This is a genomic window from Isoptericola aurantiacus (genome assembly GCF_044769875.1).
Taxonomy (GTDB): Bacteria; Actinomycetota; Actinomycetes; order Actinomycetales; family Cellulomonadaceae; genus Isoptericola; species Isoptericola aurantiacus.
Map to the genome: position 1 here is coordinate 171,485 of NZ_JBJBAE010000007.1, position 57,671 is coordinate 229,155.

Annotated in this window: 43 protein-coding genes and 1 pseudogene (2 of these 44 running past the window's edge); 21 read left to right on the top strand and 23 right to left on the bottom strand. The window is 74.0% G+C overall.

Going from position 1 to position 57,671, the window contains the following annotated elements; all coding sequences use genetic code 11:
* The 4 genes in view from ACIQLL_RS17200 to ACIQLL_RS17215 are tightly spaced (at most 18 nt apart) and all read left to right on the top strand, a layout consistent with a single transcriptional unit that may run on beyond the window.
* On the top strand, positions 1–971 hold the 3' portion of the coding sequence (locus ACIQLL_RS17200) for an ABC transporter substrate-binding protein (RefSeq protein ID WP_402469836.1). It extends 682 nt beyond the left edge of the window; only the last 971 of its 1,653 coding nucleotides appear in the window; the start codon falls outside the window, past its left edge; the stop codon is at positions 969–971.
* Between the two features lie 18 nt (positions 972–989).
* The gene (locus tag ACIQLL_RS17205; protein WP_402469839.1) at positions 990–2,033 is read left to right on the top strand and encodes an ABC transporter permease; all 1,044 of its coding nucleotides are present in this window, start codon (positions 990–992) and stop codon (positions 2,031–2,033) included.
* The gene (locus tag ACIQLL_RS17210; protein ID WP_402469841.1) at positions 2,033–3,091 is read left to right on the top strand and encodes an ABC transporter permease; all 1,059 of its coding nucleotides are present in this window, start codon (positions 2,033–2,035) and stop codon (positions 3,089–3,091) included. The genes ACIQLL_RS17205 and ACIQLL_RS17210 overlap by 1 nt, the downstream gene beginning before the upstream one ends.
* Positions 3,088–4,773 carry an ABC transporter ATP-binding protein gene (locus ACIQLL_RS17215; RefSeq protein ID WP_402469842.1) on the top strand — a complete coding sequence of 562 codons (1,686 nt, stop codon included), beginning with the start codon at positions 3,088–3,090 and terminating at the stop codon, positions 4,771–4,773. The genes ACIQLL_RS17210 and ACIQLL_RS17215 overlap by 4 nt, the downstream gene beginning before the upstream one ends.
* Here ACIQLL_RS17215 and ACIQLL_RS17220 read toward each other — a convergent pair.
* The 3 genes and pseudogenes from ACIQLL_RS17220 to ACIQLL_RS17230 all read right to left on the bottom strand — a co-directional run bounded on the left by ACIQLL_RS17220 (position 4,766) and on the right by ACIQLL_RS17230 (position 6,984).
* Positions 4,766–5,610, bottom strand: a pseudogene (locus tag ACIQLL_RS17220) (CPBP family intramembrane glutamic endopeptidase). The gene ACIQLL_RS17215 and the pseudogene ACIQLL_RS17220 overlap by 8 nt on opposite strands.
* A 112-nt stretch (positions 5,611–5,722) precedes the next feature.
* Complete coding sequence (locus ACIQLL_RS17225) at positions 5,723–6,043, bottom strand: hypothetical protein (protein ID WP_402469844.1); 321 nt, start codon at positions 6,041–6,043, stop codon at positions 5,723–5,725.
* Positions 6,040–6,984 carry an SPFH domain-containing protein gene (locus ACIQLL_RS17230; RefSeq protein WP_402469847.1) on the bottom strand — a complete coding sequence of 315 codons (945 nt, stop codon included), beginning with the start codon at positions 6,982–6,984 and terminating at the stop codon, positions 6,040–6,042. Before ACIQLL_RS17230 ends, ACIQLL_RS17225 begins: the two co-directional genes overlap by 4 nt.
* 157 nt (positions 6,985–7,141) lie before the next feature.
* Between ACIQLL_RS17230 and ACIQLL_RS17235 the strand changes: the two genes are divergently transcribed.
* From ACIQLL_RS17235 to ACIQLL_RS17250, 4 genes are read left to right on the top strand one after another with little or no spacing between them, the layout of a single operon-like run.
* Positions 7,142–7,852, top strand: coding sequence for a hypothetical protein (locus tag ACIQLL_RS17235; protein ID WP_402469850.1), 711 nt, complete (start codon positions 7,142–7,144; stop codon positions 7,850–7,852).
* Positions 7,845–8,144, top strand: coding sequence for a transcriptional regulator (locus ACIQLL_RS17240; protein WP_402469853.1), 300 nt, complete (start codon positions 7,845–7,847; stop codon positions 8,142–8,144). Before ACIQLL_RS17235 ends, ACIQLL_RS17240 begins: the two co-directional genes overlap by 8 nt.
* Positions 8,141–9,037 (top strand): ABC transporter ATP-binding protein, encoded by an 897-nt coding sequence (locus ACIQLL_RS17245; protein ID WP_402469855.1) that lies wholly within the window; start codon positions 8,141–8,143, stop codon positions 9,035–9,037. The genes ACIQLL_RS17240 and ACIQLL_RS17245 overlap by 4 nt, the downstream gene beginning before the upstream one ends.
* Positions 9,034–9,834, top strand: coding sequence for an ABC transporter permease (locus ACIQLL_RS17250; RefSeq protein WP_402469858.1), 801 nt, complete (start codon positions 9,034–9,036; stop codon positions 9,832–9,834). The genes ACIQLL_RS17245 and ACIQLL_RS17250 overlap by 4 nt, the downstream gene beginning before the upstream one ends.
* An 89-nt stretch (positions 9,835–9,923) precedes the next feature.
* Here the strand turns inward: ACIQLL_RS17250 and ACIQLL_RS17255 are convergent, their stop codons facing one another.
* The 4 genes from ACIQLL_RS17255 to ACIQLL_RS17270 form a co-directional block, all read right to left on the bottom strand.
* Positions 9,924–12,401 carry a heavy metal translocating P-type ATPase gene (locus ACIQLL_RS17255; protein WP_402469860.1) on the bottom strand — a complete coding sequence of 826 codons (2,478 nt, stop codon included), beginning with the start codon at positions 12,399–12,401 and terminating at the stop codon, positions 9,924–9,926.
* 200 nt (positions 12,402–12,601) lie between these two features.
* Positions 12,602–12,919 carry a heavy-metal-associated domain-containing protein gene (locus ACIQLL_RS17260; RefSeq protein WP_402469863.1) on the bottom strand — a complete coding sequence of 106 codons (318 nt, stop codon included), beginning with the start codon at positions 12,917–12,919 and terminating at the stop codon, positions 12,602–12,604.
* Between the two features lie 22 nt (positions 12,920–12,941).
* Positions 12,942–13,280, bottom strand: coding sequence for a metal-sensitive transcriptional regulator (locus ACIQLL_RS17265; RefSeq protein WP_402469866.1), 339 nt, complete (start codon positions 13,278–13,280; stop codon positions 12,942–12,944).
* A gap of 80 nt (positions 13,281–13,360) precedes the next feature.
* On the bottom strand, positions 13,361–13,831 hold the full coding sequence (locus ACIQLL_RS17270; RefSeq protein ID WP_402469868.1) for an HU family DNA-binding protein: 471 nt from the start codon (positions 13,829–13,831) through the stop codon (positions 13,361–13,363).
* A 146-nt stretch (positions 13,832–13,977) separates the two neighbouring features.
* Here ACIQLL_RS17270 and ACIQLL_RS17275 point away from each other — a divergent pair, with 146 nt between their 5' ends.
* The 3 genes from ACIQLL_RS17275 (at position 13,978) to ACIQLL_RS17285 (ending at position 17,280) form a co-directional block, all read left to right on the top strand.
* Positions 13,978–15,282 (top strand): BNR-4 repeat-containing protein, encoded by a 1,305-nt coding sequence (locus ACIQLL_RS17275; protein ID WP_402469870.1) that lies wholly within the window; start codon positions 13,978–13,980, stop codon positions 15,280–15,282.
* Between the two features lie 139 nt (positions 15,283–15,421).
* Positions 15,422–16,624: a sensor histidine kinase gene (locus ACIQLL_RS17280; protein WP_402469874.1), complete on the top strand. Its 1,203-nt coding sequence runs from the start codon at positions 15,422–15,424 to the stop codon at positions 16,622–16,624.
* Positions 16,621–17,280: a response regulator gene (locus ACIQLL_RS17285; protein WP_402469876.1), complete on the top strand. Its 660-nt coding sequence runs from the start codon at positions 16,621–16,623 to the stop codon at positions 17,278–17,280. Before ACIQLL_RS17280 ends, ACIQLL_RS17285 begins: the two co-directional genes overlap by 4 nt.
* 201 nt (positions 17,281–17,481) lie before the next feature.
* Here the strand turns inward: ACIQLL_RS17285 and ACIQLL_RS17290 are convergent, their stop codons facing one another.
* Entirely contained in the window at positions 17,482–17,646 is a 165-nt protein-coding gene (locus ACIQLL_RS17290; RefSeq protein ID WP_402469879.1) for a hypothetical protein, read from the bottom strand.
* Positions 17,647–17,806: 160 nt separating this feature from the next.
* On the opposite strand from ACIQLL_RS17290, the gene ACIQLL_RS17295 reads away from it, so the two are divergent.
* Complete coding sequence (locus ACIQLL_RS17295; RefSeq protein WP_402469882.1) at positions 17,807–18,475, top strand: hypothetical protein; 669 nt, start codon at positions 17,807–17,809, stop codon at positions 18,473–18,475.
* Between the two features lie 91 nt (positions 18,476–18,566).
* Here the strand turns inward: ACIQLL_RS17295 and hemL are convergent, their stop codons facing one another.
* Genes hemL through hemC form a run of 4 tightly spaced genes read right to left on the bottom strand, consistent with a single transcriptional unit; the run spans position 18,567 to position 22,898 of the window.
* Complete coding sequence (gene hemL, locus ACIQLL_RS17300) at positions 18,567–19,943, bottom strand: glutamate-1-semialdehyde 2,1-aminomutase (RefSeq protein WP_402469885.1); 1,377 nt, start codon at positions 19,941–19,943, stop codon at positions 18,567–18,569.
* The gene (gene hemB / locus ACIQLL_RS17305) at positions 19,940–20,971 is read right to left on the bottom strand and encodes a porphobilinogen synthase (protein WP_402469888.1); all 1,032 of its coding nucleotides are present in this window, start codon (positions 20,969–20,971) and stop codon (positions 19,940–19,942) included. The genes hemL and hemB overlap by 4 nt, the downstream gene beginning before the upstream one ends.
* Positions 20,968–21,855 carry a uroporphyrinogen-III synthase gene (locus tag ACIQLL_RS17310; protein ID WP_402469890.1) on the bottom strand — a complete coding sequence of 296 codons (888 nt, stop codon included), beginning with the start codon at positions 21,853–21,855 and terminating at the stop codon, positions 20,968–20,970. Before ACIQLL_RS17310 ends, hemB begins: the two co-directional genes overlap by 4 nt.
* Entirely contained in the window at positions 21,852–22,898 is a 1,047-nt protein-coding gene (hemC, locus tag ACIQLL_RS17315) for a hydroxymethylbilane synthase (RefSeq protein ID WP_402469892.1), read from the bottom strand. The genes ACIQLL_RS17310 and hemC overlap by 4 nt, the downstream gene beginning before the upstream one ends.
* A 120-nt stretch (positions 22,899–23,018) precedes the next feature.
* On the opposite strand from hemC, the gene ACIQLL_RS17320 reads away from it, so the two are divergent.
* Entirely contained in the window at positions 23,019–23,465 is a 447-nt protein-coding gene (locus ACIQLL_RS17320) for a methylglyoxal synthase (RefSeq protein ID WP_402469895.1), read from the top strand.
* A gap of 43 nt (positions 23,466–23,508) precedes the next feature.
* On the opposite strand, the gene ACIQLL_RS17325 is transcribed toward ACIQLL_RS17320, so the two are convergent.
* Positions 23,509–24,105, bottom strand: a complete 597-nt coding sequence (locus ACIQLL_RS17325) for a hypothetical protein (RefSeq protein WP_402469897.1) — start codon at positions 24,103–24,105, stop codon at positions 23,509–23,511.
* Positions 24,106–24,209: 104 nt separating this feature from the next.
* The gene (locus ACIQLL_RS17330; RefSeq protein ID WP_402469900.1) at positions 24,210–25,193 is read right to left on the bottom strand and encodes a type IV toxin-antitoxin system AbiEi family antitoxin; all 984 of its coding nucleotides are present in this window, start codon (positions 25,191–25,193) and stop codon (positions 24,210–24,212) included.
* Positions 25,194–25,305: 112 nt separating this feature from the next.
* Between ACIQLL_RS17330 and ACIQLL_RS17335 the strand changes: the two genes are divergently transcribed.
* Positions 25,306–26,019, top strand: coding sequence for a spermidine synthase (locus ACIQLL_RS17335; protein WP_402469902.1), 714 nt, complete (start codon positions 25,306–25,308; stop codon positions 26,017–26,019).
* 7 nt (positions 26,020–26,026) lie between these two features.
* On the opposite strand, the gene ACIQLL_RS17340 is transcribed toward ACIQLL_RS17335, so the two are convergent.
* The 4 genes from ACIQLL_RS17340 to hemE are packed head-to-tail and all read right to left on the bottom strand — an operon-like array spanning position 26,027 to position 29,332.
* The gene (locus ACIQLL_RS17340) at positions 26,027–26,413 is read right to left on the bottom strand and encodes a type II toxin-antitoxin system VapC family toxin (protein ID WP_402469905.1); all 387 of its coding nucleotides are present in this window, start codon (positions 26,411–26,413) and stop codon (positions 26,027–26,029) included.
* Positions 26,410–26,688 carry a type II toxin-antitoxin system VapB family antitoxin gene (locus tag ACIQLL_RS17345; protein ID WP_402469907.1) on the bottom strand — a complete coding sequence of 93 codons (279 nt, stop codon included), beginning with the start codon at positions 26,686–26,688 and terminating at the stop codon, positions 26,410–26,412. The genes ACIQLL_RS17340 and ACIQLL_RS17345 overlap by 4 nt, the downstream gene beginning before the upstream one ends.
* 38 nt (positions 26,689–26,726) lie before the next feature.
* The gene (locus ACIQLL_RS17350) at positions 26,727–28,175 is read right to left on the bottom strand and encodes a protoporphyrinogen/coproporphyrinogen oxidase (protein WP_402469909.1); all 1,449 of its coding nucleotides are present in this window, start codon (positions 28,173–28,175) and stop codon (positions 26,727–26,729) included.
* On the bottom strand, positions 28,172–29,332 hold the full coding sequence (gene hemE / locus ACIQLL_RS17355) for a uroporphyrinogen decarboxylase (RefSeq protein WP_402469912.1): 1,161 nt from the start codon (positions 29,330–29,332) through the stop codon (positions 28,172–28,174). Before hemE ends, ACIQLL_RS17350 begins: the two co-directional genes overlap by 4 nt.
* A 49-nt stretch (positions 29,333–29,381) precedes the next feature.
* On the opposite strand from hemE, the gene ACIQLL_RS17360 reads away from it, so the two are divergent.
* The 3 genes from ACIQLL_RS17360 (at position 29,382) to ACIQLL_RS17370 (ending at position 32,317) form a co-directional block, all read left to right on the top strand.
* Positions 29,382–30,755 (top strand): glutamyl-tRNA reductase, encoded by a 1,374-nt coding sequence (locus ACIQLL_RS17360; protein WP_402469914.1) that lies wholly within the window; start codon positions 29,382–29,384, stop codon positions 30,753–30,755.
* A 116-nt stretch (positions 30,756–30,871) separates the two neighbouring features.
* The gene (locus tag ACIQLL_RS17365; RefSeq protein WP_402469917.1) at positions 30,872–31,252 is read left to right on the top strand and encodes an SHOCT domain-containing protein; all 381 of its coding nucleotides are present in this window, start codon (positions 30,872–30,874) and stop codon (positions 31,250–31,252) included.
* 141 nt (positions 31,253–31,393) lie between these two features.
* The gene (locus ACIQLL_RS17370; protein WP_402469920.1) at positions 31,394–32,317 is read left to right on the top strand and encodes a Ppx/GppA phosphatase family protein; all 924 of its coding nucleotides are present in this window, start codon (positions 31,394–31,396) and stop codon (positions 32,315–32,317) included.
* Between the two features lie 86 nt (positions 32,318–32,403).
* On the opposite strand, the gene ACIQLL_RS17375 is transcribed toward ACIQLL_RS17370, so the two are convergent.
* Entirely contained in the window at positions 32,404–33,678 is a 1,275-nt protein-coding gene (locus ACIQLL_RS17375) for a CoA transferase (RefSeq protein WP_402469922.1), read from the bottom strand.
* Positions 33,679–33,811: 133 nt separating this feature from the next.
* On the opposite strand from ACIQLL_RS17375, the gene ACIQLL_RS17380 reads away from it, so the two are divergent.
* From ACIQLL_RS17380 to ACIQLL_RS17390, 3 genes are all read left to right on the top strand, one after another.
* Entirely contained in the window at positions 33,812–34,222 is a 411-nt protein-coding gene (locus ACIQLL_RS17380; protein ID WP_402469925.1) for a VOC family protein, read from the top strand.
* Positions 34,223–34,300: 78 nt separating this feature from the next.
* Entirely contained in the window at positions 34,301–35,125 is an 825-nt protein-coding gene (locus tag ACIQLL_RS17385; protein ID WP_402469928.1) for a DUF5926 family protein, read from the top strand.
* Positions 35,126–35,377: 252 nt separating this feature from the next.
* Positions 35,378–36,169: a glycosyltransferase family 2 protein gene (locus tag ACIQLL_RS17390; RefSeq protein ID WP_402469990.1), complete on the top strand. Its 792-nt coding sequence runs from the start codon at positions 35,378–35,380 to the stop codon at positions 36,167–36,169.
* A gap of 62 nt (positions 36,170–36,231) precedes the next feature.
* Here ACIQLL_RS17390 and ACIQLL_RS17395 read toward each other — a convergent pair whose 3' ends face one another.
* A complete protein-coding gene (locus ACIQLL_RS17395) occupies positions 36,232–38,124 on the bottom strand; it encodes an alkyl/aryl-sulfatase (RefSeq protein WP_402469931.1) in 1,893 nt (630 codons plus the stop codon).
* Positions 38,125–38,524: 400 nt separating this feature from the next.
* Between ACIQLL_RS17395 and ACIQLL_RS17400 the strand changes: the two genes are divergently transcribed.
* Positions 38,525–48,175 (top strand): DUF5979 domain-containing protein, encoded by a 9,651-nt coding sequence (locus tag ACIQLL_RS17400; RefSeq protein WP_402469934.1) that lies wholly within the window; start codon positions 38,525–38,527, stop codon positions 48,173–48,175.
* Positions 48,176–48,387: 212 nt separating this feature from the next.
* Here ACIQLL_RS17400 and ACIQLL_RS17405 read toward each other — a convergent pair whose 3' ends face one another.
* The 3 genes from ACIQLL_RS17405 to ACIQLL_RS17415 form a co-directional block, all read right to left on the bottom strand.
* A complete protein-coding gene (locus ACIQLL_RS17405; protein WP_402469936.1) occupies positions 48,388–48,807 on the bottom strand; it encodes a transferase in 420 nt (139 codons plus the stop codon).
* A gap of 121 nt (positions 48,808–48,928) precedes the next feature.
* Entirely contained in the window at positions 48,929–53,368 is a 4,440-nt protein-coding gene (locus ACIQLL_RS17410) for a hypothetical protein (RefSeq protein ID WP_402469938.1), read from the bottom strand.
* 4 nt (positions 53,369–53,372) lie between these two features.
* A protein-coding gene (locus ACIQLL_RS17415; protein ID WP_402469941.1) for a hypothetical protein crosses the window boundary here: on the bottom strand, positions 53,373–57,671 show its 3' portion. 273 nt of this gene lie beyond the right edge of the window; 4,299 of the gene's 4,572 nt are visible here — the last part of the coding sequence; its start codon lies off the right edge, out of view; the stop codon is at positions 53,373–53,375.

Sequence of the window (57,671 nt, forward strand, 5' to 3'; positions counted from 1 at the left end):
TCGACGGCTACCAGGGCCTGCTCGGCCCCGCGAAGACGCCGGAGATCAACGTCAGCTACTTCGCCGACGCCTCCAACCTCAAGCTCGAGGTGCAGCAGGGCTCGGTGGACGTCGCCTTCCGCTCGCTGTCCTCCACCGACGTCGAGGACCTGCAGGGCGACGACAACGTCAAGGTCGTCGAGGGCCCCGGCGGCGAGATCCGCTACGTCGTCTTCAACTTCGACACCCAGCCCTACGGTGCGGCGCAGGACGACGCCGACGAGGACAAGGCGCTCGCGGTCCGGCAGGCCGTGGCCCACCTCATCGACCGGCAGGCCATCTCGGACCAGGTCTACAAGGGCACCTACACCCCGCTGTACTCCTACGTGCCCGCGGGCCTGACGGGCGCCACGGAGTCGCTGAAGGAGATGTACGGCGACGGCGACGGCGGCCCGGACACGGCCGCCGCGGAGCAGGTGCTCGCGGACGCGGGCGTCGAGACGCCCGTGGCCCTGAGCCTGCAGTACTCCAACGACCACTACGGGCCGTCGTCGGGCGACGAGTACGCGCTGATCAAGGACCAGCTCGAGGCCTCGGGCCTGTTCAGCGTGGACCTGCAGACCACGGAGTGGGTGCAGTACTCCAAGGACCGCACGGCCGACGTGTACCCCTCGTACCAGCTCGGCTGGTTCCCGGACTACTCGGACGCGGACAACTACCTCACGCCGTTCTTCCTGGACGGAGGGTTCCTCGGCAACCACTACTCCAACCCGACGGTCGACGACCTCATCGTCGAGCAGGGTGTCACCGAGGACCCGGACGAGCGCACGGGCGTCATCGAGGAGATCCAGGACACCGTGGCGCAGGACCTGTCCACGGTGCCCTACCTCCAGGGCGCGCAGGTCGCCGTCGTCGGCGCCGACGTCGAGGGGGCCGAGGACACGCTCGACGCCTCGTTCAAGTTCCGCTACGCGGCGCTGACCAAGGGCTGACGGGCCGGTACATCGCCCGTGGCTGCCTCACCGACGGCAGGAAGCGCACTGGGACGCTACGTCCTGGTGCGCTTCCTGCTGATCATCCCGACCGTCTTCATCCTGGTCACCACCGTGTTCGTGCTCATGCGCGCCACCGGTGACCCGATCACGGCCGCCCTCGGCGGCCGTCTCACGCCCGACCAGCTCGCCGAGCGCATCCACGCCGCCGGGTACGACCGTCCGGTGCTCACGCAGTACTGGGAGTACCTCACGGGGATCTTCACCGGCGACTTCGGCACGACGATCAGCGACAACCGCCCTGTCACCGAGGTGCTGACCACCTACGGCGCGGCCACGCTCGAGCTCAGCGCGTACGCCGTCCTGGTCGCGCTGGTGCTCGGCGTGCCGTTCGGCATGGTGGCCGCCTACCGCCGGGACCTGCTGCCCGACGCCGTGCTGCGCGTGCTGGCGATCCTCGCCTACGCGACGCCGGTGTTCTTCGCCGGCCTGCTCCTCAAGCTCGTGTTCTCCGTCTGGCTGGGCTGGTTCCCCGTCGCGGGTCGGGTCTCCACCTCCGGCGAGATCGCGATGCGCCAGGCGGACGCCGACTCCGGGTTCATGCTGGTCGACGCGTTCGCCACCGGGGACCCCGCCGTCGTGGTGGACGTCCTGTCCCACGCCGTGCTGCCGGCCCTCGCGCTCGGCCTGCTCACCGCGGGCGTGTTCCTGCGCCTGGTGCGCACCAACATGATCGGCACGCTCGGCACCGAGTTCGTCGACGCCGCCCGCTCCCGCGGGGTGCGCGAGCGCCGGCTGGTCACCGCCCACGCCTGGCGCCCCGCGCTGATCCCGATCATCACCCTGGCGGGCATGCAGATCGCGATGCTGCTCGTCGGCGCCGTGCTCACCGAGACCACGTTCGAGTGGCGGGGGCTCGGCTTCCAGCTCGCCGAGTACCTGCAGGCGCGCGACTTCGTGGCCGTGCAGGGCATCGTCGTCGTCATGGCCGTGGTGGTCGCGGTGACGAACTTCCTGGTCGACGTCATCGCGGCGTTCGTCGACCCGAGAGTGAGGTACTGATGACCGCACCGGAGATCGCCGACGGCCACGCCGCGGCACCGGCCACCCCGGAGCACCTCCGCGGGCGCTGGGCCTGGCTGCGCCGCCTGCCCGTGGTGCACCAGGTGCGCCAGAGCGTCGGGCTGCAGCGCGGCATGCTCGTCACGGGCCTGGTGCTGACGGGTCTGTTCGTGGTGACCGCCGTCTGCTCGCGGTGGCTCGCGCCGTACGGGTGGTCGCAGCTGCGCACCCCCGAGGGCGCCTTCGGGGCCCAGCAGCCGCCGAGCGCCGAGCACTGGTTCGGCACCACCGTGGGCGGGTACGACGTGCTGTCCCGCGTGATCTGGGGTGCGCAGACGGCGTTGTACGTCGTCATCGTCGCCGTCCTGGCCTCGATCGTGGTCGGGGTCCTCCTCGGCCTGGTGTCGGGGTACTTCGGGGGCTGGCTGGACCGGGTGCTCGTGGTCGTGGCCGACGCCGTCTACGCCTTCCCCTCCCTGCTGCTCGCCATCCTGCTGGCCATCGTCATCTCGGGCGGGCAGTCGAGCATGTGGGGCGGCATCCTCGCCGCGGCGCTGTCCATCACCGTGGTGTTCGTGCCGCAGTACTTCCGGGTGGTCCGCTCCGAGGTGGTGCGGGTCAAGGGTGAGGCGTTCGTCGACGCCGCCCGCGTGCTGGGCACGCCGCACCGCCGGATCATGGGCCGCCACGTGCTGCGCAACTCGGTGCGCACGCTGCCGCTCATCGTGACGCTCAACGCCTCCGAGGCGATCCTCACGCTCGCGGGCCTGGGCTTCCTGGGCTTCGGCATCGAGCCGACGGCGGCGGCCGAGTGGGGGTACGACCTGCAGCGCTCCGTGGCCGACGTGACCTCGGGCATCTGGTGGACGGCCCTGTTCCCGGGCCTGGCGATCGTCCTGGCCGCCATGGGCATGACCCTGGTCGGGGAGTCCCTCAACGACCTGGCCGACCCCCGGCTGCGGTCGCGGGCGCGGTCCCGCGCGGTCGCGGGCAGCGTGGCCGCCACCTCGGTGGACGCCGAGACGGCGGCGGACACCTCGACGAAGGAGGACCGATGAGCACCGCTCCGGTGGCCCGGATCGACGACCTGGCGGTCTCGTTCGCGACCGACGCGGGGCCGGTGCGCGCCGTGGACGGCGTGAGCCTCGACGTCGCCCCGGGCGAGGTGCTCGCCATCGTGGGCGAGTCCGGTTCCGGCAAGACGGTCACGGCCAAGACGATCCTCGGCCTGCTGCCCGAGACGGCGACGGCGAGCGGCGCCGTCGTGCTCGCGGGGCGCGACGGCGGCAGCACGGACGTGGCGCACGTCTCGGGCGCCCGCCTGCGGGAGGTCCGTGGGCGGGACGTGGCGATGGTGTTCCAGGAGCCGTCCACCGCTCTCAACCCCGTCTACACGGTGGGGTGGCAGATCACCGAGGGCCTGCGGGCCCACGGCAGGGTCTCCGCGAAGGAGGCCCGGCGCCGCGCGGTCGAGGTGCTCGGCACGGTCGGCATCCCCGACCCGGAGCAGCGGGTGGACCACTACCCGCACCAGTTCTCGGGCGGGCAGAAGCAGCGCATCGTCATCGCGATGGCGCTGGTGCTGGGCCCGGACCTCATCGTGGCGGACGAGCCGACGACGGCGCTCGACGTCACGGTGCAGGCCGAGATCCTGGAGCTCCTGCGCCGCCTGCGGGACGACACGGGCACGGCGATCGTCCTGATCACCCACAACATGGGGGTGGTCGCCGACCTGGCCGACCGCGTCGCCGTGATGTACCAGGGCAAGGTGGTCGAGGAGGCGCCGGTGGCCGACCTGTTCGCCGCACCGCAGGCGGACTACACCCGGGCCCTGCTCGGTGCGGTGCCCCGCCTCGGCGGCGGGACGGCGCGGGCGCAGGAGCGCGCCGCGGCCCGGCCGGAGGGCTGGGCGGCGCAGGAACCGGTGGTGCGCGCCGAGCACCTGACGATCACGTACCCGGGCGGCTTCCGGCGGCCCGGGTTCACCGCGGTGGACGACGTGTCGTTGTCGATCCGCCCGGGCGAGGTCCTGGGCCTGGTGGGGGAGTCCGGGTCGGGCAAGACGACGATCGCGCGGGCCGTGGCCGGGCTGACGCCGGTGACCGGCGGGTCGTTGCGCGTCCTGGGCGTCGAGATGCGGGGTGCCCGGCCGCGGCACCTGGCGGCGTCCCGGCCGCGGCTGGGGTTCGTCTTCCAGGACCCCGCGGCGTCGTTCAACCCGTTGCTGACCATCGCCGAGTGCGTGGCCGAGCCGCTCGTGGTGCACGGACGTGCGCGCCGGCCCGACGACGCCCGCGGGCGGGTCGACGAGCTGCTGGAGGCGGTCCAGCTCCCGCGCTCCTACGGTGACCGCTACCCGCACGAGCTGTCCGGGGGGCAGCGCCAGCGGGCGTCGCTGGCGCGGGCGCTGGCGCTGGAGCCCGAGCTGCTGGTGGCCGACGAACCGACGTCGGCCCTGGACGTCTCGGTGCAGGCGCGCGTGCTGGAGCTGTTCGCCGAGCTGCAGGCCGAGCTCGGCTTCGCCTGCCTGTTCGTCTCCCACGACCTGGCGGTGGTGGACCTGCTCGCGGACCGCATCGCGGTGCTGTACCGGGGTCGGCTCGTCGAGGAGGGCACCGGGGAACAGGTGCTCGGCTCCCCCCGGGAGGACTACACGAAGCGTCTGCTGGCGTCGCTGCCCGTGCCGGACCCGGCCGAGCAGGCGCGGCGGCGCGCGCTGCTCGCGGACGTCGTCAGGTGATCCCGAGGGCTGCGCGCCACTCGGCGGGGATCAGCGCGTACCCGACGAACGCGACGACGTCGAGCACGGTGTGGGCCACCACGAGGGCAGCACCCGGTGCCGCCCCCAGCGGGAGGTGTAGAACCAGGAGAAGACGACGCCCATGACGACGTTGCCGAGGAACGGCCCGATGCCCTGGTACAGGTGGTAGGAGCCCCGCAGCAGGGAGCTGGCGGCGACGAACTTCCACCGGTCCCAGCCGAGGTCCGCGGTGCGTTCGCGCAGGTAGGCCACCGCGACGACCTCCTCGAGCAGCCCGTTCTGCAGGGCGGCGAGGACCAGCACCGGGACGGTCCACCAGGCAGCGTTCAGGGCGCTGGCCTCGACGCTGACGGTGATGCCGAGCGCACGCCCCAGGGCGTAGAAGGCCAGGCCGGGCAGCCCGATCGCGGCGGCCAGCGCGACGCCCCACGCGGCGTCGCGACCGGGCCGGGCGGCGTCGAACCCGATGCGACGCAAGGTCCCGGGGCCGCGGGCGCTGAGGAGGTAGATCGCGAGCGCCACGGGTACCAGGGCGAACGCGATCCCGAGCAGCTGGTAGGTCAGGTCCAGGTAGGGCCGCGGTGAGCGCGAGGCGTTGAGGGTGGCCGACTGGTCGGCCAGCGACGTCTCCGCGGTGAGCCGGGCGACGATGTTGACCAGCGCGTAGACGCCGCTCTGGCCGAGGCTGAGGCCGAGCACGATCCAGATCTCGGCGCCGGTGCGGCGGCGCTGCGCCGGGGTCCGCGCCGGCGCGGCGGGAGCGGGGCCCGTCCAGGTCGCGGGTGCGGGAGGGGCTACGGGTGCGACGTCGTCCACCCGCTCAGCGTAGGCGGGCGGGCGCGCCCGGCGACGGCGACGAGGCCGTCAGCCGTCCCCGGGCAGGCTCGCCGGGACCTGCAGCCTCCAGGTGGCGTGGCGCTCTGCTGGGTCACGTGACCTCGTCCGGTCGCTCGGCCGGGCCCTCGTCCTGACGGGGTCGCGCCGGCCGGCCGGGTCGCCGGGCCGGCCGGGCGTCGCGGGGCAGGCGCCCGGCCTCGGCCAGCGCGCGCCGCAGCACCATGTCGATCTGCGCGTTGACGCTGCGCAGGTCGTCGGCGGCCCAGCGGGCCAGCGCCGCGTGGATCGCCGGGTCGAGGCGCAGCAGCACCTGCTTGCGCACGCTGCGCTGCCGGGACGACGACGGTGCCGCCTCGGGCGTGTCCGGCGGAACGGCGTCGGCCCCGGCGTCGCGCGCGCGAGGAGGGGTCACTGGTAGAGCGACCCCGCGTTGACCACCGGGGTCGCCCGGCTCTCCCCGCACAGCACGACCAGCAGGTTGGAGACCATCGTGGCCCGCCTCTCCTCGTCGAGCGCGACGACGTCGTCGGCCTCGAGCCGTGACAGGGCGCTCTCGACCATGGTCACCGCGCCGTCCACGATGCGCTCGCGGGCGGCGATGATCGCCCCGGCCTGCTGACGCTGCAGCATCGCCTGGGCGATCTCCGGGGCGTAGGCGAGGTGGGAGATGCGTGCCTCGATGACCTCGACGCCGGCGACGGCCACCCGTTCGGCGACCTCGGCCGCGATCTCCTCGGAGACCAGCTCGGTGGCGCCGCGCAGCGACTCGACGCCGTCGCCGCCGTCGTACGGGTGCGACATGGCCACGTGCCGCAGGGCGGACTCGGACTGCACGACGACGAAGTCGTCGTAGTCCTCGACGGCGAACGTGGCCCGGGCGGTGTCGGCGACCTGCCAGACGACGATCGCGGCGATGTTGATCGGGTTGCCGTCGGCGTCGTTCACCTTGAGCTCGCTGGTCTCGAAGTTGCGCACGCGGACCGAGACCTTGGCGCGGGTGGTCAGCGGCACGGTGAGGACGAGACCGGTGCGGCGCGCGGTCCCGAGGTAGCGGCCGAAGAGCTGCACGACGAGCGTCTGGCCGGGGCTGACCACGGAGATGCCGGTGAGGACCAGGACGCCGACGGCGGCGAGCAGGACGCCGGGTACGACGCCGACGGGGCCGGCGGCGGCGATCGTGACGATGCCGAGCACGGTCAGGACGACGGCGAGCAGGATGGCGAGCACCGTGCCGCCGGCGCCGAGCGACCAGGCGTCGCGCTCGCTGACGTCGACGCGGGTGCCGGCGTGGCCGACGGGGCGTCCGGCGGGGGCGCCGCCGACGGAGTCCGGGGAGGCGGTGGGGTCGGACATCGGGGCTGCTCCTGTGGTGGTCGGGCGGGCTCCGGAGGGAGCCGTCAAAGTGATATCACATTAACTGCTCCGCGAGGAGCTCTTGTGCGGGACCCGGACTCGTGGCATCCTCAAAGTAGTTTGCAACGCAAACCTCACGCTCACCGAGGAGACCCGCATGAGCTCCGGACCTGGCACCGGTCCCGACGGACCCGAGCTGGACCCCGCCGCGTCGCTCGACCTCATCGCCGAGTCACGGCGGCGCGCCCACGCGGGCACCGAGCCCGACGGCCGGCTCCTCTGCCTGGCCTGGGGCGTGGCATGGACCGCCGGGTACCTGGTGCTCTGGTCCAGCGCCCGGGAGCTCGACGGGATGCCGAGCGCGCTCGCATTCGTGATCTTCGGCGGACTCCTGGCCGCGGCCGTGGTGCTGACGATCGTGCACAGCGTCCGCCGCGCCGCAGGTGTCCGTGGCCCGAGCCGCCGCACCGGCGCGCTGTGGGGGTCGACCTGGTCGCTCGCCTTCGTCACCTACCCGTTCATCATCAGCGGGCTGGCCCGCGCCGGGGCGTCCGACGACGTGCTCGGCCTGGCCGCCAACGCGCTGGCCTGCGTGATCGTCGGGATCATGTACCTGACCGGCGCCGCCTGCTTCGGCGACACCAGCCTCTCCGTCCTCGGGGCGTGGATCCTGCTCACCGGGGGCGCCGCGACGCTCGCCGGGATGCCGGCGACCTACCTCGTCATGGCGGTCCTGGGTGGCGGGGGCTTCCTCGTCATCACGCTCGCCTGGCAGGCGCTGCTGCTCGCACGACGCCGCCGCGCGGCCCACGCGTCCGCCGCGCGCGACGGGCGCACCGCCGTCGGGCAGGAGCCCGGCGATGACTGAGCTCGACTCCGTCATCCACGCCCCCGCCCGGCTGCGCGTCGTGGCCACGCTGGCCACCCTGCCGGGCGCGGACGAGATCAGCTTCCCCAAGCTGCAGAAGGTGCTCGACATGACCGCGGGCAACCTGTCGACCCACCTGCGTCGGCTCGAGGACGCCGGCTACGTGCAGGTGACCAAGACGCACGCGGGACGCAAGCCCGCCACCTACCTCGCGCTGACCACGGCCGGCCGGCGCGCGTTCGAGGACTACACCGCCACCCTGACCGCACTGCTGAGAGGAACAGGAGCATGACCGTCATCACCGTCGACGGCGTCACGCGCCGCTTCGGCGACGTCGTCGCCCTCGACGACATCACCCTGGACGTGGGACCCGGCGAGCTCGTCGGGCTGCTCGGGCCGAACGGCGCGGGCAAGTCCACCCTGCTGTCCCTGATCAGCGGCCAACGCCGACCCGACACGGGCACGGTCCGGCTGCTCGGCGGCGACCCGCGCGACGCCCGGAGCCGGATCGGGCTCGGCATCACCCCGCAGGAGACCGGCCTGCCGCCCACGCTGCGCGTCGGCGAGGTCGTCGACTTCGTCGGCGGCCACTACCCCGCCTCGCGCCCGACGGCGGAGCTGCTGGAGCAGTTCGGGCTCGCCGAGCTGGCACGCAAGCAGACCGGTGCGCTCTCCGGCGGGCAGAAGCGCCGCCTGGCCGTGGCGCTCTCCCTGGTGGGCCGCCCCCGGGTCGTCCTGCTCGACGAGCCGACCACCGGCCTCGACGTCTCGGCCCGTCAGGCGCTCTGGGACGCCGTCCGGCGGTACCACGCCGAGGGCGGCACGGTGCTGCTGACCAGCCACTACCTCGAGGAGGTGCAGGCACTCGCCGAACGCGTCGTCGTCATCGACCACGGGGTGGTACGGGCCGACGACTCCCTGGACGCGATCCTGGACCAGGTCGGCCTGCGCCGCGTCCTGGTGCGTTCCACGACCGACCTGACGACCTGGCCCGGCGTGGCGCGCGGGGAACGTCACGGCGACGGCACCCAGGAGCTCTACACCGCCGACGCCGACACGCTCGTGCGGGACCTGGTGACCTCGGGCGTCGCGTTCTCGGACCTGCAGATCCGCGGGGCGAGCCTCGAGGAGGCGTTCGCCGAGATGGTCGCCGCCGACGGCGCCCTGGAAGGAGCGAGACGATGACCGCCGCACCCGCAGCATCCCCGCAGGTGGCGCCGTCGGGCACGGTGCACCCGGTGCGCCTGACCTGGCTGCACCTGAAGTTCCAGTTCCTGGAGACCGTGCGCATCCCGATCGCCGTGCTGGGCAACATGCTGTTCCCCTCGCTGGCGATGTTCTTCTTCGTGGTGCCGCAGAGCGCGGTGGCGCAGGACCCGGTGATCTCCACGATGGCGGTCGCGGGCCTGGCGTTCTTCGCCGTGTGCTCCGCGAGCCTGTTCACCTACGGGCTCGGCGTCGCGGAGGACCGTCAGCTGCCGTTCGACCCGTTCGTGCGCTCGCTGCCGGCCGGTCCCGGGCCGCGGATGGCGGCGCGGATCCTCAACGGCGCGATCTTCGCCCTGTTCGGGCTCGTGCCCTTGATCCTCATCGGCTGGCTGTTCACGGCCGCGTCGGTGACGCTGTCGGCCCTGCTCGCCGGGATCGGCACGATCCTGGTGGCGTCGGTGCCGTTCGTGCTTCTCGGCATGGCGGTCGGCTACTCGTTGTCGGCCAAGGCCGCGCTGCCCGTGGTGCAGGTGGTGCTGTTCCCGCTGGCGTTCGCCGGTGGGCTGTTCCTGCCGCCGATGATGTTCCCCTCGTGGCTCGACGCCCTCTCGCAGGCGACGCCGACCCGTGCCGGTCGGGACCTGTTGGTGCAGGCCCTGACGGGTGAGCCGGCGTACACGCTGGCGTGGCCGGTGCTGCTCGGCTGGACGGCGGTCTTCGCGGTCCTGGCCGTGGGGGCCTACCGCCGCGACGAGGGCCGCCGCTTCCGCTGACCCGCCCCCCGTCGCTGTGGGCATGAAATCTACGGTCCTGAACCGGTTCAGGACCGTAGATTTCATGCCCACAACGGCGGTGGCTGCCGTCAGCCGGCGCGGCGCAGCCGCAGCGAGTTCGTCACCACGATCACCGACGACGCCGCCATCGCCGCCCCCGCGATCATCGGGTTGAGCAGCCCAGCGGCCGCCAGCGGGATCGCGGCGACGTTGTAGGCGAACGCCCAGAACAGGTTCTGCTTGATGATCCGCAGGGTGCGGCGGGACAGTCGGACGGCCGTGGCGGCGGCCCGCAGGTCCCCGCGCACCAGGGTGATGTCGCTCGCCTCGATGGCCACGTCGGTGCCGGTGCCCATCGCCAGCCCGAGGTCCGCGGTGGCCAGCGCTGCGGCGTCGTTCACGCCGTCGCCGACCATCGCGACCGTGCGGCCCTCGGCCTGCAGCCCGGCGACGACGGCGGCCTTGTCCGCGGGCAGGACGCGCGCCACGACCTCGTCGATCCCGACCTCCGCGGCGGCCACACGGGCCGCCCCGTCGGAGTCGCCGGTGAGCAGCACGGGCCGCAGCCCGAGCTCGCGCAGCTCGGTCACCGCCGCCACCGACGTCGCCTTGACCGGGTCCCGCAGCACGAGCGCCGCGCGGGCGGTGCCGTCCCACGCGACCACGACGGCGGTGGCCCCGTCGGTCTCGGCCTGCCCGACGGCGTCGCGCACCTCGTCGGGTACCCGCACGCCGGTCCCGTCGAGCCAGCCCAGCCTCCCGACGGTGACCCGCCGGCTGCCGAGCCCGCCGGCCCCGAGGCCCGTGCTCCCGAGCCCGGAGTGCGCGGTGCGCACGACCGCCTCGACGCCGCCGCCCGCCGTCGAGCGGAAGTCGAACACCTGCAGGGCGCCGACCGTGACGCCGTCGGCCCCGGTGTCCGCGGTGCCTTCGCCCGAGGGCGGGGCCGCCGTACCGGCGGTGGCGACCGCCTGCGCGACGGGGTGCTCGCTGCGTGCCTCGACGGCCGCGGCGAACCGCAGCGCCTCGTCGGCGTCCCCGCCGTCGGCGGGCACCACCCGCTCCAGCGCCATCGCGCCCTGGGTGACCGTGCCCGTCTTGTCGAGCACCACCGTGTCGATGCGACGGGTGGACTCCAGCACCTCCGGTCCCTTGATGAGCACGCTGAGCTGGGCGCCGCGTCCGGTGCCCACCAGCAGGGCCGTGGGCGTGGCCAGGCCGAGCGCGCACGGGCAGGCGATGATCAGCACGGCGACGGCCGCGGTGAACGCGAACTGGAGGTCGGCGCCCGCGAGCAGCCATCCGGCCAGCGTCACCACGGCCAGCGCCAGCACGATCGGCACGAACACCGCCGAGATGCGGTCCGCGAGCCGCTGCACCGGCGCCTTGCCGGTCTGTGCCTGCGACACCAGCCGGCCGATCTGCGCCAGCGTCGTCTCCTGTCCGACCCGGGTGGCCCGCACCAGCAGGTGGCCCGAGGTGTTCACGGTGGCGCCGGTGACGGCGTCGCCCGGCCCGACGTCCACGGGAACGGGTTCACCGGTCACGAGCGAGGTGTCCACGGCCGAGGTCCCCTCGACCACCTCGCCGTCGGTCGCGACCGTCGAACCGGGACGGACGGTGAACAGGTCGCCCATGCGCAGCGCGGAGGCGGCCACCCGCTCGGTGACCAGGGCGCCGTCGTCGCGCGTGGTGGGACCGCCGTCCGGGCCGGTCACGACCCGTTCGGCCTCCTTGGCGCCCAGCTCGAGCAGCGAGCGCAGGGCATCGCCCGCACGGCGCTTGGACCGGTGCTCGGCGTACCGGCCGGCGAGCAGGAACGTGGTCACGACGGCGGCGACCTCGAAGTAGAGCTCCGGAGCGCCTCCGTGCTCCCGCGAGGGCAGGAGCGAGACGTCCATCGTCATGCCGATCTCGCCCGCGCCGCCGAGGAGCAGCGCCCACAGCGACCAGAGCGTGGCGGCGACCACACCGATCGAGACGAGGGTGTCCATCGTCGAGGCGCCGTGCCGGGCGGCCCGCGCCGCGGCCGCGTGGAACGGCCACGCGCCCCACGTGACGACGGGCAGCGCCAGCGCGGTGACGACCCACTGCCAGCCGGCGAACTGCCAGGCGGGGATCATCGACAGCAGGACGACGGGGACGGTGAGCACCGCCGCGACGCGCAGCCGACGCAGGAGGTCGGCACCGCGGTACTCCGTGTGCACGTGGCCCGAGGACGCGTGCTCGCCGTGCTCGCCGTGCTCGGACGGGTCGGCCGGTGCGGCACCGTCGTCGGCCGTGCCGTGCGTGGCCGACGCGTCGTGGTCGGGGGCGGCGCCGCGCGAGCCGGTCACGGTGGCGCGGTACCCGGCGGACGCGACGGCCTGCAGCAGGTCGGCGTCGCTGACGGCGTCGGGCCGGCGCACGTGCGCGCTCTCCAGCGGCAGGTTGACGGTCGCCTCGACGCCGGGCAGGCGGGTGAGCTTCTTCTCCACGCGTGCCACGCAGGAGGCGCAGGTCATGCCCTCGATGGCGAGGTCGACCTCGGCGGCGGGTGCGGAGCCGTGGTGGGTGGGGGTGGTCATGGGTGACTCCTGGGGAGGTGCTGTGCGGAGGTCACCGTCGACGGGCCAGGGTGGGGGCCGTCGGGGTCGGGGCGCCGGTCGGGGTCGACGACGGCGCGGCGCGGAGGGCCTGTACCGCTCGGTGGGCGGCAGATCGGCAGGCGGTCCGCGAGGGGTGGCGCGTGGCGGGTACCCGGCGGGCGCCCACCACGGCAGGGCTGTCAGTGGCCGCTGTAGGTGCGGGCCGCGTCGTCGTGCGCCTGCTGCTTGTGCGGGGCCTGCTCGGCCTGCTGGGCGGCGAGGGCGTCGTTCTGGACGTCGATCGAGGCGACGGCGTAACCGGCCTCGTCGACGGCCTCGCGCAGGGCGGACTCGTCGACCGGGTCGTCGGAGAAGACGCTGACCTCCGACTCGCCGCCCTCGTGCAGCACGATGCTGACGTGCTCGACGCCGTCGACGCCCTCCACCTCCTCGGTGACGTGGGCGACGCAGTTGGCGCAGGTCATCCCGGTGACGCCCAGGGTGGTGACGGTACTCATGTGTGCTCCTCCGGTGGTCGGTTCAGCTGCGGACGAGGCGGCCGATGGCGTCGGCGGCCTCGCGGACCTTGGCGGCGCCGGCCTCGTCGGACTCCCGGGCGGCGTCGACGACGCAGTGCCCCAGGTGGTCCTCGACCAGCGCGAGGCTGACGGACTGCAGCGCCTTGGTGACGGCGGAGACCTGCGTCAGCACGTCGATGCAGTACGTGTCCTCGTCGATCATGCGCGCGATACCTCGCACCTGCCCCTCGATGCGGCGCATGCGCTTGAGGTAGGCGGCCTTGTCGGAGGTGTAGCCGTGCGGCCCGTCGTGCTCGTCCGTGACGGGCGCGGGGTCGACGACGTCGGTGGGCGCGTTCATGACACCTACCATACCCCTAGGGGGTATGAAGTCAAGGGGGTCGAGCGACGCCCGTCATCCCGGGGGCGGGGCTCGACCGCCTACTTCTTCTTTTTCTTGTTCTTCTTCGTGGACTTCTTGCCCTGGGAATCCTTCTTCTTCTTCGAGTCGGACTTCTTGTCCTTCTTCGTCGAGGGCTTCTCCGCCTTCTTGTTCTCCGTGCCCTTCGTCGACCCGGCCTTCGACTCCGCCTTCGACGGCGCGGCCGTCCTCGCCGCGGGCGTCGCCGTCGGCTCGCTCCCGGACACGCGCGACCTGAACCCGGTCCCGGCGCGGAAGCGGGGCAGGACGGCGGCCGGCACCTCGACCGTGGCGCCGGTGCGCGGGTTGCGGGCCGTCCGCGCGGGACGCTCGGCGCCCGTGAACGTGCCGAAGCCGAGCAGCGAGACGCGCTCACCCGCGGACACGCTCTCCACGATCGAGTCGAGCACGGCGTCGACGTGCCGGCGTGCCTCGGTGGGTGTGGTCCCCGTGCGGGTCGCGACGTCCGCCGCGAGCTGAGTCTTGTTCATTGGTGCCGCCTTTCCGATGGGCGTGACCGGACCAGTTCATCCGAGAAGTCACCAACGTACAGAAACGACACGCCGCAGAACAGGTTCTTGGTCCGTCCGCTACGCTGAGCCGCTGGTAAGCGCTTGCTGACGGAAGGCCGAGGACGATGGCGACGACGCCGCAGGTCATCAACGACAACGGGGCCTGGTGCTGGTTCCAGGACGAACGTGCACTGGTGGACCAGGAGGCCCGGGTGCTCGTCGTCGGATCCGTCGCGGCCCCCGAGGGACCCGGGGGCCGGACCCGAGGCGGCAACATCGAGCTGACGGTGGTCGACCTCGCCACGGGCGCCTCCGACGTCGTCGTCCTGCACGAACGCCTCGAGGCGGACGACCACGACGCGCCCGCGCTGTGGCGCCGCCGTGACGGGCGCTGGCTCGCCGTCTACACCCGGCACAAGACCGACGACCTGACCCGGTGGCGGATCAGCGACACCGCCGATCCGCGCGGCCCGTGGGGTCCGGAGCGCACGGTCGACTGGAGCGAGCGCACCGGCGGGACCGGCGTCACCTACGCCAACCTGCACCGGCTCGACGGGCGGCTCTGGTGCTTCGCCCGCGCCGTCAACGACGACCAGTGCGCCCTGGTCTCCGACGACGACGGCGACACCTGGACCTACGCCGGCAAGCTGTTCACCCGGCCCAAGGTCGGCTACGTCAACGGCTACACCCGGTATGTCTCGCGTGCCGGGGAGGACCGCATCGACCTCATCACTACCGACCACCACCCGCGGGACTTCGACAACTCGATCTATCACGGCTACCTCGCCGGCGGCGCCCTGCGGCGCTCGGACGGCACCGTGCTCGACCCCGACCCGATGCACGGCGAGGCGCCGTCCCAGACGGGTCTGACGACCGTCGTCGCCGCGGGTTCCGTGCACGGCGGCGTGCCGGTGACGCACTGCTGGACCACCGACGTCCGGCGCGCCACGGACGGCACCGTCGCCATGATCGTCACCGCACGCCACGACACCCCGGACGACCCGGCGGACGCCTACGAGCGGTTCCGCGACGTCGTCGACCACCGGTTCCTCTACGCACGCCTCGCACCCGGCGGCGAGTGGCGGGTGCACCACCTCGCGCTGGCCGGGCCCGGCCTGCTGCCCCACGAGCAGGACTACACCGGGCTCGCCGCCCTCGACCCCGAGGACCTCGACTCGCTGTACGTCTCGACGCCGTCGGACCCCCGCGACGGGCGCGCGCTGGCGCACCACGAGATCTTCCACGGCAGGACGCGCGACGACGGTGCCACGTGGACCTGGACACCCGTCACCGAAGGCTCCGACGTCGACAACCTGCGCCCGGTCGTGGCGCCCGGCGACCCGTCGTGGCGGCCGCTGCTGTGGTTCCGCGGCGAGATGACCGCCTCGCAGCACTACCGGTGCGAGGTCGTGCTGCACGCCCCGCACTGAGCGGCCGGCGGGCGGCAGCGCCCGGCGCGCCGCTGCGTGCGCTCAGTCGGCCGTCGCGGCGGCCGCCGCCCTGCCAGGACGCACGGCACGGCGCGCGCCATGATGGTGCGGACAGGCGGTCCGGTGGGAGGAGCGACGCATGCAGGTGCTCGCACCGCAGCGCGTCGCGCCGGCCGAGGGACGCCGGTGGCTGCCCTGGCCGTCGACCACCTGGGGCCGCGACGCCGTCGGAGCAGCGGCTCTGCTGGTCCTGGCCCTCGTCGTCGACCTTGCCGACGGGACGACCGACCCCGCGGCCCTCGCCGTCACCGTGATGGGCTGCGCGCTCCTGGCCGGGAGACGCGTGGCCCCCGTGCCGGTGCTGGCGGCCGAGCTGGTCGTCGTGGGCGTCGCCTTCGCCGTCGCCGGCATCGGCGACGTCCTCCCGACGTTCGCGGTCGCCCTGTACACCGCGGTCGAGCGGGCGCCGTCACCGGTCGGGGCCGCCCTCACCGGCGTGCTCGGCACGGCAGGACTCGGCCTCGTGGTCCTCGGCGCCACGGCGGGGGAGGCCGACGTCCTCACCCGAGAGCTCGGCACGCTGACCATCGGCGTGCTCGCCGTCGGTCTCGGGCTCACGGTCGGCGGCTTCCGCCGTTCCGTCGCCGTCGCACAGCTCCACGCCGAGCGGGACCACGCCGCCGCCGTCCGGCAACGCGTCGCCGAGGAGCGGGTCCGCATCGCCCGTGACCTGCACGACGTCGTCGGGCACGAGGTCGCCGTCATCACCGTCCAGGCCGGACTGGCCTCCCACCTCATGGAGTCCCAGCCCGCCCGCGCTGCCGAGGCGCTCGACCGCGTGCAGGAGGCCGGTGCCCATGTCCTCGAGGAGCTGCCCGCCCTGCTGCGGGTGCTCCGGCAGTCCGACGACTCCCCGGACACGGCTCCCTCGGCGGGCCTCGACCAGCTCGAGGTGCTGGTCGCCCATGCCCGGGGCGCCGGCATCGTCGTGACGGTGGAGCGAGGCGACGACCTCCCCGACCTCGGCGCGACCGCGGACGCCACGGCCTACCGGGTGGTGCAGGAGGCGCTGACCAACGCCGCGAAGCACGGCGACGGGAGTGCTCAGGTCCGACTCGGGTCCACCGGCGGCACCGTCGTCCTCGAGGTCGCGAACGGGATCGGCTCCGGAGCGACCCAGGGATCGGGGCTCGGGCTCGTGGGGATGCGCGAGCGCGTCGAGGCGGCCGACGGCACGCTCGAGACGGGCGCCCGCGACGGCAGGTTCGTCGTGCGCGCGGTGCTGCCGGGACGTGCCGGCAGCAGGGACCGCGGCACGCGACCGGCGGATGAGCACCCATGACCGTGCGGGTGGTGGTGGTCGACGACCAGGAGCTCATCCGCGCCGGGTTCGTCGCGCTCCTGGACAGCGACGACGGCCTGGACGTCGTCGGCGAAGCGGCCGACGGCGACCAGGCCGTCACCGTGGTACGCGAGACGCGCCCCGACGTCGTCCTCATGGACGTCCGGATGCCCGGCACCGACGGCCTCACCGCGACGGAGGACATCGCGGCGGACCCCGAGCTCGCCGATGTGAAGGTCGTCATCCTGACCACCTTCGAGGACGACGACTACATCCTGCGCGCACTGCGCGGCGGAGCCAGCGGGTTCCTCGGCAAGGGTGTGCGGCCCGCCGCGCTCATCGACGCCGTCCGCACCGTCGCGGCAGGGGAGTCGTTGCTCTCGCCCGCCGCGACCCGTCGGGTGATCGAGCACGTGTCGCGCGAGCCGGTGCACCCGAGCGTCGCGGGGCACCGGTTCGAGCACCTCACCGAGCGGGAGCGGGAGGTCGTGCTGCTCGTCGCGCAGGGACTCGCCAACGACGAGATCGCCGAGCGGCTCTTCATCACACCCGTGACCGCCAAGACCCACGTCAACCGGGCCATGACCAAGATCGGTGCACGGGACCGCGCGCAGCTCGTCGTCGCGGCCTACCAGGCAGGGATCGCCGGGGCCTGAAGCGCCCGTCCCGGTCACGACGTCGACGTCGTGCTGCGAGCGCAGTGCTGCCACGCGTCCGCGTGACGTCGTCCGCTGCCTGTCTCTCCGGCCCGACCGACGTACTGCGTCCGCAGCAGGAGGAAGAGTCTGCGGCCGGACGACGCGGCCGGCGGCCCGTCGGGAAGAGCCTGGAGCCATCGGAAGAACTCCTCCACGAAGTCAGGCGATCACCATGAAGTACCGTCCGCTCAGTCTCTCGGTCTCGGCCGTCGCGGCCCTCGGACTCGTGCTGGCACCGGTGGCGGCGCAGGCCGCGGCCAGCCACACCGGGTGCGAGCACTCGAACGGCCGCGCGAACGGCTGCCAGCGGGACGTCGAGCACATCAGGGGCACCGGTCCGGAGTCGGCGTCCTCCGCCCTTCAGGGCGAGCCGACCTCTGAGGTGCCGGACGTCCCCACGGAGCCGGTGGCGACGCCCACCCAGGTTCCCGACCTGGTCGACCAGCAGATCCCTGAGTCCGTTCCCGAGCCGGAGGCGACGCCGATGGCGGTGCCGACGCCGGAGACCAGGGACCCGCAGCGGATCACGCAGGAAGAGCCGACGGTCCCCGAGGTGATGGCCACGCCGCAGGTGCGGGATCAGGCGACGCCGTCTGTCGAGCCGTCGCGGTCGGTGCAGGCCGTCCCTCAGATTCCGCAGGTGCGCCCCGAGCCGAATCCGCTGCCTCAGCTCGTGCCCTCCACCCAGCCGCCGTTGCTCGACCAGCGGGTGCCGTCCGACCTCGTCCTCGTCGCACCGGAACCGAACGTGCCGACCGTCGTGCCACAGGACGGGAACGGTTTGCCGGGCCTCTGGACGTCGGCCGAGATCAGCACGACGACGGCGACGTCTCCGGTCACCGCGGTCGACGAGGCGATCGCCGTCGGTGGTGTCGAACTCACGGCGGGCGACTCCGCCCCCGAGGCCGTGCAGGCTCCTGAAGCGGCGACGGCCGCGGCGGATGTCGCGCCTGGACGGACGACCGCTGGGCCGAGCAGTCGATCGCACCGGGTCCTCCGGACCGCTGCGCCCGCGACGCGCGTCGCCGCCGGCAACAGCCGCACGTCTCTTGCCTACACCGGTAGCACCGTGGGCCCGCTGGCACTGGGTGCGCTCGGGCTGGTCGGCCTCGGCGGACTGCTCCTGGTCGGACGCCGCAGCACGCAGCGCTGACCGCAGACCTCGTCGCCCTGAAGGCGAGCGGACCACGGAACGGAGGGCCGGTGAAGTTCAGCGGGTGGCGTTGAGGTGGCAGGTGCCCCGCTCAGTCGGCCGTCGCGGCGGCCGCCGCCTCCGCCGCCGCGGGCAGCGCCTCGAGGACTCGCCCCACCGCCTCGTCGTCGTGCGCCGCCGAGCAGAACCAGGCCTCGAACAACGACGGCGGCAGGTTGACGCCGGCGTCCAGCATCGCGTGGAAGAACGGCTTGTGGCGGTACACGTCCTGCGCCCGGGCATCGGCGAACGAGGCCACGCCGTCGCGCGCCGCGGCCTCGCCGAAGAACACCGAGAACAGCGAACCGACGCGCTGCACGCGGTGCGGCACGCCCGCGGCGTCGAGCGCCTCGCCGAGCGCCTCCGAGATCGTCGTGGCGACCTCGCCGACCCGGGAGTACACGCCCTCGTCGGCCAGGCGCAGCGTCGTCAGGCCCGCGGCCACCGCGACCGGGTTCCCGGAGAGCGTCCCGGCCTGGTAGACGGGACCGGTGGGGGCGAGGCGGTCCATGATGGCGGCCGGACCGCCCAGGGCCGCCACGGGCATCCCGCCGCCGACGACCTTGCCGAAGGTGAACAGGTCCGGCGTCCAGTCCTCTCCGCCCGAGCGGGCCAGGCCCCAGTACCCGGCCTCCGAGACGCGGAACCCGGTGAGCACCTCGTCGAGGATCAGCAGCGCACCGTGCTCGGCCGTCATCCGGCGCAGGCCGGCGTTGAACCCGTCCGATGGCGGCACGACGCCCATGTTGGCGGGTGCGGCCTCGGTGATGACGGCGGCGATGCGGTCCCCGTGCGCCGCGAACGCCGCCTCGACGGCGTCCAGGTCGTTGTACGGGAGCACCAGCGTCTCGGCGGCGGACGCCTCGGTGACGCCCGCCGAACCCGGCATCGACAGGGTCGCGACCCCGGAACCCGCCTCGGCCAGGAGGGAGTCGACGTGCCCGTGGTAGCAGCCCGCGAACTTGATCACGAGCGGGCGCCCGGTGACGCCGCGCGCCAGCCGGATCGCCGTCATCGTCGCCTCGGTGCCGGTGGAGACCAGCCGGACGTGCTCGGCGGCGGGGACGCGGCGGCGGATCTCCTCGGCGAGCTCGACCTCGCCCACCGTCGGCGCGCCGAACGACAGCCCACGGGCGGCGGCCCCCTGCACGGCGGCGACCACCTCGGGGTGAGCGTGCCCGAGCAGCGCCGGCCCCCACGACCCGACGAGGTCCACGTACTCGCGACCGGCGACGTCGGTGACATACGCCCCGCGTGCCGAGACCAGGAACCGCGGGTCCCCGCCCACCGACCCGTAGGCCCGCACGGGGGAGCTGACGCCGCCGGGGATCGCCCGCTGCGCGCGCAGGAACGCCTCGTGGTTGTCGGCCGGTGGCGTGGTGTCCACCAGCGCCGTCTCGACCTGCCCGAATCCTGCGGTGTCCGTCATCGTCGTCCTTCCGTCGTCGCCGGCTGCGCCAGCCAGTCCGAGATCTCGAGCGCCCAGTACGTCAGGATGACGTCGGCGCCGGCCCGCTTGATCGCCAGCACCGACTCCAGGACGGCGCCGCGCCGGTCGATCCAGCCGTTGGCGGCGGCGGCCTCGATCATCGCGTACTCCCCGGAGACCTGGTAGGCGGCCACGGGCACGTCGGACCGGTCGGCCACGCCACGCAGCACGTCCAGGGACGTCCCGGCGGGCTTGACCATCACCAGGTCGGCGCCCTGGTCCAGGTCCAGGTCGGCCTCGCGCAGACCCTCGCGGGAGTTGGCGGCGTCCATCTGGTAGGTGCGTCGGTCGCCGGACAGTGCGGAGTCCACAGCCTCGCGGAACGGTCCGTAGAACGCGCTGGCGTACTTCGCGCTGTAGGCGAGGATCGCCACGTCGGAGTGCCCGGCGGCGTCCAGGGCCTCCCGGATCGCGGCGACCTGGCCGTCCATCATGCCCGAGGGCGAGACGACCTCCGCGCCGGCCTCGGCCTGGGCGACGGCCATCGTGGCGTACAGCTCGACGGTGGCGTCGTTGTCCACCGTGCCCTCCGGCGTCAGGACGCCGCAGTGGCCGTGGTCGGTGAACTCGTCCAGGCAGGTGTCCGCCATGACCACGGGCCCGGGCCGGCCGGACTCCGCCTCGACGGCCGCGACCGCCTCGCGGGCGATCCGGATGCCGCGCTGGAGGATCCCGTCGGGCGCGAGGCCCTGCGATCCGGTCGCGTCCCGCTCGGCCGGGATGCCGAAGAGCATCACGCCGCCGATCCCTGCCCGCGCGGCCGCGGCGACGGCGTCGCCCAGCGTGGCCTCGGTGTGCTGCACCTGGCCGGGCATCGAGGAGATCGGCACCGGTTCGCCGATGCCCTCCTTGACGAACAGCGGCAGCACGAGGTCGGCGGGGTGCAGCCGGTGCTCGGCGACGAGGCGGCGCACGCGCGGGGTGGCGCGCAGGCGCCGCGGCCGGTGGACGATGCCCGGGTTGCTCATGGGTTCCTCTCCAGCAGAGCGATGACGGCGGCGGCGAGCGCCGCGTCCGTGGGGTGGTCGGCGACGGCCGCGACGGTCAGCCCGGCTTCGCGGGCGGCGTCGGCGGACGGGCGCCCGATGGCGACGACGGGGGCGGTGTTGCCGAGCTGGTCGGCGATCTCGCGGGCGACCGAGCCCGAGGTGACCACGACGGCGTCGTACCCGGCGGCGACGACGTCGGCCGGCAGGTCGGAGCGGACGGTGCGGTAGGCGGTGACGACGTCGGGAGCCCAGCCGAGCGCGTCCAGCCCGTCGCGCAGGGTGGGGCGGGCGCGGTCGCCCAGCGGCAGCAGGACGCGGCGCGCCCCGCCGGGTGGCGCGGGCGGGCCGGTCGGTGCACCGGGTCGCGGCAAGGCCTCGAACGCGGCGACGATCCCGTCGGCGGACGCGTCGTCGGGCACGAGGTCGGGGTCGACGCCGACGGCGCCGAGCGCCCGCACGGTCGCGGGTCCGACGGCGGCCCACCGCACGGGTGCGGCGGCCAGGGCGGCCTGGGTGGTCCGGGAGGCGTCCGCGGCGACCGGTTCGCTCTGCGCGGTGGCGTCGTCGGTGCTGCCGGACGGCGCGGGGGCGTCCTGGGCCTCGGGCGGGCCCTCCGGCGCCACCTCGGCCAGGGCGTCGACGGCGTTGACGCTGGTGATGACCACCCAGCCGTACCGCCCGGCGACGAGGTCGCGGACGGCGTCGGTCAGGGCCCCGGTGTCGGTGGCGGGCGCCCGCTCGATGACGGGGGCGACGGTCACCTCCACCCCGGCGTCGCGCAGCAGGCCCGCGAGCCCGACGGCGCGGGCGGGCGGGCGCGGCAGGAGGACCCTGCCTGCGATCGGTCCGGTCAGGTCGCTCACGCGCCCTCCGGGTCGTCCGTCCCGGTCGGGAGGCGCACCGGGTCCGACGGCGCGGGCCGGCTCGGGTTCAGCGGCGCGAGCCGGGCGGCGCCGTCGGCCAGCAGCCGTTCGGCGACCCGGACGCCGAGGTCGTGGGCGGTGGCGTCGGCCTCCTCGAGCGCCGCCGTCGGGGAGATGGCGGCGCGCGCGGTGTGCTGGAGCTGTTCGGTGCCGTCCAGGGAGGCGACGACGGCGGACAGGACGAGGTCGCCGTCGTCCAGCCGGGCGTACGCACCGATGGGCGCGGCGCAGCCGGCCTCGAGGCGGGCCAGGACCGCGCGCTCCGCGGTGACGGCGAGCCGGGTGGGCCGGTGGTCGAGCGCGGCGAAGGCTTCGGCGAGACCCGGGGCGCCGTCGTCGTCGGCGAGGTCGCCGGTACGTGCCTCCACGGCCAGCGCCCCCTGGCCCGGTGCGGGAGCGACGACGAGCGGGTCGAGCACCTCGCTGACGACCTCGGTGCGGTCGATCCGGGCGAGCCCGGCGTAGGCGAGGACGACGGCGTCGAGGTCGGCCTGGGGGCCGAGCGCACGGGCGAGCCGCGTCTCGACGTTGCCGCGGATGTCGACGATCTCCAGGTCGGGGCGGGCGGCCTGCAGCAGCGCGGCGCGGCGCGGGGACCCGGTGCCGACCCGGCCGCCGCGGGGCAGCGTGTCCAGGGTGAGGCCGTCGCGGGCGCACAGGGCGTCGCGCGGGTCCTCGCGCTCCGGGGTGACGAACGTGAGCTCGGCGGGCTGCGCGGTGGGCAGGTCCTTGAGGGAGTGCACGGCGACGTCGCAGCGGCCGGCCACCAGCGCCTCGCGCAACTTGGCGACGAACACGCCGGCGCCGCCGAGCGATGCCAAGGAGCTGGTGCGGTCGGCATCGCCCTCGGTGCGCACGTGGACCAGCTCGACGGAGCGTTCCAGGAGCTCGTCGAGGCGGCGCGCGACCAGACCGGACTGGGTGGTCGCCAGGTTGCTGGCGCGCGTACCGAGGCGCAGCGGCGCGGGTGCGGGGGTGCTCACCCGCCCAGTGTCTCCCAGACCGCCGGTGCCGAGGCAACCCGCACGGCGCGACCGGACGTGTGACGTGCCACCATGGCGGCAGACGGGTGCGGCACGTGCCCGGGTGAGGGGTCGGGTCGGATGGACGAGGTACGGCACAGCATCGCCCTGGTGGCGCACGACAACAAGAAGGTCGAGCTGCTGCGCTGGGCGGAGTTCAACCGGGGCACGCTCGCCGCGCACTCCCTGTGGGCGACCGGCACCACGGGCACGATGCTCGAGTTCGAGCTGGGGCTGCCGGTGAACCGGTTGCTGTCCGGCCCGGTGGGCGGCGACCAGCAGATCGGCGCCAAGATCGCCGAGGGCCTGATCGACATGCTGATCTTCTTCTGGGACCCCCTGGAGGCGCAGCCGCACGACCCCGACGTCAAGGCGCTGCTGCGGCTCGCCGCCGTGTGGAACGTGCCGATGGCCTGCAACGTCACGACCGCCGACATGATGATCTCCTCGCCGATGATGCGCGAGGACTACGCCGCCAGCCGGCCCGTCATCGGGGCGCGTGCGTGGGACGGCGGCGAGCCGGCCTGACGGGTCGCTCGTCCGGCCCGTAGGGCGAGCCCTGCCACTCCAGTCAACTCGGGTGATTCAGACCTTGTCGCACGGCTGCGGCGTACCGCGACAGCCGTGCGTCTCCGTGGAGCGGCCAACCGAGCAGCTGGGTGTTTCCCAGGTTGCCTGCGAGGACGGCATCTTCCGGTCCGGCGGTCCAATCGCTGCGGAGCTCGGCTCGGCGGCCCGGGTTCAGGAGGGCCGCCGCGTCCGCAGCGAGCTGGCGGACCGCGGCCGTCGCCTCGTCGAAGTCGGTGGACTCGAGGTGGGCCAACCCCGTGTTCGTGTCGTAGAGACGATCACGGAACGTGGCGCTGAACGTCCCGATCTCCTTCGGATCGACGCACCAGTACATCGCGCAGGCAAGGTCTGGGCCGTCCTTATAGTTCGGGTGGGCCGCACGGTCGAGCCAGGCTCTCAGCTTGAGCAACGTGTAGCCGGCGACGGTCGGGATCCGCACGGGTCCTGTTCCTCCCAGATCGACGACCGTCGCGTCGTTCCAGACGTCCTGGAACCCGAACACGCTCATCGCCTCTTGGTGGGGAGCCGGGGTCACCTCCCCGTCCGGCTCTTCGACGTCGACGCCGAAGGGCATGAGGTCGACCGGTATGCCCGCCACGAGGAAGCGGATCCCGGACGTGGAGCCGGATACGTGCGTCAGGCGCTCCGTCAGCGCCTGGTAGTGGTCCCACCGTGGCGACGATCGACTCCTGGAGATAGCCCTCAGCCGTTCTCAAGAAGTCCTCCTCGCATCGCGAGCGCTGCTTCACGCTGCCGCGGTTCTCGTGACGCCAGCAGATCGGCGTAGATCAGCAGGGGCGGGGCCCGGCGGGCCGCCGGTTCGCCGCGGTCGACATCCGGCGGCGGGTTCAGCTCGGTCCAGAACTTCCGGCGGACGATGATGTTGCCCGACTCGCCGGGCTCGGGGCGTCGCCAGCGTGAGCGCGCGACCAGAGCCGGCTCCAGGTCGTGCACGTAGAGGGTGAGGTCGGGTCCTTGGAGGCCCTCGACAGCCGGCTCGCCGCTGATGTAGACGTCGCGTCCGGCACTCGACCATGCCTGTGAGTAGGGCTCTCCCCGGAAGCGGCCGAGCTCGAGGGATCGTGCGAGCCCCAGAGGGAAAGCCGTCGCCCATCGTTCGATCAGGTCATCCCGGTGGTCCACGGCGGAGGCCCCAGGGAACAGATATCGCTCCTCCGTGAGGGCTTTGATCGTGCTGTGCGCCATACCGACCGAGGTGCCCGCTGACTGAGCGATGTCACGCATCGGCATGCCCACGAGCTCTGGCCAGGTGAGCAGAGAAAAGATGACCTGGGCGCGTCGCGCGCTCATGAGGTTCGTCTCCTGTGCGGCGGGCGCGATCCGGTCCGGCGCGGGCTTCTTGCGCCCCCGAATGTCGATGCGCACTCCCGGTGCCCGGACATAGGCATTGCCTGCAGCGTCGACGTACCAGGTGTCGTGGCGACGCGCGCGCTCCGCGAGCGACGGCGGGATCCGGTCCCCGATGAGCAGGGTGCCCTCGGAGCCATCGGGCCGGCGGAGGATCTGGCGCCGTGCTGACTTCGAGTCGTCGACCCGCGTCCAGCGACGCTCGAGTGAGATCCCGTCGACCTCGAGCCGGGCGCGCGGCCCCGCGAGGGACACGTGTACCCCGTCGTCGCGCCATCGTTCCGTGATCCGCTCGACGAGTTCATGCGTGTCGTCCATAGCCTCCTCCTCCGAACATGGCCAGTGTACGGTCGAACTGAACGTTCAGCACGCCTGAACGTCTCGTTCGGCTGAACATGTCGTCCACGAGTCGGCCATGGGACCCTGAATCATGCCCCTGCGCTTCGAAGAGCTGGACTTCCAGGACACCCCGATGGGGGAGATCAGCCTGCGCCGGCGCTTCGACCCGGCCGCGCGACGGGACGTGTACGAGGTCCGCCTCGGCGACGAGTACCTCATGTCCAGCCTCTTCGTGGTGGCGGAGGAGGCCCTGGCCACCCTGGCGCTGGACCTGCTCGACGCACCCGACGACGCCGCGCTGCGCGTCATGGTCGGGGGCCTCGGCCTCGGCTACACGGCGTGCGCCGCCCTGGCGGACCCGCGGGTCGCGGACCTGACGGTCATCGAGTACTCCGGCCCCGTCCTGGACTGGCACCGCCGCGAGCTGCTGCCCGACACGGCGGGACTCGCCACGGATCCGCGCTGCACGCTGGTCCAGGACGACTTCTTCGCCCGCGTCGCCGCCGCCCCCGGCACGCGCTACGACGCGATCCTGCTCGACGTCGACCACACCCCGCGGCACGTCCTGCACCCGAACCACGCCGCGTTCTACGAGCCGGCGGGTCTGCGGGCCATGGCCGCACACCTGACCGAGGGCGGCGTGTTCGCGCTCTGGTCGGACGACCCGCCCGACGAGGAGTTCCAGGCATCCCTGGGCGAGGTCTTCGCCGAGCACTCGGCGCACCTGGTGCCGTTCGCCAACCCGATCACCGGCGGCGAGTCCAGCAACACGGTCTATCTGGCCCGGGGCGCTGCGCGTCGCTGACGCGCCCTCAGCGGGCGGGCCGCACCCCGGTGCGGGAGAAGTCGTCCCCGACGAACAGCAGCTCGTCGCCGCGATCGACCGCCAGGGCGTAGGTGAAGCAGTCTCCGAGGTTCAACCGTGCCGGGTGCCCGCTGCCGCGGCCGAAGTCACGGTAGGCGTCCCGGGCGAGCGTCGCGTGCTCGGCCGTGAACGGGACGATCTCGACCTCGCACTCGGCGAGCAGCGCGTCCAGGCGGCGGGTCTGCTGCGGCGCGAGGCGTCCGACGACGATCCCGAGCTCGGCAAGAGTCGCTGCCGACATCGCAGCCGGACGGTCGAGGAGCAGGTCGACGATCTGGTCCGCGCCGGGCTCGCCGAGCAGGGCGGCGATCACCGCCGAGGCGTCGACGATCACGCGGGCAGCCCCGCGCCGTCGTACAGGTCGGACTCCGCGGCGCTGAGCGTCTCGCGGTCGGAGTCCGTGAGGTCGGCCCGGACGTCGGCCAGGATCAGATCGACGCGGATCCGTCGTGCCGCGCGGTCGGCCGCGTCCGCCGTCCCGGACGCGGCGAGCTCGTCCAGGCGGCGCTGCACGGCGTCCTCGACCGCGCTGGTCTGGCTGGAGCCGGTCAGGTCGGCGAGCCGACGCACCAGGTCGTGGGTCCGCTCGTTCTTGATGTTGAGGCTCATGGTAGAACTCTACCCTCACAGGGTAGACGTCTACCAGGTCACAGCCGCCCGACCGCCGCCTGCGCGTGCGCCACGATCGCCGCGAGCCCGGTCCCGGCGACCCATCCGCCGGTCACGGCCAGTCCCGGGGTCTGCCCGACGGCGGCGCTCAGCGCCGTGACGTCGGCCCGGTAGGCGGGTGTCGGGGGCGGCAGGGCGCCGTCCCACCGCTGGTGCAGGTGGTCGACGACACGGTCCGTCAGCGCGATCCCGAACAGCTCGGAGGCGTCGCGGGCGGCCTCGGCGGCGTCGGGCACCGCCGTCGTCTCCCCGATCCGACCGTAGGACAGCCGCACCACGTGCCTGTCCGCACCGGCCGCAGCCTGCACCCGACGCGCGAGCCACGGCCACTTGGCCGTGGCGTGCGTCAGCGCCTTGGCCCGCACCTCGGTCGCTCCCGGCGCCACGAGCATCCCCGACCCGCGCGGGGCTGCGTCGAGCTCGGGCGCGTCCAGCAGCAGCGTCACCAGCCGGACGTCCGCGCCGGGCTCCGGGCGCGGCACGACGCCGGTCCACGGTTCCAGCAGCGGCCCGACGGCGGGCGTGGTCACCACCAGGCGTGGCGCGGTGACGGTGTGCACCGACCCGCGACCTCCGGCGACCCCTGCGGAGGTGGCCCGTGAGCGCACCGCCCACCCGCCGTCGTCGGACCGCTCGATCCCGACGACCTCCTGCCCGAGCCGCAGCGTGGTGTGGATGGGGCCCGTGGCGTCGGTGACGGGGGAGTCGGTCCACAGCTCGGCGCTCGCGGCGAGCTGCCCGGCGAGCGCCTCGACGATCGCGTGCACCCCGCCGTCGATCCCGCGCACGGCGGACCCGGCGGGCGCCGCGGCCCGCAGCGCCCCGACGGCGCGGGTCAGGGAACCCTCCACGGCGAAGCGGTCGGCCAGCCCGGGGGCGACGGCGCTCACGGCGAGCCGGTCCAGGGGGGCCGAGTGGACGCCACCGGCCACCGGGGCCACGAGCCGATCGGTCACGCGCCGGCCGAGGCGGGCACGCACCAGGGAGCCGAGGTCGTCGGCGTGGGCGCCCACGAACCGCGGCAGGACGCGGTCCAGCGAGCCGCGCAGCGCTCCGGCCCACCCGACGGCGGCGCGCACGTCGGCCGCCCAGGGCGTCGCCGGGATGCCGAGCACCCCGGCCTTCGGCAGCGGGAACGCCCGCCCGGCCGCGTAGCCCCAGGCGGACAGCGGGGCCGGTTCGACGACGTCGAGCCCGAGCTCGGCGGCGAGCTCGCCCACCGCGGTGCCCCGGGAGGCGAACGACTCCGCGCCGAGGTCGACGGGCACGCGGGGCATCGACTCGAAGGAACCGCCGCGCACCGGTCCGCCGAGCCGGGTCGACGCCTCGAGCACGACGGTGCGCAGCCCGCGCTCGACGAGGGTGTGGGCCGCGACCAGCCCACCGATCCCGCCGCCGACGACGACGGCGTCGACCTGCTGGCTCACAGCGAGTGCACGAGCTCGACGACGCGCGTGAGCACGGTCGGGTCGGTGTCGGGGGGCACGCCGTGACCGAGGTTGACCACGTGCCCGGCCGCGCCCGAGCCGCGGGAGACGACGTCGCGCACGTGCTGCTCGAGCGCCTCCCACGGGGCGCCCAGCAGCGCGGGGTCGATGTTGCCCTGGAGGGGGACGTCGGCGCCGAGCATCGCCGTCGCCTCGTCCAGGGGCGTGCGGTAGTCGACGCCGACGGTCCGGTGCGTGATCCCGGCGTCGACCAGCACGTCGCGCATGGCGGGCAGCAGGTGGCCGGTGGCGGTGCCGAAGTGGATGCCCGGCACGCCCGTGCCGCTGTCGCCGCCGGTGTCGCCGTCGGGGCCGGGGACGCGCAGGTCGGCCACGTGGCGCAGGGCGCGGGTGGACGACGGCGCGACGTGCGCGGCGTAGTCGGCCAGGGAGAGCGAGCCGGCCCAGGAATCGAAGAGCTGCACGGCGCTGGCCCCGGCGAGGACCTGGGCGCGCAGGAACCGGCCCGTCAGGTCTGCCGTCCACGCGGTGAGGCGCTGCCACGTCTCCGGGTCGGCGTGCATCAGGGTGCGGGCGGCGAGGTGGTCGCGCGAGGGGCGGCCCTCGACCAGGTAGGCCGCCAGGGTGAACGGGGCGCCGCCGAACCCGACGAGGGGTGTGGACGCGGCGCCGTCGGAGAGGCCGGCGACGGTGCGTTCCACGGCCTCGGTGATCGGGGCCAGCGCGGCGTCGTCGAGGTCGCGGGCCACCAGCTCCTCGACGTCGGCCGCCGTCCGGTAGGGGCGGTCCATGACCGGACCGACGCCGGGAGCGATCTCCACGCCCACGCCGGCCAACTTCAGCGGTACCACGATGTCGCTGAAGAACACCGCGGCGTCGACGCCGTGCCGGCGCACCGGCTGCAGCGTGATCTCGGCGGCCAGCTCGGGTCGCAGGCACGACTCCAGCATCCCGACACCCTGTCGCACCTCGCGGTACTCGGGCAGCGAGCGCCCGGCCTGGCGCATGAACCAGACGGGGGTGCGTGCGGGGCGGTCCCCGCGCAGCGCCCTGACCAGCGGGGACGTGCCGGTGCGCCCGTCGGCCAGGGGGTGGGCGGCGGGCAGGTTGCTGACGTGGCGCGTGGGGGATGTCACGGTCCACGATTCTGCCCCGAGGGCGTGGCGATCATAAAGTGGAGCCACTGTGGTTCTGATCTCCCTCACCGCCTCCCACCGCGAGCTGGACCTCGACGCCCTGGAGCGCCTGTCCACCGGCTCGCAGTCCGTGGGGCGCACCGTCGTGAGCACGTGCCGCCCGGTGCAGGGCGCCGTGGTGATCTCCACGTGCAACCGCTTCGAGCTCTACCTGGACGTCGACGCCCCGCTGGTCGGCGACTCGGTGCACCACGCGACCCGGCACGTGGCCGACCTCGTCGCCGCGTCCTCCGGCGTCACGCCGCAGGCGGCCGCTGCCTCGTTCACCGTCCGCACCGGCCCCGAGGTCAGCGAGCACCTGTTCACCGTGGCCGCCGGCCTGGACTCCATGGTCGTGGGGGAGCGCGAGATCGCCGGGCAGGTCAAGCGGTCGCTCGCCGAGTCCCGCGCCGACGGCACCACCTCCAAGACGCTCGAGCTGCTGTTCCAGACGGCGTCGCGCACCTCCAAGCAGGTCGGCCACCACACCCGCCTCGGCGGCGCCGGGCGGTCCCTGGTCGCGCTCGGGCTCGACCTGGCCGGCGAGGTGCTGCGCCCCTACCCGGCCGCGCGCGCGGTCATCATCGGCACCGGCGCCTACGCGGGCGCCGCCGTCGCCGCGCTGCGCGCCCGGGGCTGTTCCGACGTGCGCGTCTACTCCGGGTCCGGCCGAGCCGCCGACTTCGCCGCGTCGCACGGGGTCGGCGCCGTCGGCACCGACTCCGAGGCGCTCGTCGAGGCGCTCGCGGACGCCGACCTCGTGGTGTCCTGCTCCGGTGCGCGCGGCCGGCGCGGCGCTGCCGACCCGGGCGCCGAGGTCTCGATCGAGTACGTGCTCGACGCCGCCGCCGTGGCCCGCGCGCGGGAGCGAGCCGCCGCCCGGGTGCAGGACGAGCCGGAGCCGGACGCGCTGGTGATCCTCGACCTCGCGCTGCACCGCGACGTCGACCCGCGGGTCGCGGACGTCGAGGGCGTGCTGCTCTACGACCTGTCCACGCTGAAGGCCAACGCCCCCGCGACGGCGAGCGCCGACGTCGACCACGCCCGCACCATCGTGGCCGAGGCGACGTCGCGGTTCGAGGAGACCCGGCTGGGCCGTGCCGCCGACGCGGCCGTCGTGGCGCTGCTGGACGAGGCCGAGCGGCAGGTCGCCGCCGAGGTGGCCGTCGCCGTCGCACGGCTGACGTCGGAGCTGGCTCCCGCGACGCCCACCGAGGACGACCACGACGCGATCGCCCGGGACGTGCGCCGACGCGTCCACGCGGGCCTGCACGACCGCATCGTGGCGGCGCGTGCTGTGGCGCTGGCGGAGGCCCGCGCGGCCGAGGCCGCCGTCGTCGCCGGTGCCGAGCAGAGCCTCCTCGCGGTTCACCCGGTCGACTGAGAGCCCTTTTTCCCTTTTGTCGAGCCGAATCGGGCGGGCTTGTGTAGCGTGAACCCGGAGACCGGGGATCCTGGTTTCCCACGCTCTCGACACACTGCTGCGGAAGGACTTCCCCGATGGACAGCTTCTGGGACTACATCTGGTTCCTGCTCTGGATCTTCCTGTTCATGGCGTACCTCATCGTCCTGTTCCAGATCCTTTCGGACCTGTTCCGGGACCACCAGCTCTCCGGCTGGTGGAAGGCGATCTGGGTCGTCTTCCTCATCTTCGTCCCGCTCATCACGGCGCTGATCTACCTGATCGCCCGGGGTCGCGGGATGGCGGAGCGCAACCTGGCCGCCGCGAAGGACGCGAAGTCCGCGACCGACGACTACATCAAGTCGGTCGCCGGCCCGGTCTCGCCGGCCGACCAGATCGCCTCGGCCAAGAAGCTGCTCGACGAGGGCACCATCTCGGCCGAGGAGTTCGCCTCGCTCAAGGCGAAGGCGCTGTCCTGATCCAGCTGTTCTGACGCGCTGGGGGAAGGCCCCGCGCGCGGTCGCGTTCACGGGCGCTGGGCGCCCTCCACTTCGGGGAATGACGACCGCGCGCGGGACCTTCCCCCGGCGCGTTTCCCTGCATCGTCGGGAGACCTCCTCATGCGGCTCGGTGTGATCGACATCGGTTCCAACACCGTCCATCTGCTCGTCATGGACGCCCGCCCCGGTGCGCGTCCGGTGCCGCAGGCGAGCCACAAGACCACGGTCCGGCTGATGCAGTACGTCGGGTCCGACGGCGCGATCTCGTCCAAGGGCGTCAAGGCGCTGTGCAGAGCTGTGGAGGACGCCGCCGAGGCGGGTCGTGGCCACGACGTCGAGGCGACCATGGCGCTGGCGACGTCGGCCGTCCGGGAGGCCCGCAACGGGGCGAAGGTCCTGGCCGCGCTGGAGCAGGTCGCCGGTGCACCCATCGAGGTGCTGGCGGGCGACGAGGAGGCCCGGCTGACGTTCCTCGCTGCCCGCCGCTGGTACGGCTGGGGCGCCGGCCGCCTGCTGCTGCTCGACATCGGCGGTGGGTCGCTGGAGATCGCCACGGGGGTCGACGAGGCGCCGGACGTGGCGCTGTCGGTGCCGCTCGGCGCGGGACGGATGACCCGCGAGTTCCTCGTGGACGACCCGCCGCGGCCGAAGGACGTCGAGCGGCTGCGCAAGCACGCGCGCGGGGTGCTGCGCGACGCCGTCGGGCCGGTGCTGGACGCGCCCGCGCCGGACCACGCGGTGGCGACGTCGAAGACCTTCCGCTCGCTGGCGCGGCTGGCGGGCATGCCTCGTCAGGTCCTGGGCACCGATGAGCGGTGGCGGGTGCGGCACGACCACCTCGTCGACTGGGAGCCTCGGCTGGCCAAGCTGTCCTCGGCGGACCGCACGGTGCTGCCGGGGATCGGGCCGGGCCGGGCCCGGCAGATCGTGGCGGGTGCCGTCGTCGCCCAGGAGGCGTTGGGTGCGCTCGGGGTGGTGGAGGTCGAGATCTGCCCGTGGGCCCTGCGCGAGGGCGCGATCCTGCAGCGCCTCGACCGCCTCTGACCTCTGTTGTGGGTATGAAATTGACGGCCCCTCCCCGTGAGGGGCCGTCAATTTCATACCCACAACGGAGGGGGGCGGAGAGATCCTCACCAGCGGGCCGGGTCGGAGCCCCAGGGGTGCGCCGGCGCCGGGTAGTCGTCCACGGGCAGGGCGGGCCGCGCCGTGGTGACGTCACCGTGCGTGACGGTGGTGCCCGACGGCGGGAGTGCGGCCGGCGGGTGCGCCGGGTCCCGCCCGGGGGCGTCGAGCAGCCAGGTCGCCGTGCGAGCGAGCGAGACGGCCACGTCCCGTCCCGCCCCGTCGCGCGTGCAGGCCGTCAGGGCGTCCACGACCCCGGCGGCCAGGAGGTAGCCGGTCGCGTGGTCGAGGGCCTGCGCGGGCAGCGCGCCGGGCGTCGCGCCGTCGGCGGACTCCAGCATCGCGATGCCGCACGCGGCCTGGACGATCGAGTCGAAGCCGCGCCGCGGTGCCCACGGTCCGTCATCGCCCCATGCGCTGACGCGGGCGTGCACCGCGCCCGGCGGGACCTGCAGCCCGTGGGCCTCGACCGCCCCGGGCCGGTAGCCCGTGACGAGCACGTCGGCGGCGTCCAGCAGCTCCTGGGCGCGGGCGTGCTGCGCCGGGTCGCGCAGGTCGAGCAACGCCGACCGCTTGCCCTGCCCGGTGTCGAGGTGCTGGGCCGGGATCTCGGCGGGCTCGGGCGGGTCGATCCGCAGCACGTCCGCCCCGAGCAGGGCGAGCGTCCGGGTGCCGACCGGCCCCGCGATGACGCGGGTCAGGTCCAGCACGCGCACCCCGGCCAGCAGCCGGTCCGCCGGTCGGCGGTGGTCCGGGCCGAGGGCGGTCCGGCCCCGGCCGCCCTCGGCCCCGGACCCCGCGTCACCACGCGCCGTCGTGGCCACCAGGGGCCCGACGCCCGCGGCGCGGCCCGGCCCGGAGGCTCGCCACTCGTCCTCGGTACGGACCCGGACGGCGATCGCCCCGGCCCGGGCGGCGCCGTCCTCCACCTGCTGCGCGGACGACGTCGCGAGGTGCGCCGCGAGGTCGTCCCGCGTGGCGTCGTCGGGCAGGTCGAGCAGCCGCAGCAGGCGGACCCGGTGGTGGGGGTAGTTGGCGTGGGTGCGGAGCCAGCCGTCGGCCGTCGGGAAGAACCCGGAGTGCGGGGCGAACCCTGCCCAGGGGGCGCCCGCGAGCCGCAGCAACCGGTCCGAGGAGAACGCGGCGGCGATCCTGCCGACGTCGAGCGGCTCGTCCACCAGCGGCCCGGTGGCTCCGGCCCGGCGTGCCGCCCGGCGCAGGGCCCCGACGCCGGTGCGGGCGAGGCCGGCCACGGGCAGCGTGGCGGCGAGCAGACCCTCCATGCACCGACGGTAGCCGTGGACCGCAGAATTCACCCGGCCGGTGGCGGCAGACCGCGGCATCCTGGAGGGGACGGCGCCCCCACCGCACGGGCCGTCGGCCCCCGGACGTCGCCGCAGCGCCGAGGAGCGTGCCATGGTCACCGTCCAGCAGGGGTTCGCCAGCTTCTCCGTCGACGACGTCGACGCCGCCCACCGCTTCTACTCCGACGTCCTCGGCCTGCGTGTCACCGCGGTACGGGGCTCGCTGATCCTGCACCTGCCGGGCGGGACGGCGATCTTCGTCTACCCGAAGGGGGACGACCACGTCCCGGCGTCGTTCACCGTGTTCCACCTGGCCGTCGACGACGTCGACGCGGTGGTGGACGAGCTCGCCGCGCACGGCCTGGAACCGGTCCGCTACGAGGGGTTCGACCACGACGAGAAGGGGATCGTTCGCGGGTTCATGGAGGGTGGCGACGGCGTCTGGTTCACCGACCCGGCCGGCAACGTCGTCGGGTTCATGGACGGCGAGGGCGCCGCAGCGTTCGGGGAGGCGATCGGCTGAACCGCCCCTCCCGCCGGGGGTTGCGGTGGCCCGCCCGACGGCGGTCCCCGGCCGGCGTTGTTCGTTAGGATCGGGCGCATGGCCAAGACCGCTGAATTCGTGCTGCGTCCGTTCGAGGGTCTCCCCGGGGAGGCCGACTGGGTCTCGATGCGGGAGATCGTGCCGTCGGCGACCGCCACCGCCCGCACCGTCGCCGCTCACGGCGGCCGTGACGTCGTCGTCGCCACCGTGCTGCCCGGTGGCTGGGCGGCGCTGCACCGCGAGGACGGGACGGTGCTGCTGGCCGTCCAGGGCGTGCTCGCCTCCGACGACATCAGCCGCGACCTCGCCGCCGCGCTGCTGGCCGCGATCGAGGCCGAGCCGGGCACCGGCGTCGCTGCCGACCAGCTCGAGGTCCCCGCGGACGGGCCGCGCCTGCAGGACGTGCTCGACGCCGACGTCCCGTTCGAGGTGACGGTCCATGAGGGCTACGAGTACTGGATCGACGCCTCGACCGAGATGACCGACGACGTGCGCGCCGGGCTCGAGGAAGCCGCCGAGCAGTCGGTCCCCACGGTCAAGGTGGAGGGCGTCGAGGCCGCCTACTGGTGCCGCATGAGCCGGGAGTTCGTGCGGTGGGCGCGCACCGAGGACGAGGACCGCGTCGTGGACGCGATCGCACGCCTGCACGCCAAGCGCGACTCCGGGCTGGCCGGCGGCAAGTTCCTCGGCATGTTCCGCGCCTGCGGGCTCGTGGTCCCGGTCTGGGAGCTGCCCCGCGGCACCGAGGCCGACGAGCTGGCCGAGCCGGTCCGGGACCTGTCCGAGCGGTTCGAGGCCGCGCTCGCCGTCGACGCGCCGCTGGACGCGAACGAGCGGCGCGCCCGGGCCGGCATCGTGTCGCGGCAGGTGACCCTGCGCTGACCTGCGCAGAATCTTCACCCGGTCCGCCCGTCCGATCTCCGAGCAGATGCTGAGGACGGGCGTACCGGGGGAGTAGCATTCTGAGGGAAGTTCTTTGCACTTCTGATCCGGGCCGTCGGGCCGCGGATCATCGACGACCGCACAAGGCAGGGAGCTGTGGACGCGGACCAGGGGGTTGCCCGCACGGGTGAGGACACGACGGTGACCGAGACGGCCGGTTCTGCACCGGGGCGCCAGCCCCGGCGGGGTGGAATGCCGGTGGCCAGGACGCCGCGGCCCCCGACCGCTCGCAACGGTCGCAGCTCCCAGCGTGTCGCCGTCGTCGTGCCGGCCAAGGACGAGGCCGACCGGATCGCCGCGACCGTCCGGTCCGCCCGCGCCATCCCGCACGTGGACCTCGTGCTCGTGGTCGACGACGGCTCGACGGACGACACCCAGCACGTCGCCCGCGAGGCCGGTGCCGTGGTGGTGCGCCACTCCCACAACCGGGGCAAGGCCGCCGCCATGGAGACCGGCGCCGCCGTCGTCGCGATGCGCGACGCCGACGGGCGCGCCCAGCGCCTCCTGCTCTTCGTCGACGGCGACCTCGGCGACACGGCCGTCAACACCGCGCCGCTCGTGGGCCCGGTGCGCGAGGGCATGGCCGACCTCGCGATCGCGCTCCTGCCCGCGCAGAAGGGCGCGGGCGGCCGCGGCATCGTGGTCGGCGCCGCCCGCAAGGCGATCCGTCGTCTGACCGGCTGGAGCCCCACCCAGCCGCTGTCCGGGATGCGGTGCCTGACGCGGGAGGCGTTCGAGGCCGCGACCCCGCTGGCCCGCGGCTGGGGCGTCGAGACGGGCATGACGATCGACCTGCTGCGTGCCGGGTACGTGGCCGTCGAGGTCCCCTGCGACCTGCGGCACCGGCCGTCGTCGAACGACCTCGCCGGGCAGCTGCACCGTGCCGGGCAGTACCGCGACGTCATGGCCGCGGTGAGCGCGCGGCAGGTGCGGCGCGCGGTCGACAAGGTCGGTCGGATGGGCAGGTCGGGCAGCCGGCGCTGAACCCCGGCCGGCGTCCGGCCGGTTCCCGCCCCGTCCGGTCCAGCCGGCTCGGTGACGGCGGATCAGGGCGTGACGATCGCGAAGTCCGGGTCGCCGGGATCGAGCACCGCGGCCAGCCTGCCCACCACCGCCGCATCGCCCGTGACATCGAACCCTGCGGCGGTCAGCGTCTCCGCGGAGAGCCCGCCGGCGGCGAGCACCGGAAGCTTCTCCCGCGTCGTCGTCAGGGTGACGTCGGCGTCCTCGCGCTGCTCCGCCCTGCTGTACGTGAGCACCCCGTGGGCCAGGCGGACGCGGTAACGATCACCGGATCCGGTGAGCACGACGTCGATCGTCAGCCGTTCGTCCCACGCACGGGGTCCGTCCACCTGGACGGCGAGGGCGTCGAAGAGCATCTCCGGGGTGAGGTTGGCGATGACGTCCGGGGCGGCGGTCTGGGTCGGCGTGCCGAACGGGCCCTCGCGCAGCTCGGTGGCCCCCGACAGGTAGAAGTTGCGCCAGGTGCCGTTCTCCGAGCCGTAGCCGAGCTGCTCGTAGGTGTCGGCGAGCACCTCGCGACCGGCGGCGTGGTCCGGCTCGGCGAAGACGACGTGGTTGGCGAGCTCCGCCGCCCAGCGGAAGTCCCCGTCGTCGTACGCGGAACGTGCGACCGCGACGACGGCGTCCGCCCCACCTCCGAGTGCGACGTACCGCCGCGCCCTCTCCACCGGCGGGTGCTCCCAGAGGTGAGCCGGGTTGCCGTCGAACCAGCCCAGGTACCGCTGGTAGATCGCCTTGACGTTGTGGCTGACCGACCCGTAGTAGCCCCGGGCGTTCCACGCGTGCTCCAACGCCGGGGGGAGCTCGATCGTCTCGGCGATCTCCGGACCCGTCAGACCCTGGTTGAGCATGCGCACCGTCTGGTCGTGCAGGTAGGCGTAGAGGTCGCGCTGGTTCTCCAGGAAGCCCACCGCGCGGTCGTGCCCCCACGTGGGCCAGTGGTGGGAGGCGAAGACCACCTCGAGGTCGTCGCCGAACAGGTCCACCGTCTCGGTGAGGTACTTGGCCCACGAGTTCGGGTCGCGGACCACGGCGCCGCGCAGGGTCAGCAGGTTGTGCAGCGTGTGGGTGGCGTCCTCCGCGGCGCAGAGCGCGCGGTGGTCAGGAAAGTAGAAGAGCATCTCGGAGGGCGCCTCGGAGTCGGGCGCCATCTGGAACACGATGCGGACGCCGTCGACGACCTCCTCCTGGCCGGTCGTCGTGACGTCCAGCGTCGGACGGATCATCGTGACGGTCCCGGTCGACGTCGTCTGCCCCAGCCCGGCACCGACCTGCCCCTGCGGACCCCGGGCGAGGGCCGCGCCGTACATGTAGCCGGCGCGTCGGGACATCGCCGTGCCGGCATAGACGTTCTCCGCCACCGCGTGCTCCACGAAGCCCTCGGGAGCCAGGACAGGCACCCGGCCCGCGTCGACGTCCTCCTGGCTGGTCACTCCCTTGACGCCGCCGAAGTGGTCGACGTGCGAGTGGGTGTAGATGACGCCGGTGACCGGCCGTGCGCCCCGGTGCTCGCGGTAGAGCTGCAGCGCCGCGGCGGCGGTCTCGGTGGAGATCAGCGGGTCGATGACCACCACACCGGTCTCGCCCTCGACGAACGTGATGTTCGACAGGTCGAACCCCCGCACCTGGTAGATCCCCGGGACCACCTCGAACAGGCCCTGCTCGGCGACCAGCCGCGACTGCCGCCACAGGCTCGGGTTGACCGTGTCGGGCGCGTCGTCGGCGAGGAACGCATAGGAGTCGTTGTCCCAGACGACGCGACCGTCCGCGTCACGGATCACGCACGGCTCGGCGGTCCCGATCAGGCCGCGGGTGGCGTCGTCGAAGCCCTGGGTGTCGTCGAAGGGGAGGCGCTCGCGGAGCTCCTGCTGCTGGCGCGCGACGGCGGGTGAGACGGGCTGGTGGGGAGTAGGCATGTCCCGAGAGTGGCACCGTCGGGCGAGTCCCGCCGGGCGAGCGCCCAGGTTCGGTCGGACCCGGGGCTCCGGCATCATGACCGCGGACATCATCTGCCGAGGACTGCTCCATCGGAGCCGCACGGGACTCGAGCGAGGTTTGCCCCGCAATGACTGGTCGGTAGGGATGTGCTCCGCCTCGCTTCCCCGAGCGATGGGCGCTCGACGCGCCATAGCCTGTGATCTCTGGCACTGTCATGGTCAAGTTCGCGGGAAAGGTACCGCACGGGTCGAGGGCAGGGTCCTCGTGGAGGGGCACCGATTGGACGATCGACGCACGTCAACGGGCCGAGCAGCGGCATCTGGCGGCGGGTCGCGGCGGACCGGTAAAGCCGGGGGCCGGTTCCGTCGCGGTTGGTCCGTGCTCGCGACATTCGCGCTCGCCCTGCCGCTGGTGGCGATCCCGGCGACGACGGCGTCGGCCGCCACCTGGGGGATCGACAAGCAGCTGGAGACCGAGGGTCCGTTCGCACCCGGCGACGTCGTCACCTACACCATCGCGTTGTCCTGCTCGGACCCCGTCGAGCCCTGTCTCGACGCCGTCGCCACCGACGTGCTGCCCGAGGGCCTGAATCTTCTCAGCGCGACGATCGCGAGCGGTCCGCCCGGTGGTGACGTCGTCGCCGACACCGACGCCGACACGGTGACCGCGACCTGGGCCTCCTTCGCCAACGGTTCGCAGGCCAACATCACGGTCGTCGCGGAGATCGACCCCGACCTCCTCTACAGCGCGAACGGCGTCCCGATCACCAACACGGCCAGCGTCGTCGCCGAGAACGCCGAGGAGGTGTCCGACTCCGCGGACCTCGTCCCTGTCGTGGAGCTGAACCTCGACTCCGACGTGACCAAGACGATCGAGCCGGACGGCGCGCTGGCGTCTCCCGGCACCGCCACGACGATCACCCTGGACGCGACGAACACGTCGAACGACGTGGTCGACACGCTCGTCGTCCAGGACCCCGCCGACCCGACCGCCGAGCCGAACCCGTTCGAGTACCTGGAGTACGCGGGCACCGGCACGGTCACCTACCCGCCGGACGCGGACACGCTCGTCACGGAGTACTGGGACGGGGACTCCTGGGAGCCGCTCGACGATGCGGTCGATCCCGCGGCGGTCCAGGGGGTCCGCTACACCTTCAGCGGCGACATCCAGCCGGGCGTCACCGCGAGCATCCCGGTGCAGGTGGTCCAGAACGACGCGGTCGAGGAGCTCTCCGAACCGACGACCGTCGTCAACGACGCGTCCGCCGTGGTGACCTACCCCGACGTGGATCCGCCGGAGCCGTCCACGGGCGAGGCGACCTATGTCATCACACCGCCGAACAACAGCGTCGCGGTGACGAAGAGCTACAGCCCCAACCCGGTGAGTGCCGGCCAGCCCACGACGGTGACGATCGGGGCGGAGAACACGGGGACGCCGGTCGGCTCGCTGACCTTCGTCGAACCGTCGCCCGGTACGCCGAGCCCTTTCGAGGGTGACGACGCCCTGACCTTCACCGGCTTCGGCGCGTCCGGGGACGGTTCGGGGGTGACGTGGCCGGCGGACGCGACGGCGGCCACCGTGGAGTTCACCTGTGCGAACGGGCTCACCCCGGCCAGCAGCACCACCGCGGTGGGCACGCTGCCGAACCCGCCCTTCTTCTGCGACGTCGTGGGGTTCGAGGTCGAGTTCACGGGTGACATCGTCTCGGGTGGGGAGGCGTCGATCCCGTTCGCCGTGGAGACCGACCCGGACCAGGGCGAGCCGGACGTGTCGCACCCGAACGAGATGACCGTGGAGGTGCCCAACTTCACGGGGACGGCGTCGGACACGCTGGTCACGCTGAACGACCGGCTGGCGACCGAGACGGACAAGATTCTCACGCCGCAGGAGATCCCGGCGGTCCCCGGGCAGGACGTCATCGTCCAGCTCCCCAGCCGCCTCCTGCCGTTCGGCTCGGACGGCTCGACCACCGACGCCGACCAGGTGGTGATCTCCGACCCGACCGATCCGGCGAACCCGGGGCCGTTCTGGGACCACTTCACCGCGACCTCGGTGCGCACCACGGACGTGCCGCCGGGTTCGACGCTCACGATCAACTACTGGGACGGTTCGGCCTGGGTGCCGGCGCCAGGATGCGGCCCGTACACCGGTCCGACGACGGCGAGCTGTGACCTGCCGTCCGGCGCGCAGGGCGTGCAGTTCGTCTTCGACGCCACGGGTGAGGGCTTCGAGCCCGGCACCCAGTTCCAGCCGAACTTCGTGGCCGAGTTCACCGGGCCCGAGGACCTGGAAGACCCCGTGCAGAACTGCGGTGCGTCGATCGCGTCGGCCGACGCGATCGACCCGACCGTGCCGGCCCAGGGCTGTGCGAGCATCGACCCGTTCCCGGTGGACACGGATGGTGGCGGCGACGGCGACGGCGCGGCCCTGCTGGGCAAGAGCTTCCTCGGCGACGACCCGGTGAGCGTCCAGGCGCGTTCGGACGCCGAGGTGACGGCACAGCTCACGTGGTCCACCGGGGGATTCTCCGGCGTGGACACGATGACGGTGGCGGACGTCGCGGACCCGGACACCACCGACGTCGCGGACTCCTTCTTCGACGCGTTCGACCTGGTGCGGGTGGAGCCGATCGACTCGGCCACCGACCCGCTGATCCAGTACGACCAGGTCGACGGCGTCGAGCTGTTCGTCGCGGGCGCCTGGGTGCCCGCGACGGACGACCCCTGCCCGTGCGTGGGGTCCTTCCCGGGGTACACCCTGACGGCGGACGAGAGCGAGCAGGCGACCGCGGTTCGGTTGACGTACTCCGAGAACCCCGGACGCACGAGCTCCGACCTCCTCGCGCCGCAGCCGGGCGACGGCGTGGCACGGTCGACCCTGTCCGACGACCGGCACCTGGACCTGACCTTCCAGGTCCGGGACACCCGCCGGAGCGACGGTGCCGCTGCGCTCGGTTCGACGCAGGGCACGATCTACAACGTGCCCGACCAGCCGGGCACGGTGAACGACACCGCGGGGGCGGTGGCCGTGTTCGACGGCGAGGAGTACGTGAACGTCGACGACGACGACGTCATCATCATCGACCAGCCGCTGAACGTCGCGGTGGAGAAGACCTGGGACGACGGGCCGATCTCCGTGCCGCCGGCGGAGTCGCCCGCCAACGTGTACCCGACGACGATCACCACGATCGAGGGCACGAACACGTCCAACGCGAAGGTGGACCAGCTCCGTCTCGTCGAGCCGGGTGTGCCGGGGTCCGACGACGTGCAGGTGGCCGCGGACACGTCACCGTTCGACGCCTTCACCCTCACGGCGGTCGCCGTCGAGCCGCCGCCGGGCATGGCGCCGGACGCGACGACGACGGTCACGCTCCACGACGTCGGGGGCACGACCCGCACGCTCGACGAGGCGGGCGCGGAAGCGTTGACGGCCGCCGACCTGGTGGACGTCGTCGGCGTCGAGGTCTCCTTCGACGGGCTCGTACCGGCCGGCGCCTCTGGATCGATGAGTCTGAGCCTGCAGCTCCGGGCGACGGACCGCTACGACGGCGACCCGGTCTCGGTGGGCGTGTACTCCCCGGTGCCGAACGGGGCGGTGGCCACCATCGACGACCCCGGCGGGACCTCGGGCGACGTCCGTCGGGCGTACGACGAGGCGGAGATGGTGCTGGACAACCCGTCGATGGAGATGATCGTCGACAAGAGCTTCTCCCCGGAGCAGATCGTCGAGCCGTCGACGGGCCCGGTGACGATGACGCTGACCGGGACGCCCGAAGGGCCGTCCCGGGCGAATCAACTGATCCTGACCGACGCCGACCCGCAGTTCTGGAACCAGTACGACGTGGTCTCCCTGGCAGGAGCCGTGCTGACCGAACCGATCGACCAGGTGCAGGTGGACGTCTTCGTCGGGGGGACGTTCACCGGGGAGCCGGGCTCGGCCGATCCGGTGACGGTGACGGGCGGTTCGTGGGTCGAGGGTGCTCCGTCGGCGGGCTTCGCGCTGCCCGCAGGAGTGGCGCCGGCGGACGTCCAGGGCCTGCGGTTCACCTTCACCCGCGCCGACGGGGCGATCTGGGAGAACCCGGCCCGACCGGTGCAGGAGGTGCCGATCACGGTCGAGCGGCGGGCGGAGCTGCGTTCGGGCGGGCCGGTGCTGCCCGATCTGGCGACGAACCCGCCCGCGCCGGGTGAGACGGCACCGGGGGTGGCCGGCAACACCGTCCAGGGATCGGCGTCCGGGGTCGAGGAGGTCACCGACCCCGACACCGGTGAGGTGGGCCCGGTGACGGGCACCGCGGAGGACGAGGCGTCCCTCCTCTACGCGCACGCGAGCAACGAGGTGGAGATCGTCAAGGACTTCTCCGGCGTGCCGACCGGTGGTACGGAGACACCCGCGTCGGTCTTCCCGATGAACATCACGGTGACGAACACCGGTGACCGCGCCGTCCAGGACCTCGTGGTGTCGGACCCGATGCCGGTCGACGACGACGGCGCGCAGCTCACGCTCGCCGAGGTGGACGAGCCCTACGCGTTCGAGCTCACCGGGACGGATCCCGATCCCACCGAGGGCACCCCGCTGCCCGTCACGGTCGGCGGTCCCGACGGGGTCGCCATCGCCCGGACGGGGAACCTCGAAAGTCTCGAGTTCTCCTTCCCCGAGGGGTCCGCCCTGGGGATCGGGCAGTCCTACACCATCACCGTCCTGGTGACCTTCCGGCTGGGCCTGTCGTCGCAGGTCGTCGTGGAGAACACCGCCGCCGTGACCGGCGACCGGCCGTGGGACGTGTGCTCCGCCCGGTTGGACGACGCGACCGGCGCCTGCGAGGCCGACGCCGACGTCCGCTCGACCGAGTCCGCCGTGATCTCCCAGTCGAAGGTGGTCCGGGCGACGGACGACGACGAGCTGGGGATCGCCCTGGCGCCCGGCGCTGACCCGGACACGGTGTGCGAGCCGGACGACGCGGGCTTCTACTCCTATCCCTGCACGCCCGTGATCGCCCCCGGTCACGACGCGACGTGGTGGATCACCTTCAGCAACGTCGGCAACGACCCGATCACCAAGCTCGTCACCTACGACCGGATCCCGGCCGAGGGCGACCGGGGGTCATACTCCGACACACCCCGGGGGTCGCAGTTCCAGGTGCTGCTCTCCCCCGAGCACCTGCCGCAGCTCGCTGACGGCCCGGTCGGCACCACGGCGGCGTTCTCCTACACGACGACCGACGACTACTGCATGGACGACATCGAGTCGCCGATCGACGAACCGGTCTGCCCGATCGGCGACCCGTCGACCGGATGGGTGCCGGTGGCCGACCGTGACGCGGTCCAGGGAGGCGCGATCACCGCGGTGAAGGCCGTGATCACGTTCCTCGAGTCGGATCCGCTCGAGCCGGGCGAGTCGATCGTCGTGGAAGCGACCACGACGAACCCGGCGACCGCACCGCTGTCCGGCGACCTGTCCATGGCGTTCAACTCGGCCGCGGCGTCGGCCGTGTACGAGCGGGAGGACGGCTCGAGCCGGAGCCTGCTGCCCGTCGAGGGAAGCCAGGTGGGGGTCGCCGCGGCCACCGGGTCGTTGCAGGTCACGAAGCTGGTCACGGGTGACGGCGCAGCGTTCGCTCCCGACACGATCGACCTGTCCGTGCTGTGCACGTCCGCGGCCGGGTCGTGGGTGGAGGCCGATCTCGACCCGATCCCGATCACCGTGACTCCGGGGGAACCGTACACCGTCACGAACCTGCCCTACGGGGCGGAGTGCACCATCAGCGAGGAGCCGTCGAACGGGCAGGACGGCGTGGTCGTGACACCGTCCTCGGTGACCATCGGCCAGGAGCCCGAGCTCGCCCAGGTCGGCGTGACCAACGTGTACCGCCTCGCGAGCCTGGAACTGGCCAAGACGGTCCAGAGCGACGCCGTGGACGCGAACGATGACCCGATCGCCTTCGGCCCGTTCGAGGCGACCGTGGACTGCACCTTCCTCGACGACCCCGTCTTCGCGACGGGGTACGGCCCGGACACGCCGATGACGGTGACGCTCGAGGACGGGGCCGACCCGATCGCCTTCACCGGACTGCCTGCCGGTGCCGAGTGCACGGTCACCGAGACCGGTACGGCCGGCGCGCCCACCACGTCCGTCGCGGTCACCCAGGGTGGTGACGAGCCCGTGACGACCGACGGGGTGTCCGCGACCTTCGTGCTGGAGCCCGACGACTCGGCGACCGGCGAGACCCAGAACTCGGCCGTGATCACGAACTCCTACGGTGTCGGCTCGCTCGAGGTCGCGAAGACCGTGGACGGCGAGGGTGCCGAGTTCGGGAACGGGCCGTTCACGCTCGATGTCGAGTGCACACTCGACACCGGGCAGGGCGACGTCGTGGTCTTCGCGGACACCTTCACGCTGACCGGTGGGGAGTCGGTGACGGTCGAGGACGTGGCCGCCGGTGCGTCGTGCGTCGTCACCGAGTCCGTCGACGGCGGGGCGACGACGGTGGACGTGACGCCCAGCCCGGCGATCGTCGAGGCGGACACCACTGTCACCGTCACGGTCACGAACACGTTCGACCTCGGTGCGATCGAGGTCAGCAAGGTCGTGGACGGGGCCGCCGGGCAGTTCGGCATCGGGCCCTTCGAGGTGGGCGTGGAGTGCACCTTCGAGGGCGATGCCGTCACCGTGGTCCCGGCCTCGCAGACCTTCACCGGCGGCGAGACCGTGACGTTCGACGGACTGCCCGTGGGGGCCGAGTGCACGGTGACCGAGAGCGACACGGCGGGGGCGACCTCCTCGTCGCTCGCCGTCGACGACGGCGCACCGGTGGGCGGCACGACCGTCGACGTCGTCGTGCCGCCCGGTGAGGACGGCGGCGGGACGGTGGAGGTCGAGGCGACGAACACCTTCGACGCCGGGACGGTCGTCGTCTCCAAGGCCGTCGACGGTGCCGGCGCTCAGTACGCCCAAGGTCCGTACGAGGTGACCCTGAGCTGCAGCTTCGAGGGCGCCGACATCGCGGTCCCGGGCGGAGCTGCGCGGGAGCTGGCCGTCGACGGGTCCGTCACCTACGACGGGCTACCCATCGGCGCCGCGTGCTCGGTCGCCGAGACCGACCAGAACGAGGCGACCTCGACAGCGGTCGAGCCGGCGAGCGTCGTCGTCGGGGGCGAGGACGGCACCGAGTCCTCGGTGGCCTTCACCGTCACCAACACCTACGACGTCGGTGCCTTCACGGTGTCCAAGGTGGTCACGGGCGACGGCGCCGAGTTCGGTGTCGGACCGTTCGAGGTGAACGTCGGGTGCACGTTCGAGGGCGCGGACGTCGCTGTCCCCGGCGGTGCCACCCGCACCGTGGACGGCGGTGCCTCGGTGACGTACGACGGCCTGCCGGTGGGCGCCGACTGCCTGGTCACCGAGACGGAGGACTACGGCGCGACGGACGTGCAGATCTCCACGACGGTGGACAGCGGTGACCCGGGCGAGGTGATCGTGCCGCCTGCGGACGGCGAGCAGGCAGAGATCACCGTGACGAACTCGTACGACGTCGCGGCGGTGGTCGTGTCCAAGGCTGTGGACGGCGACGGCGCGCAGTACGCGCAGGGCCCGTACGAGGTCACGCTGGACTGCACGTTCGAGGGGGCCGGCATCGAGGTCCCGGACGGTGCCGCGCGGACGGTCGAGGACGGCGGGTCCGTGACCTACTCCGGTCTGCCGGTCGGCGCGGCCTGCGACGTCTCCGAGTCGGACCCGTACCAGGCGACGTCGGTGGACGTCGAACCGTCGTCCGTCGTCGTCGGCGGGGACGACGGTTCCGCGGCAGAGATCGACGTGCTGGTGACGAACACCTACGACCTGGGCGAGTTCTCCGTGACCAAGAGGGTGACCGGTGAAGCCGCCGAGTACGGCGTCGGACCGTTCGAGGTGTCGGCCGAGTGCACCTTCGAGGGAGCGCCGATCGAACCTCTTCCCGGCGGAGCGACGCGGACGATCGAGCGTGACGGCACGGTCGTCTACGAGGACCTGCCGGTCGGGGCGGACTGCGTCGTGACGGAGACCGACAGCTACGGCGCGACCGACGTCGCGATCTCCACGACGGTCTCCGGCGGGGAGCCGGGCGAGGTGGTCGTGCCGCCCGCAGACGGCCCGGACGCCGAGGTGACGGTGACCAACACGTTCGAGCTCGGTTCGCTGCAGGTGACCAAGAGGTTGGCCGGCCTGGGCTCGCTCTACGGTCCTGGCCCCTTCTCGGTGGAGCTCGCCTGCACGTTCCAGGGCGAGCCCGTGGCCGTCCCGGGCCGCGACGAGCGGCTGATCCTGCCCGCGGAGACCATCACCTACGACGACCTGCCGGTCGGCTCGGTCTGCACCGTCACCGAGACGAACGACTTCGGGGCGACCTCGATCGAGATGGACCCGGTCGGCACCGGGGATGCGGCCACGAGCGGTGAGGTCGTGGTGGGGACGGACGACGTGGACCCCGTCCGGGTCACGGTGACGAACACGTTCGAGACCGCACCGCTGGTGGTGGAGAAGGTCGTGGACGGCGAGGCCGCTCAGTTCGCCCCACCGATGCCGGAGATCCCACCCTTCCTGCCGCTGCCCGACGAGGTGCCGACCCCGGAGGAGTTCGAGGAGCTGGTCCAGCTCTGGTTCGAGTACCTCGAGCAGGTGCCGTTCGACGAGTTCCCCTACGCGGTGACGCTGTCCTGCGTCGACAACCAGGGCGATCCCGTCGAGTTCATCCCGGGCGGGTCCGTGCGCAGGTTCGGCCCCGGCTACCGCGCGAACTACTTCGGTCTCCAGGACGGCAACGAGTGCGTGATCGTCGAGACGGAGAACGGTGGGGCCACGTCGACGACCATCGAGCCCGAGCCGGTGGTGATCGATGCCCGTGAGCCGTACGAGTCCCTGGCGCAGGTCGCCACAGTCACGAACACGTACGACGTCGGAAGCTTCTCGGTGACCAAGGCGGTGGACGGTGAGGGTGCGCAGTACGGCACCGGCCCGTTCGAGGTCAGCGCCGCCTGCGTCTTCGAGGGCAACGAGATCGACGTGCCGGGTGGGCCGACGCGTGAGCTCGCGGTGGACGCTCCGGCCGTCTACGAAGGACTCCCGGTGGACGCGGAGTGCGTGGTCACCGAGTCGGACGACGGCGGGGCGACGTCCACGACGATCACCAGCGCCGTCGAGGACGGCGAGCCCGGCGAGGTCGTGGTGCCCGCGTCGGACGCCGAGCAGGTGTCGTTGCTGGTCACCAACACCTTCGACCTGGGTGAGCTCTCGGCAGAGAAGGTCGTCGAGGGTGCCGGCGCCGGCCTCTGGGGCGCCGGCCCCTTCGAGGTGGTGCTCGGCTGCACGTTCGACGACGACCTGATCGAGATTCCCGGTGGTGCGTCGCGGACGGTCGAGCCCGGAGTCGCCGCCACGTGGACCGACCTGCCGGTCGGCGCGGACTGCGTGGTCACGGAGACCGACGACGGCGGCGCGACGTCGTCGACGGTGTCGACCGCCGTGGCGGACGGCGGCCCAGGCCGGGCCGTCGTCCCGGCGTCCGACGCCGATCCGGTCGTCCTGACGGTGACGAACACGTTCGACGTGGGAGGTGTGGCGGTGTCGAAGGAGGTCACGGGCCCGGGCGCGGCGGTCCTCGGCGACGGTCCGTTCGAGGTGAGCCTGGCCTGCACCTACCGCGGCGACGACGTCGAGGTGCCCGCCGGAGCCGTGCGGGAGGTTCGTGGCGGGCAGACGGTGCTCTTCGAGGACCTGCCGGTCGGGTCCGAGTGCGTCGTCACCGAGACGGACGACGGCGGTGCTGACGGCACGGCCGTGTCGTCCGTCGCCGGCGGCGAACCGGGCGCCGTGACGGTCGGCGGGGGAGACCCCGCCGAGGTCACCGTGACCAACATGTTCGCCGCGCCCCCGGCGACCGACCCGTCTCGCCTTCCTCGCACTGGCGGCGACGTGCTCGCTCTGCTGGGCGTCGTCGTCCTGCTGCTCCTGACGGGTGGGGTGCTGCTGGCGGTCCGCCGCCGCCGCCCATGAACGCTGTGGGTATGAAATGTGCAGGAATCAGCGGCCCGCAACGGTAGATTTCATACCCACAGCGCGGGGCGAGGGCGTGCCTCGTTCCTCGGCCCCCACCCTGCGCTGCGCCTCCGGCTCAGGCCGCGGTGTGGCCTGGCCGCCTGAGCCTGCGGTTCCGCTGCGGGCGGGTGCCTCGTTCCTCGGCCCCCACCCTGCGCTGCACCTCCGGCTCAGGCGGCGGCGGTGAAGTCGCGGCGTCGCCGCTCGACGCGCACCCGGCTGCCCTCGGGCACGATCTGGTCGGGCAGCACGACGGCGCCCGGTTCGACGAGCGCCTCGGCGCCGAGCCGGGCGTGCGCGCCCACGCGGGCGCCGTCGCCGACGACGACGTCGACCCCGACGTGCACGCCGTTGCCGACGCGAGCGCCGTGCTCGACGACGGCGTCGACGTCGACCCAGCTGTAGCGCCCGATCCGCGCCAGGGCGCCCACCTGCGCGCCGGCCTCGACGTAGGCGCCGATCTCGACGGTCGCGTCACGGTGGACGGACGCCTGGGGGGACACGTAGCCCTGCCCGTTCTCGTGCCGGACGTAGCGCGTGACCTTGCCGGCGTCGTCCTCGATCTCGACCTTCCGGGGAATGCGTCGCACTGCTCTCCTCGTTCGGTAGGTAGTCTCGTTGCTCTTGACATAACGTGCGACACGCCGCGCAGATTCCCACCCGGGCGCGGCGAGCCGTCCGGGCCCTGGTCAGGACCCGCCCCGGCGGAGGCTATCGCGGCGGCCCCGGCAGCGGAGAAATTGCCCGGAGCACGAGCAGGCCGAGCATCGGGACGGCCGGGAACAGCATGAGCGTGACCACGCGGATGCCGTAGTCGTTGACGAGGGCGCCGCCCACCCCGGCGATCAGCAGGGCGACGAGCACGGTCCGCAGCAGCGGCCACGCCTCCTCGGCCTGGGCCGACCACCGGGCACGGAACCGCGGGCCGCCCCACAGCACCAGGACGAGCGCCACGAGCACCGCCAGGGACAGCCACGCGGGGAACCCGGCGCCCAACGAGCCCCAGGCGTACCCGGCCTTGCGCCACACCGTCTCGAACGCCCCGCCGTCGATCACGGACTGCACGAACGCGCCGAGGTGGGACCGCTGGTCCGGCGGGCGCAACCAGTCGAGGACGCCGATGACGGCCACCAGCAGCACCCCGGCGCCGCCGGCCAGCAGCAGCCGCTGCCACGTCAGCCGGGCCCCCAGCACCCCGAGCACCACGACCGCGAACACGGGCACCAGCACCAGCCCGCCGCCGACGTCGACCCCGAAGGTGGGCCAGACGGTCGCGACCATGGTGACCACGCCGATCACACCGGCCGCGACGGCGCCCGCGACCCGGTTCCACCGGCGCGCCACCAACGTGGCCAGCCCGGCCGCGCACAGCACGGCGGCGACGGCGTAGACGGAGTAGGTGGGGTTGCCGAACCCGTAGAACCGCCCCCCGAGGGTGGGTGCCGCACCGAGCGGGCTGCCCCGGTGCAGCGGGGTGCCGAGGACGGCGTCGAGCGTGAGCACGACGAACGTCACGGACGCCACCAGCACCGTGCCGGCCCAGGCGGGCCGGCGCGGGGCGAGCGACCCGACGAGCGCGACCGTCGCCGTGCCGGCCCCGAGCGCCACCCACAGGCCGGCGTCCGGGTCCGGCAGCCGCCACCACGACCACGTCGTCATGAGGAACGTCGCGGCCGGCACGGAGGCGCAGAGCAGCAGCACGGTCTCGAGGGCGCGGTCCAGGGCGCGGGCCACCCGGCCGGGGTGCCGCCGTCGGACCCGGGGCAGCACGACGACCACCAGCAGGAACGCGACCAGGGCCACCTCCGTGGGGATCTGCGTGACCGACGCCGTGACCTCGCGCAGCGCGTGGTCCCGGTCGGTGAGCGCGGCCAGGTCGCGCGCGGTCGCACCGCTGCTGCTCGGCCGTTCCGCCCCGAGGGAGATCGCCGCACCGGAGAAGTCGGGCGGACGGGGCAGGCCGAAGTCCTCGACGAGTGTGGGCGGCACGTCGAGCAGGCGGACGACGCCGAGCCACCGGGTGGCGGCCGAGGTGAGGTACGACGGCGCGGTCTCGGTGTCCGTGCGCGCCAGCCCCACGCCGAGCGAGGGGCGGGTCGGCGCCGGGTTGCCGACGTCGAGCACCAGCACGGTGACGTCGTCGGGCACGGCGGCGAGCACGTCGCGCACGGTCGCGTCGACGGCGCGCAGGGCCTGGGCGCGATCCGGGCCCGGGACGGTCGCGTCCTGCGGGACGGGGCGGGAGTCGCTGCCCTCGCCGGTGGGGTGGTACGGGGCCGATCCGGCGTCGACGATCGTCACCGGGCAGCCGAAGGCGTCGTCGGGGTCGGCGAGCGCGTCGGGCACGCTCCGGTAACGCGCCACGGCGCCGTCGGGCGTCGCCAGGGCCAGCGCGGCCGCCGGCCCGACGGCGGTGGTGCAGACGGCGCCGTCGGCCAGCGTCCGGCCGAGCACGCCCAGGTGGGGGTCGTACGCGGAGCCGGTCTGCAGCTGCCGCAGGTCGTCCCAGCCGTCCACCGCGGCACCGCCGGTGACCTCGTCGGGTGTGACGTCCCAGTCGGTGCAGCGCCAGGTGCCGTCGACGCTCTCGCCGGTCACCGTGCTCCGCCCGGCCGACATGCCCAACCAGCCGGCGGCCACGCAGTCGGCCGACGCCCCGGTCACCGACGCCGTGACCCCGCCGGCGCCGGCACCGTCGCGCAGGGCCTGCCACAGGGTGGGGGTGGCCGTCGGGGTGACGTCCTGCCAGCGCAGCCCGTCGGTCCCCACGATCACCACGGGCTCGCCGTCGCTCAGCGCGGGGGTGCCGCCGTCGGAGACGTCCCCCGCGTGCGAGAGCCCGCTCGCGGGCAGCGCCGCCCCGCCGAGCTGCAGCGTGAGGAGCGCCCCCGCCGCGACGGCGGCCAGACGGCGCGGGACCCCGGCGGAGCCGGAGCCCGAGCCGGAGCCGGCGACGCCCGACGGCGCCGTGGCGAGCCCGTCCTCCAGCGCGCCGACCAGCAGCAGCGGCACCCCGAGGAGCAGCACGTACATCGCCACGACCACGCCCGAGTCGTTGAGCAGGGTGCCGACGACGGCGACCGTCACCAGGGCACCCACCGCGCGGCGCAGCAGGGGGTCGCGGTCGGAGGCGGCGGCCAGCCCGGCCAGGCGGAACCGGAGCGGGTCGAGCACCGCCCAGGCGGTCGCCGCGCAGACGACGGCCGCGAGGGCGCCGGCCGGGTTGGCGACGGTGGCCCAGGCCCCGCCCGCCTTGGCTGCCAGGACCTCGAGGGCGTCGCCGTCGAGCATCGACTGGACGAACCCGCCCAGGTGGGTGGCCGGCGGGAACGCCCAGTCCACGACCGCGACGACGGCGGCGCCGAGCACGGTGGCTCCGGCCACGAGCAGCACCTGGCGCCACGTCACGCGGAGGCCCGCCACCCCGAGCGTCAGCACCGCGAACGCGGGGACCAGGGCGAGGATCCCTCCGAGGTCGGCGCCGAACGGCGGCAGCCCGTCCACGAGCACGGTCACGACACCCACCGCGGCCACCGCGGTCGCCCGCGCACGACGGCCCGCACCGCGCTGGCGCAGGAGCGCGGCGAGCCCGGCGGCCAGCACCAGCCCGGCGACGGCGTACACCGAGAACACCGAGTTGGAGAAACCGTAGAAGCGGGCGCCGAGCGACGGGGCCGGTCCGAGCAGCGACCCCTGCTGCAGCGTCGTGCCGGTCAGCCCGTCGACGGTCAGCACCAGCCAGGTCGCCGCCGCCAGGGTGGTGGGCAGGCGCCACGGCGACGGCGGGAGCAGCAGTCGCGCCCACCAGGCCACCAGCGCCACGGCGAGCGCGCCCCCGGCCACCGCGAGGGACAGGACGGTCACGGGGACCGGGGAGGCCCACCACCGGGACAGGGTCGCCAGGGTGGCCGCGACCGGCAGGCAGGACGCCACGGTGAGGACGGCCAGCGGCAGCCGTCCCGGGCGCCGGCGGGACAGCAGCAGCCCGGTGACCACGGCGACGACGGCCAGCGCGAGCGTGCCGACGAGCACCGGCGTCATGCGCGGCAACGTCTCGGTCAGCACCGACAGGTACTGCCGGTTCTCCACCGTGCGGAAGACGGACAGCCGCCGGTCCTCGCCGTGCTGCAGGGGGGAGCCGGTGAACGCGGCCGCCGCCTCGGCGACGTCCTCGTCGTCGCCGTCGGCACCGGCCAGCAGCGCGTCGGCGAGCGTGGCGGACAGGTCACCGGCGACGACGACGCCCGGCCAGCGGGAGGACGTCGACGTCAGCCAGGTCGCGTCCCCGCCCGGGGCGGTCCAGTCCACGACGACCTGCAGGTCCTCCGGGCCCTGCGGGGTGTCGGCGAGCCCCGCCACCACGAGCCGGCCGCCGTCCGGCAGCAGCCCGGCGAGACGGCCGACGCTCGCGTCCACCCGGGCGACCGCCTCGGTGCGCTCGGTCGCGGCGTCGGGGAGCATGCCGAGGTCGACGACGGTCACGGGGCAGGCCGCCAGGTCCGCGCTGCTCGTCAGGTCGCCGGCGTCGCCCAGGTACCGCGCGACGTCGCCGTCCGGGTCGGCGAGCGCCAGGGCTGCCCCCGGGCCCACCGCCGTCGTGCAGCTGCCGACCGTCTCGGCGAGGCCGCCGAGCGAGCCGGGGCGCGGCCCCGGACCGGCCGCGTCCTCCGCGGTGACGAGGCCGTCCCAGCCGGGCACGTGGACCGGCGCGACGGCGTCGTGCGCCGGCAGCACGGGGATCGTCGGGCAGGGTGCGGCGAGCTCGTCGGCGCCGGCGTCCCCTCCCTGCGGGTCCGCGCCGTCGGTGCCGTCCGCGGTGCCGTCGTCCGTCGACCCGGCCGTGCTCTCCTCGCGGTCGGCCACGACCCGGCTGCCCGCGGACAACGACAGCCAGGCGTCGGCGGGGCAGGTCGGGGTCAGGGTGCGCACGGAGACCGACGCGACGGAGCCGCCGCCCACGAGGCGCCACAGGTTCGGCGTGCGGACGGCGTCGACGTCGGACCACTGCAGCCCGGCGACCCCGGCCAGCACCACAGGGGTGCTCGTCGGGGTGTCGGGTTCGTCGGCCTGGGCCGCCGTCGGCACGAGGCTCAGGGCGAGGGCGCAGAGCAGGCCGACCAGGACGGCGACCGGACGCAGGGTCGGGCGCACCGGGTCAGCCTATGCGGCGGCCCGCGACGAGCGGCGCGGGGTCCGCGGTGCCGCCCGTGGGCCACAGCGTGTGCAGCGCGGCGACCGTGAGCAGGGGGATCGCGGGCACCAGGGCGATCACGGCGATCCGGACCCCGAAGTCGTTCACCACGGATCCCGCCACGCACACGATCCACAACCCCAGGACCGTCGGCCGCAGGAGCGGCCACGCGGCCTCCGTGCGGGCGAACCAGCGGGGTGTGCCGCGGGCGGGGACGAACAGCAGCAGGGCTCCCGCCACCAGGACGACGAGCGTCAACCAGACCGGGGCGCCGTCGAGCACGGACCGCAGCGCGTAGCCGGCCTTGCGGGCCAGCGTCTCCCATGCCGTGCCGTCGACCACCTGGCCGACGAACCGGCCCAGGTGCGAGCGTTCGTCGGCGGGCCGGAGCCAGTCGAGCACCCCGACCGCGGCGACGACGCCGACGCCCGCGGCGGCGACGGCGAGGAACCGCCGCCAGGTCAGCCGCGCCCCGGAGGCGGCCAGGACCAGCACGGCGAACGCCGGTGCGATCACGAGCGCCCCGCCGAGGTCGGCGCCGAGCGTGGGCCACAGGTCCACCACCATCGCCACGACGCCGATCACCCCCACCGCCGCGGTGGCCGCCGCCCGGCGGCCCCGGCTCACGAGCACCTGCGCGAGCGCCCCGGCCGTCACGAGCGCGGCGACCGCGTAGACGGAGAACGTCGGGTTGCCGAAGCCGTAGAACCGGGCGCCGAACGTCGGTGCGGAACCGAGCGGGCTCGCGCGGTTCAGCGGGGTGCCGATCAGCGCGTCGAGCGTCAGCACGGCGAAGGTGACCGCGGCGACGATCCCCGGGCCGAGCCACACGGGCCGCCGCGGTGCGAGCGCGCCGACGGCCGCGACCACCGCCGTCGTGCCGAGGCTCGACAGGACGAGCGCGAGCACGGGCTGGTCGAACCGCCACCAGCCGGTCAGGGAGGACAGGTAGGCCCCGGTCGGCAGCGCGGCGAGCAGGAGCGCGGCGCCCCGGGCCCACCCCCAGGCCGCTCGCCGTCGTGCCGGGGCGCGGGGGCCGGTGGCCCGCGCGAGGCGGGGACCGAGCAGCAGGCAGGCGGCGGCCAGCACCAGGGCCGCGTACAGGGGCAGGTCGACGAACCCGGTGTAGACGGCCCGGCGCGCGTGGTCGAGCGTGGTGAGGTCGGCGAGCCCCTGCGCCGCGACGGCGGTGTCCTGCGGCCGGGGTGACCCCCACACCAGCGGGGTGTCGTCCACGGGCGCGGCGGGGGTCGCACCGGCGGCGCCGAGGATGCTGGACGGCACGTCGAGCACGCGCACCACGCCGTCCGTCCTGGTCGCGGCGCTGGTGAGGAACCGGGGCTCCGGCGGCGCGTCGGCGCCCGGGCGGGCGAGCGCGACGCCGAGGACCGGCCGGGCGTCCGGGGACCCGGCGAGGTCCACGACCAGGACCGTGGCCGACGGCGGGGCGGCGGCCAGGATCTCGCCCACGGTGGCGTCGACGCCGCCCACCTCGCCTCCGTGCTCCGCCTCCTGGGCGGCGGCGCGCTGCTCGGCGTCGGCGTCCGGGTCGCCGGCAGGTGCCGTCGCGTCGCCGGCGTCGACCACCGTCACCGGGCAGTCGAACGCGTCCGTGCCGGCACCGGTCGCGGCGTCGAGCTCCCGGTACCGCGCGACCTCGCCGTCGGGTCCCGCCAGCGCGAGCGCCGCCCCGGGGCCCACGGCCGTCGTGCACCCTGCCGCCGCGAGCTGGTCGCCGAGGGACCCGAGCACGGCCTGGTAGGTGGAATCGCGCTGGAGGTCGACGAGCTCGTCCCAGCCCTCGACCACCGCGCCGCCGGTGCCGTCGTCCGCCGGCACGGGTCGCGGCGTCGGGCACCGCCAGCGACCGTCGTCGTCCTGGCCGGGGGAGACCTCGGTGAGGCTGCCCGCGGAGAGCGCGAGCCAGCCGCCGACGGCGCACCGGCTCGCCGCCCCGGTCGGCTGCGCCGTCCCTCCCGCGCCGTAGCCGTCCGCGAGCAGCCCGGCGAGCACGGGCGCACGATCCTGCGTGACGTCGTCCCAGCGCACGCCCGTGGTCCCGACGACGACGAGCGGGCCGTCCCCGGCGACGACGCCCGCGCCACCGGGGGCCACCTGGGCGCCGGCGTCCGCCGCGTCATCGGCGGCGCGCAGCCCCGCCGAGCCGAGCGCGCTGGAGGCGAGCAGCAGCAGCACGAGCGTCGCGCCGCTCACCGTCACCAGCACCGTCGGCAGGCGGCGGACGCCCGGTTCGCTCGCCGGGCCGACGGCAGCGTCGCGTGCCTGCGCCGTCGCCCCGGCCCGGCCGTCCGTGTCCTCGAGGTACCCGGCGAGCAGTGCCGGCGTCGACAGGGCGAGCACGAGAGAGGCGACCAGGATCCCCGAGTCGTTGAGGAGCGTGCCGACGACGGCGGTGACGACGAGCGCCACCACCGCGCGGCGCAGCAGCGGGTCGCGTCGGTAGGCGTCGGCCAGACCCACCAGGTGTGCCCGGCCCGGGCTGAGCACGGCCCAGGCCGCCGCCGCGCACACGACGACGGCGACCGCCCCGGCCGGGTGGGCGACCGTCGCCCAGGCGCCGGTGGCCTTGCCCGCCACCACGCCGACCGCGCGGCCGTCCAGGATCGACTGCACGAAGTCGCCCAGGTGGCCGCTGCCGCCGCCGACGAGCCGGTCCGCCACCGCGACGAGGACCACCACGCCGACCGTCGCGGCCCCCACCAGCACGGCCCGGCGCCAGGTCATCCGTGTCCCGGCGACGCCGAGCACCAGCACCGCGAAACCCGGGACGAGGGCGAAGATGCCGCCCAGGTCGGCGCCGAACGCGGGCAGCCCGTCGACGAGCACCGTGACGACCCCGACCGCGCCCGCCACCCCGGCGGCGCGACCCGGGGTGCCGCCCCGGGCGCGGACGGTCGCCGCCAGACCGGCGGACAGCAGCAGCCCGGCCACGGCGTACACGGCGAAGACGGTGTTGGAGAAGCCGTAGAAGCGGGCACCGAGCGAAGGGGACGGACCGAGCAGGGAGCCCTGCTGCAGGGTGGTGCCCGTCAGACCGTCCACGGTGAGCACCAGCCAGGTGATGGCCGCGAGGGTGGTGGTGACGCGCCACGGCGAGGCCGGCAGGAGGCGACGCGCCGCCCAGCCCGCCCACGACACGCCCAGGGCGGCGACCGAGAGGGCCAGCAGCAGCGCCAGCACGGGGGACGGCCACGCCCACCACCGGGTCGACGTCGCCAGCGACGCCGCGACCGGCAGGCTGGTGGCGACCATCAGGGCGGCCAGGGCCACCCGTCGCCAGGGCCGTGTCGGGGCGGGGACCACGCCGGGAGCGTCGGGTGCTCCGGGAGCCCCGGGATCGCCGGGATCGCCGGGAGCACTGCGCGATCCGAGGCGGCGCGCGGTGACCAGCGCGGCGGCCACGACCAGGCCGACCAGGGCCACGAGCCCGAGCAGGACCGGGGCCAGGCGCGGGACGGTGTCGTTCAGGACGCTGAGGTACTGCCGGTTCTCCACCGTGGTGGTCACCGGGATCCGCCGGTCCGCCCCGTGCTCGAGCGGGGACCCGGTGAACGGTGCGAGGGCCGCCGCCACGTCGTCGGCCGCCGCGCCGTCGTCGTCGCCGTCGGGTCCGGCGCCCGAGAGCGCACCGCCGGTCACCGTGTCGGCGACGGTGGCGGCCAGGTCGGCCGGCACCACGACGCCCGTCCAGCGGGACGACGTCGAGGTGAGCCAGGTGGCGTCCCCGCCCGGCGCGGTCCAGTCGACCACGACCTGCAGGTCTGAGGGCCCCTGCGGGGTGTCGGCGATCCCGGCCACCACCAGTCGACCCTGTGCGGGAAGCAGTGCGGCGAGCTCGCCCACCTGGTCGTCGAGCTCGCGGACCGCGGCGCCGCGGTCGGTGGAGACGTCCGGCAACGAGCCCAGGTCCACCACGGTGGCGGGGCAGGCCGCCACCTGGTCGGCGTCGAGGTCCTCGAGGTCGGGCAGGTAGCGGGTCACGGAGCCGTCGTCGCGGGCCAGGGCCACGGCACCGCCCGGCCCCACGGCGGTCGCGCAGGTGCCGGCGACGTCGACCAGCTCACCGAGCGCACCGGGCTCCGCGACGGGCGGCACGAGCGGTTCCGTGGGCAGCAGGTCGTCGCGCCCCGGGACGGTCACGGCCGCGGTCCCGGGACCCGCGCCGGGCGGGTCGGTGCCGGGCACGTCGGCGCACGGCGACCCGGTCCCCGTGCCGGTGCTGACGCGCTGGCCGGCCGAGAT

What these genes read in the sequence shown, in the direction of transcription:
- ACIQLL_RS17210 (WP_402469841.1), top strand. Translation starts at nt 2,033, where the DNA reads ATGACCGCACCGGAGATCGCCGACGGCCACGCCGCGGCACCGGCCACC.
- ACIQLL_RS17215 (WP_402469842.1), top strand. Translation starts at nt 3,088, where the DNA reads ATGAGCACCGCTCCGGTGGCCCGGATCGACGACCTGGCGGTCTCGTTC.
- ACIQLL_RS17230 (WP_402469847.1), bottom strand. Translation starts at nt 6,984, where the DNA reads ATGTCCGACCCCACCGCCTCCCCGGACTCCGTCGGCGGCGCCCCCGCC.
- ACIQLL_RS17235 (WP_402469850.1), top strand. Translation starts at nt 7,142, where the DNA reads ATGAGCTCCGGACCTGGCACCGGTCCCGACGGACCCGAGCTGGACCCC.
- ACIQLL_RS17240 (WP_402469853.1), top strand. Translation starts at nt 7,845, where the DNA reads ATGACTGAGCTCGACTCCGTCATCCACGCCCCCGCCCGGCTGCGCGTC.
- ACIQLL_RS17245 (WP_402469855.1), top strand. Translation starts at nt 8,141, where the DNA reads ATGACCGTCATCACCGTCGACGGCGTCACGCGCCGCTTCGGCGACGTC.
- ACIQLL_RS17250 (WP_402469858.1), top strand. Translation starts at nt 9,034, where the DNA reads ATGACCGCCGCACCCGCAGCATCCCCGCAGGTGGCGCCGTCGGGCACG.
- ACIQLL_RS17255 (WP_402469860.1), bottom strand. Translation starts at nt 12,401, where the DNA reads ATGACCACCCCCACCCACCACGGCTCCGCACCCGCCGCCGAGGTCGAC.
- ACIQLL_RS17260 (WP_402469863.1), bottom strand. Translation starts at nt 12,919, where the DNA reads ATGAGTACCGTCACCACCCTGGGCGTCACCGGGATGACCTGCGCCAAC.
- ACIQLL_RS17265 (WP_402469866.1), bottom strand. Translation starts at nt 13,280, where the DNA reads ATGAACGCGCCCACCGACGTCGTCGACCCCGCGCCCGTCACGGACGAG.
- ACIQLL_RS17270 (WP_402469868.1), bottom strand. Translation starts at nt 13,831, where the DNA reads ATGAACAAGACTCAGCTCGCGGCGGACGTCGCGACCCGCACGGGGACC.
- ACIQLL_RS17275 (WP_402469870.1), top strand. Translation starts at nt 13,978, where the DNA reads ATGGCGACGACGCCGCAGGTCATCAACGACAACGGGGCCTGGTGCTGG.
- ACIQLL_RS17280 (WP_402469874.1), top strand. Translation starts at nt 15,422, where the DNA reads ATGCAGGTGCTCGCACCGCAGCGCGTCGCGCCGGCCGAGGGACGCCGG.
- ACIQLL_RS17285 (WP_402469876.1), top strand. Translation starts at nt 16,621, where the DNA reads ATGACCGTGCGGGTGGTGGTGGTCGACGACCAGGAGCTCATCCGCGCC.
- ACIQLL_RS17290 (WP_402469879.1), bottom strand. Translation starts at nt 17,646, where the DNA reads ATGTGCTCGACGTCCCGCTGGCAGCCGTTCGCGCGGCCGTTCGAGTGC.
- ACIQLL_RS17295 (WP_402469882.1), top strand. Translation starts at nt 17,807, where the DNA reads ATGGCGGTGCCGACGCCGGAGACCAGGGACCCGCAGCGGATCACGCAG.
- hemL (WP_402469885.1), bottom strand. Translation starts at nt 19,943, where the DNA reads ATGACGGACACCGCAGGATTCGGGCAGGTCGAGACGGCGCTGGTGGAC.
- hemB (WP_402469888.1), bottom strand. Translation starts at nt 20,971, where the DNA reads ATGAGCAACCCGGGCATCGTCCACCGGCCGCGGCGCCTGCGCGCCACC.
- ACIQLL_RS17320 (WP_402469895.1), top strand. Translation starts at nt 23,019, where the DNA reads ATGGACGAGGTACGGCACAGCATCGCCCTGGTGGCGCACGACAACAAG.
- ACIQLL_RS17330 (WP_402469900.1), bottom strand. Translation starts at nt 25,193, where the DNA reads ATGGACGACACGCATGAACTCGTCGAGCGGATCACGGAACGATGGCGC.
- ACIQLL_RS17335 (WP_402469902.1), top strand. Translation starts at nt 25,306, where the DNA reads ATGCCCCTGCGCTTCGAAGAGCTGGACTTCCAGGACACCCCGATGGGG.
- ACIQLL_RS17345 (WP_402469907.1), bottom strand. Translation starts at nt 26,688, where the DNA reads ATGAGCCTCAACATCAAGAACGAGCGGACCCACGACCTGGTGCGTCGG.
- ACIQLL_RS17365 (WP_402469917.1), top strand. Translation starts at nt 30,872, where the DNA reads ATGGACAGCTTCTGGGACTACATCTGGTTCCTGCTCTGGATCTTCCTG.
- ACIQLL_RS17370 (WP_402469920.1), top strand. Translation starts at nt 31,394, where the DNA reads ATGCGGCTCGGTGTGATCGACATCGGTTCCAACACCGTCCATCTGCTC.
- ACIQLL_RS17375 (WP_402469922.1), bottom strand. Translation starts at nt 33,678, where the DNA reads ATGGAGGGTCTGCTCGCCGCCACGCTGCCCGTGGCCGGCCTCGCCCGC.
- ACIQLL_RS17380 (WP_402469925.1), top strand. Translation starts at nt 33,812, where the DNA reads ATGGTCACCGTCCAGCAGGGGTTCGCCAGCTTCTCCGTCGACGACGTC.
- ACIQLL_RS17385 (WP_402469928.1), top strand. Translation starts at nt 34,301, where the DNA reads ATGGCCAAGACCGCTGAATTCGTGCTGCGTCCGTTCGAGGGTCTCCCC.
- ACIQLL_RS17390 (WP_402469990.1), top strand. Translation starts at nt 35,378, where the DNA reads ATGCCGGTGGCCAGGACGCCGCGGCCCCCGACCGCTCGCAACGGTCGC.
- ACIQLL_RS17395 (WP_402469931.1), bottom strand. Translation starts at nt 38,124, where the DNA reads ATGCCTACTCCCCACCAGCCCGTCTCACCCGCCGTCGCGCGCCAGCAG.